The organism is Ornithinibacillus scapharcae TW25, from assembly GCF_000190475.1.
GTDB lineage: Bacteria > Bacillota > Bacilli > Bacillales > Amphibacillaceae > Ornithinibacillus > Ornithinibacillus scapharcae.
Genome location: NZ_AEWH01000045.1, coordinates 1 through 57,671 on the forward strand (window position 1 = coordinate 1; position 57,671 = coordinate 57,671).

Annotated in this window: 56 protein-coding genes, 3 pseudogenes and 1 riboswitch (1 of these 60 running past the window's edge); of the genes and pseudogenes, 31 read left to right on the forward strand and 28 right to left on the reverse strand. The window is 35.9% G+C overall.

Annotation, left to right across the window (positions count from 1 at the left end):
* A partial coding sequence (locus tag G5W_RS0111460; protein WP_010096814.1) for a ribonuclease J occupies positions 1-912 on the forward strand: 912 nt, incomplete at its 5' end.
* Positions 913-949: 37 nt separating this feature from the next.
* On the opposite strand, the gene G5W_RS0111465 is transcribed toward G5W_RS0111460, so the two are convergent.
* The 7 genes and pseudogenes from G5W_RS0111465 to cbpB form a co-directional block, all read right to left on the reverse strand.
* Positions 950-1,615, reverse strand: coding sequence for a potassium channel family protein (locus tag G5W_RS0111465; RefSeq protein WP_010096816.1), 666 nt, complete (start codon positions 1,613-1,615; stop codon positions 950-952).
* Between the two features lie 93 nt (positions 1,616-1,708).
* Entirely contained in the window at positions 1,709-3,550 is a 1,842-nt protein-coding gene (locus G5W_RS0111470) for an ABC transporter ATP-binding protein (RefSeq protein ID WP_010096818.1), read from the reverse strand.
* A gap of 14 nt (positions 3,551-3,564) precedes the next feature.
* Positions 3,565-5,312, reverse strand: a pseudogene (locus G5W_RS22205) (ABC transporter ATP-binding protein).
* A 193-nt stretch (positions 5,313-5,505) separates the two neighbouring features.
* Positions 5,506-5,748, reverse strand: coding sequence for a YkuS family protein (locus G5W_RS0111480; RefSeq protein ID WP_010096821.1), 243 nt, complete (start codon positions 5,746-5,748; stop codon positions 5,506-5,508).
* A 68-nt stretch (positions 5,749-5,816) separates the two neighbouring features.
* The gene (locus G5W_RS0111485) at positions 5,817-6,947 is read right to left on the reverse strand and encodes an N-acetyldiaminopimelate deacetylase (RefSeq protein WP_010096824.1); all 1,131 of its coding nucleotides are present in this window, start codon (positions 6,945-6,947) and stop codon (positions 5,817-5,819) included.
* 15 nt (positions 6,948-6,962) lie between these two features.
* Complete coding sequence (dapD, locus tag G5W_RS0111490) at positions 6,963-7,679, reverse strand: 2,3,4,5-tetrahydropyridine-2,6-dicarboxylate N-acetyltransferase (RefSeq protein WP_010096826.1); 717 nt, start codon at positions 7,677-7,679, stop codon at positions 6,963-6,965.
* A 109-nt stretch (positions 7,680-7,788) separates the two neighbouring features.
* Positions 7,789-8,247 carry a cyclic-di-AMP-binding protein CbpB gene (gene cbpB, locus G5W_RS0111495; protein WP_010096827.1) on the reverse strand — a complete coding sequence of 153 codons (459 nt, stop codon included), beginning with the start codon at positions 8,245-8,247 and terminating at the stop codon, positions 7,789-7,791.
* Positions 8,248-8,682: 435 nt separating this feature from the next.
* Between cbpB and G5W_RS24270 the strand changes: the two genes are divergently transcribed.
* On the forward strand, positions 8,683-8,919 hold the full coding sequence (locus G5W_RS24270) for a cation efflux transmembrane domain-containing protein (RefSeq protein WP_237706219.1): 237 nt from the start codon (positions 8,683-8,685) through the stop codon (positions 8,917-8,919).
* A 324-nt stretch (positions 8,920-9,243) separates the two neighbouring features.
* Here G5W_RS24270 and fadH read toward each other — a convergent pair whose 3' ends face one another.
* On the reverse strand, positions 9,244-10,011 hold the full coding sequence (gene fadH / locus G5W_RS0111505; protein WP_010096830.1) for a 2,4-dienoyl-CoA reductase: 768 nt from the start codon (positions 10,009-10,011) through the stop codon (positions 9,244-9,246).
* A 152-nt stretch (positions 10,012-10,163) separates the two neighbouring features.
* On the opposite strand from fadH, the gene G5W_RS0111510 reads away from it, so the two are divergent.
* From G5W_RS0111510 to G5W_RS0111520, 4 genes are all read left to right on the forward strand, one after another.
* Positions 10,164-11,021 carry a metallophosphoesterase gene (locus tag G5W_RS0111510; protein WP_029191102.1) on the forward strand — a complete coding sequence of 286 codons (858 nt, stop codon included), beginning with the start codon at positions 10,164-10,166 and terminating at the stop codon, positions 11,019-11,021.
* A gap of 73 nt (positions 11,022-11,094) precedes the next feature.
* Positions 11,095-11,295, forward strand: a complete 201-nt coding sequence (locus G5W_RS23590; RefSeq protein WP_138919029.1) for a hypothetical protein — start codon at positions 11,095-11,097, stop codon at positions 11,293-11,295.
* 125 nt (positions 11,296-11,420) lie between these two features.
* The gene (locus G5W_RS0111515; RefSeq protein WP_010096833.1) at positions 11,421-12,014 is read left to right on the forward strand and encodes an SCO family protein; all 594 of its coding nucleotides are present in this window, start codon (positions 11,421-11,423) and stop codon (positions 12,012-12,014) included.
* A gap of 127 nt (positions 12,015-12,141) precedes the next feature.
* Entirely contained in the window at positions 12,142-12,618 is a 477-nt protein-coding gene (locus tag G5W_RS0111520; RefSeq protein ID WP_010096834.1) for a YkyB family protein, read from the forward strand.
* A 48-nt stretch (positions 12,619-12,666) separates the two neighbouring features.
* Here the strand turns inward: G5W_RS0111520 and G5W_RS0111525 are convergent, their stop codons facing one another.
* Entirely contained in the window at positions 12,667-13,029 is a 363-nt protein-coding gene (locus G5W_RS0111525) for a hypothetical protein (RefSeq protein WP_010096835.1), read from the reverse strand.
* Positions 13,030-13,170: 141 nt separating this feature from the next.
* Here G5W_RS0111525 and G5W_RS0111530 point away from each other — a divergent pair, with 141 nt between their 5' ends.
* Both G5W_RS0111530 and G5W_RS0111535 read left to right on the forward strand, forming a co-directional pair.
* A complete protein-coding gene (locus G5W_RS0111530) occupies positions 13,171-14,070 on the forward strand; it encodes a DMT family transporter (RefSeq protein WP_010096836.1) in 900 nt (299 codons plus the stop codon).
* Positions 14,071-14,090: 20 nt separating this feature from the next.
* Complete coding sequence (locus G5W_RS0111535; protein ID WP_010096837.1) at positions 14,091-15,248, forward strand: aminotransferase A; 1,158 nt, start codon at positions 14,091-14,093, stop codon at positions 15,246-15,248.
* Positions 15,249-15,317: 69 nt separating this feature from the next.
* On the opposite strand, the gene G5W_RS23300 is transcribed toward G5W_RS0111535, so the two are convergent.
* Positions 15,318-15,491, reverse strand: coding sequence for an aspartyl-phosphate phosphatase Spo0E family protein (locus G5W_RS23300; protein WP_010096838.1), 174 nt, complete (start codon positions 15,489-15,491; stop codon positions 15,318-15,320).
* A 126-nt stretch (positions 15,492-15,617) separates the two neighbouring features.
* On the opposite strand from G5W_RS23300, the gene lepB reads away from it, so the two are divergent.
* The 3 genes from lepB (at position 15,618) to G5W_RS0111560 (ending at position 18,928) form a co-directional block, all read left to right on the forward strand.
* Entirely contained in the window at positions 15,618-16,211 is a 594-nt protein-coding gene (lepB, locus tag G5W_RS0111545; protein ID WP_010096839.1) for a signal peptidase I, read from the forward strand.
* A 415-nt stretch (positions 16,212-16,626) separates the two neighbouring features.
* Entirely contained in the window at positions 16,627-17,784 is a 1,158-nt protein-coding gene (locus G5W_RS0111555; protein WP_010096841.1) for a hypothetical protein, read from the forward strand.
* Positions 17,785-17,788: 4 nt separating this feature from the next.
* On the forward strand, positions 17,789-18,928 hold the full coding sequence (locus G5W_RS0111560) for a S1C family serine protease (protein WP_010096842.1): 1,140 nt from the start codon (positions 17,789-17,791) through the stop codon (positions 18,926-18,928).
* A gap of 113 nt (positions 18,929-19,041) precedes the next feature.
* On the opposite strand, the gene G5W_RS21010 is transcribed toward G5W_RS0111560, so the two are convergent.
* Positions 19,042-20,991, reverse strand: a complete 1,950-nt coding sequence (locus G5W_RS21010) for an EAL domain-containing protein (protein WP_010096843.1) — start codon at positions 20,989-20,991, stop codon at positions 19,042-19,044.
* A gap of 27 nt (positions 20,992-21,018) precedes the next feature.
* On the reverse strand, positions 21,019-22,383 hold the full coding sequence (locus G5W_RS0111570) for a TrkH family potassium uptake protein (RefSeq protein WP_010096844.1): 1,365 nt from the start codon (positions 22,381-22,383) through the stop codon (positions 21,019-21,021).
* A 356-nt stretch (positions 22,384-22,739) separates the two neighbouring features.
* Here G5W_RS0111570 and glcD point away from each other — a divergent pair, with 356 nt between their 5' ends.
* Both glcD and G5W_RS0111580 read left to right on the forward strand, forming a co-directional pair.
* Complete coding sequence (gene glcD, locus G5W_RS0111575) at positions 22,740-24,152, forward strand: glycolate oxidase subunit GlcD (RefSeq protein ID WP_010096845.1); 1,413 nt, start codon at positions 22,740-22,742, stop codon at positions 24,150-24,152.
* The gene (locus G5W_RS0111580; RefSeq protein WP_010096846.1) at positions 24,152-25,477 is read left to right on the forward strand and encodes a (Fe-S)-binding protein; all 1,326 of its coding nucleotides are present in this window, start codon (positions 24,152-24,154) and stop codon (positions 25,475-25,477) included. Before glcD ends, G5W_RS0111580 begins: the two co-directional genes overlap by 1 nt.
* Before the next feature lie 41 nt (positions 25,478-25,518).
* Here G5W_RS0111580 and G5W_RS0111585 read toward each other — a convergent pair whose 3' ends face one another.
* Positions 25,519-25,929, reverse strand: coding sequence for a YwpF family protein (locus G5W_RS0111585; RefSeq protein ID WP_010096848.1), 411 nt, complete (start codon positions 25,927-25,929; stop codon positions 25,519-25,521).
* A gap of 392 nt (positions 25,930-26,321) precedes the next feature.
* On the opposite strand from G5W_RS0111585, the gene G5W_RS0111595 reads away from it, so the two are divergent.
* From G5W_RS0111595 to G5W_RS23780, 13 genes are all read left to right on the forward strand, one after another.
* Positions 26,322-27,047, forward strand: a complete 726-nt coding sequence (locus tag G5W_RS0111595) for a hypothetical protein (RefSeq protein WP_010096852.1) — start codon at positions 26,322-26,324, stop codon at positions 27,045-27,047.
* A 161-nt stretch (positions 27,048-27,208) separates the two neighbouring features.
* On the forward strand, positions 27,209-27,415 hold the full coding sequence (locus G5W_RS0111600; protein WP_010096853.1) for a DUF1657 domain-containing protein: 207 nt from the start codon (positions 27,209-27,211) through the stop codon (positions 27,413-27,415).
* A gap of 57 nt (positions 27,416-27,472) precedes the next feature.
* Positions 27,473-27,910, forward strand: coding sequence for a hypothetical protein (locus tag G5W_RS0111605; RefSeq protein WP_010096854.1), 438 nt, complete (start codon positions 27,473-27,475; stop codon positions 27,908-27,910).
* A gap of 48 nt (positions 27,911-27,958) precedes the next feature.
* Positions 27,959-28,438, forward strand: a complete 480-nt coding sequence (gene spoVAC, locus G5W_RS0111610) for a stage V sporulation protein AC (protein WP_010096855.1) — start codon at positions 27,959-27,961, stop codon at positions 28,436-28,438.
* Positions 28,438-29,454 carry a stage V sporulation protein AD gene (gene spoVAD / locus G5W_RS0111615; protein WP_010096857.1) on the forward strand — a complete coding sequence of 339 codons (1,017 nt, stop codon included), beginning with the start codon at positions 28,438-28,440 and terminating at the stop codon, positions 29,452-29,454. Before spoVAC ends, spoVAD begins: the two co-directional genes overlap by 1 nt.
* Positions 29,451-29,801, forward strand: coding sequence for a stage V sporulation protein AE (spoVAE, locus tag G5W_RS0111620; RefSeq protein ID WP_010096858.1), 351 nt, complete (start codon positions 29,451-29,453; stop codon positions 29,799-29,801). Before spoVAD ends, spoVAE begins: the two co-directional genes overlap by 4 nt.
* A gap of 12 nt (positions 29,802-29,813) precedes the next feature.
* Positions 29,814-30,017 (forward strand): DUF1657 domain-containing protein, encoded by a 204-nt coding sequence (locus G5W_RS0111625; RefSeq protein WP_010096859.1) that lies wholly within the window; start codon positions 29,814-29,816, stop codon positions 30,015-30,017.
* Between the two features lie 16 nt (positions 30,018-30,033).
* A complete protein-coding gene (locus G5W_RS0111630) occupies positions 30,034-30,891 on the forward strand; it encodes a DUF421 domain-containing protein (RefSeq protein WP_010096860.1) in 858 nt (285 codons plus the stop codon).
* Between the two features lie 338 nt (positions 30,892-31,229).
* Entirely contained in the window at positions 31,230-32,558 is a 1,329-nt protein-coding gene (locus G5W_RS21015) for a spore germination protein (protein ID WP_010096863.1), read from the forward strand.
* Positions 32,559-32,569: 11 nt separating this feature from the next.
* A complete protein-coding gene (locus G5W_RS24500) occupies positions 32,570-33,214 on the forward strand; it encodes a GerAB/ArcD/ProY family transporter (RefSeq protein ID WP_029191105.1) in 645 nt (214 codons plus the stop codon).
* Positions 33,192-33,659, forward strand: a complete 468-nt coding sequence (locus G5W_RS24505; protein WP_029191106.1) for a GerAB/ArcD/ProY family transporter — start codon at positions 33,192-33,194, stop codon at positions 33,657-33,659. The genes G5W_RS24500 and G5W_RS24505 overlap by 23 nt, the downstream gene beginning before the upstream one ends.
* The gene (locus tag G5W_RS0111650; protein WP_010096865.1) at positions 33,656-34,912 is read left to right on the forward strand and encodes a Ger(x)C family spore germination protein; all 1,257 of its coding nucleotides are present in this window, start codon (positions 33,656-33,658) and stop codon (positions 34,910-34,912) included. The genes G5W_RS24505 and G5W_RS0111650 overlap by 4 nt, the downstream gene beginning before the upstream one ends.
* A 1-nt stretch (position 34,913) precedes the next feature.
* Positions 34,914-35,081 (forward strand): hypothetical protein, encoded by a 168-nt coding sequence (locus G5W_RS23780; protein WP_010096867.1) that lies wholly within the window; start codon positions 34,914-34,916, stop codon positions 35,079-35,081.
* Positions 35,082-35,173: 92 nt separating this feature from the next.
* Here the strand turns inward: G5W_RS23780 and G5W_RS0111660 are convergent, their stop codons facing one another.
* The 6 genes from G5W_RS0111660 to G5W_RS0111685 all read right to left on the reverse strand — a co-directional run bounded on the left by G5W_RS0111660 (position 35,174) and on the right by G5W_RS0111685 (position 42,695).
* A complete protein-coding gene (locus G5W_RS0111660) occupies positions 35,174-36,553 on the reverse strand; it encodes a Glu/Leu/Phe/Val family dehydrogenase (protein WP_010096869.1) in 1,380 nt (459 codons plus the stop codon).
* A gap of 80 nt (positions 36,554-36,633) precedes the next feature.
* The gene (locus G5W_RS0111665) at positions 36,634-38,052 is read right to left on the reverse strand and encodes a hypothetical protein (protein WP_010096870.1); all 1,419 of its coding nucleotides are present in this window, start codon (positions 38,050-38,052) and stop codon (positions 36,634-36,636) included.
* Positions 38,053-38,188: 136 nt separating this feature from the next.
* Positions 38,189-38,752, reverse strand: coding sequence for an energy-coupled thiamine transporter ThiT (gene thiT / locus G5W_RS0111670; protein WP_010096871.1), 564 nt, complete (start codon positions 38,750-38,752; stop codon positions 38,189-38,191).
* 117 nt (positions 38,753-38,869) lie between these two features.
* Positions 38,870-38,973, reverse strand: a riboswitch (TPP riboswitch).
* Positions 38,974-39,036: 63 nt separating this feature from the next.
* Positions 39,037-40,821, reverse strand: coding sequence for a M3 family oligoendopeptidase (locus tag G5W_RS0111675; protein WP_010096872.1), 1,785 nt, complete (start codon positions 40,819-40,821; stop codon positions 39,037-39,039).
* Positions 40,822-41,026: 205 nt separating this feature from the next.
* The gene (locus G5W_RS24280; protein WP_010096873.1) at positions 41,027-42,445 is read right to left on the reverse strand and encodes an N-acetylmuramoyl-L-alanine amidase family protein; all 1,419 of its coding nucleotides are present in this window, start codon (positions 42,443-42,445) and stop codon (positions 41,027-41,029) included.
* Positions 42,420-42,695 (reverse strand): phage holin, encoded by a 276-nt coding sequence (locus G5W_RS0111685; protein ID WP_010096874.1) that lies wholly within the window; start codon positions 42,693-42,695, stop codon positions 42,420-42,422. The genes G5W_RS24280 and G5W_RS0111685 overlap by 26 nt, the downstream gene beginning before the upstream one ends.
* Positions 42,696-42,935: 240 nt before the next feature.
* On the opposite strand from G5W_RS0111685, the gene G5W_RS0111690 reads away from it, so the two are divergent.
* Entirely contained in the window at positions 42,936-43,469 is a 534-nt protein-coding gene (locus G5W_RS0111690) for a YceI family protein (RefSeq protein ID WP_010096876.1), read from the forward strand.
* Positions 43,470-43,628: 159 nt separating this feature from the next.
* Here G5W_RS0111690 and G5W_RS24875 read toward each other — a convergent pair.
* Positions 43,629-44,494: pseudogene (locus G5W_RS24875) on the reverse strand (VanW family protein).
* Between the two features lie 293 nt (positions 44,495-44,787).
* Entirely contained in the window at positions 44,788-45,999 is a 1,212-nt protein-coding gene (locus G5W_RS0111700) for an NAD(P)/FAD-dependent oxidoreductase (RefSeq protein WP_010096878.1), read from the reverse strand.
* 159 nt (positions 46,000-46,158) lie between these two features.
* Between G5W_RS0111700 and G5W_RS0111705 the strand changes: the two genes are divergently transcribed.
* Positions 46,159-46,602, forward strand: a complete 444-nt coding sequence (locus tag G5W_RS0111705; RefSeq protein ID WP_010096880.1) for a DUF2663 family protein — start codon at positions 46,159-46,161, stop codon at positions 46,600-46,602.
* 238 nt (positions 46,603-46,840) lie between these two features.
* Here G5W_RS0111705 and G5W_RS0111710 read toward each other — a convergent pair whose 3' ends face one another.
* From G5W_RS0111710 to G5W_RS24510, 4 genes are all read right to left on the reverse strand, one after another.
* Positions 46,841-47,842, reverse strand: coding sequence for a S66 family peptidase (locus G5W_RS0111710; RefSeq protein WP_010096881.1), 1,002 nt, complete (start codon positions 47,840-47,842; stop codon positions 46,841-46,843).
* A gap of 49 nt (positions 47,843-47,891) precedes the next feature.
* Entirely contained in the window at positions 47,892-48,371 is a 480-nt protein-coding gene (locus G5W_RS0111715; RefSeq protein WP_010096883.1) for a GNAT family N-acetyltransferase, read from the reverse strand.
* 189 nt (positions 48,372-48,560) lie between these two features.
* Positions 48,561-49,841 (reverse strand): SpoIID/LytB domain-containing protein, encoded by a 1,281-nt coding sequence (locus tag G5W_RS0111720; protein WP_010096885.1) that lies wholly within the window; start codon positions 49,839-49,841, stop codon positions 48,561-48,563.
* Positions 49,842-49,990: 149 nt separating this feature from the next.
* Positions 49,991-50,119, reverse strand: a complete 129-nt coding sequence (locus G5W_RS24510; protein ID WP_010096887.1) for a hypothetical protein — start codon at positions 50,117-50,119, stop codon at positions 49,991-49,993.
* Between the two features lie 56 nt (positions 50,120-50,175).
* Between G5W_RS24510 and uraA the strand changes: the two genes are divergently transcribed.
* Positions 50,176-51,453 (forward strand): uracil permease, encoded by a 1,278-nt coding sequence (gene uraA, locus G5W_RS0111730; RefSeq protein WP_010096888.1) that lies wholly within the window; start codon positions 50,176-50,178, stop codon positions 51,451-51,453.
* Between the two features lie 31 nt (positions 51,454-51,484).
* Here the strand turns inward: uraA and G5W_RS0111735 are convergent, their stop codons facing one another.
* Positions 51,485-53,653, reverse strand: a complete 2,169-nt coding sequence (locus tag G5W_RS0111735; RefSeq protein ID WP_010096889.1) for a type IA DNA topoisomerase — start codon at positions 53,651-53,653, stop codon at positions 51,485-51,487.
* Positions 53,654-53,809: 156 nt separating this feature from the next.
* Positions 53,810-55,198 (reverse strand): D-alanyl-D-alanine carboxypeptidase/D-alanyl-D-alanine endopeptidase, encoded by a 1,389-nt coding sequence (gene dacB, locus G5W_RS21030; RefSeq protein WP_081472463.1) that lies wholly within the window; start codon positions 55,196-55,198, stop codon positions 53,810-53,812.
* Between the two features lie 209 nt (positions 55,199-55,407).
* Between dacB and G5W_RS0111745 the strand changes: the two genes are divergently transcribed.
* Positions 55,408-56,688, forward strand: coding sequence for a helix-turn-helix domain-containing protein (locus G5W_RS0111745; RefSeq protein WP_010096891.1), 1,281 nt, complete (start codon positions 55,408-55,410; stop codon positions 56,686-56,688).
* Between the two features lie 16 nt (positions 56,689-56,704).
* Positions 56,705-56,842: a hypothetical protein gene (locus G5W_RS23785; RefSeq protein WP_010096892.1), complete on the forward strand. Its 138-nt coding sequence runs from the start codon at positions 56,705-56,707 to the stop codon at positions 56,840-56,842.
* A gap of 371 nt (positions 56,843-57,213) precedes the next feature.
* On the opposite strand, the pseudogene G5W_RS22220 reads toward G5W_RS23785, so the two are convergent.
* Positions 57,214-57,671 (reverse strand): annotated as a pseudogene (locus tag G5W_RS22220) (Vga family ABC-F type ribosomal protection protein); it runs 1,116 nt beyond the window's last position.

Here is a 57,671-nt window from a genome sequence, read left to right on the forward strand (position 1 = left end):
GCTGTATTCGGTCGAAGCATGGAATCAGCTATCAATTTAGGGCAAGAGTTAGGCTATATTCAAGCACCTAAGGATACGTTTATTGATGCCAATGAGATTAATCGTCTACCAGCGAATGAAGTAACTATTTTATGTACTGGATCCCAAGGTGAAGCAATGGCAGCTCTTTCAAGAATTGCTAACGGTACACATAGACAAATTCAAATTATCCCTGGGGACACAGTTGTATTCTCTTCCTCACCAATCCCGGGAAATACAATTAGTGTAGGAAAAATCATTAATATGCTATATCGTGCTGGAGCAGAGGTTATTCATGGGAAGTTAAACAACATCCATACTTCCGGGCATGGTAGTCAAGAAGAGCAAAAGTTAATGTTACGATTAATGAAACCTAAATTCTTTATGCCTATCCACGGTGAATATCGGATGTTAGTAGAGCATACAAAGCTTGCTGAAATGTGTGGCTTGAATATTGAAGATACTTTTGTAATGGATAATGGTGATGTACTTGCACTAAGTAAGGATAGTGCCCAAATAGCAGGAAGAATTCCATCTGGATCTGTTTATGTAGACGGTAGTGGTATCGGTGATATCGGTAATATCGTATTACGTGATCGACGCATCCTTTCTGAAGAAGGTCTAGTAATTGTCGTTGTAAGTATTAATATGAAGGAATTTAAGATAGCTGCAGGTCCTGATATTATATCTCGCGGTTTCGTCTACATGCGTGAATCGGAAGATATGATTAATGAGGCTCAAAAGTTAGTTTCCTCACATTTAAATAAGGTAATGGAGAGAAAAACGACTCAGTGGTCTGAAATTAAAAATGAAATTACAGATACCATTGCTCCATTCTTATATGAGAAAACAAAACGACGTCCGATGATTTTACCAATTATCATGGAAGTTTAATAAAAAGGAAGGTACCATCAAGGTACCTTCCTTCTTATTATTCATCCATAACCAGTTGTCTTTCAAACCTTGCAATATCTTTATCAGCGCCAACAACAATAAGAATGTCATCCTTTGTTAACGTGTCCTCGGGTGTTGGAGAAACGTTAATATGGTTTCCCTGTTTGATAGCAACTACTGTACATCCATACTTCGCACGTATATCCAATTCGATAATCGATTTTCCTACCATCTTCTTACCCGCTTTCACTTCCACAATACTATGGTCATCAGAAAGTTCTAAATAATCAACAATATTATTAGATATAATACTATGTGCAATCCTACGACCCATGTCCCTTTCAGGATGAACGACCTGATGTGCACCAATTTTATGCAAAATTTTGGCATGATAATCATTTTGCGCTTTAACAGTTATTCGTTGTACACCTAATTCAACTAATACTACGGTTGTTAAAATACTCGCTTGAATATTATCCCCTATTGCTACAATGACATGGTCAATGTTTTTAATCCCTAATTCTTTTAAAGTAGTCTCATCAGTCGAATCGGCTATGACAGCATGTGATGCAACATTTTTATATTGATTAACACGTTCCTCATCCCGATCTACTGCAAGTACTTCCATTCCTTCCCTACTCAATTCTTGACAAATACTTCCCCCAAATCGTCCTAATCCAATTACCGCAAATTCTTTTCTCATTTTGTTCCTCCACTTGTAATCTTGTAATTTATACTTTACCAATTGACATAAAAAGAAGCAATTTTCATAACGAAAATTGCTCCCTTTTTCCAATTATATTGCATCAAGCATTTGGAACTGGGATCGAACTAATTGATAATATTCTCCCTTTTTGTCCATTAATTCTTGGTGACTTCCATTTTCTAGGATCTTACCATTTTCTAAAACAAAGATATTATCTGCTTCCCGAATTGTAGAAAGCCTATGGGCGATTATTATCGCGGTTCTTCCTTTTAACAACCTTCTCAAAGCCGCTTGAATTTTCAGCTCTGTTTCTGTATCGATACTTGCTGTTGCCTCATCTAAAATGATGATACTCGGATTTGCAAGGAGTGCACGCGCAAACGATAATAATTGCCTTTCTCCAGCAGATAATATGTTACCTCGCTCTTCTACTTCAGTATGGTATCCATTTGCTAAGCGTTTAATGAAATCATCTGCACCCACTACCTTTGCGGCTTCCATTATTTCTTCATCTGTAGCATCTGGTCTTCCAAATCGGATATTATCCATGATTGTTCCAGAAAAAATAAATGTATCTTGTAGTACTACACTAATATGGTCACGTAAACTTTTTAATGATGCTTCTCTCAGATTATGACCATCAATCTTCACTTGCCCTTTCGTCGGGTCATAAAAACGACTGATCAAGTTTGCTATCGTGGATTTTCCACTTCCAGTATGTCCGACCAATGCAATGGTTTGACCAGCCTTCATCTCTAATGATACTTCGTGAAGTGCAATTCTATCGTTATCATACGAAAATTGAACTTTGTCAAATTCAATATGTCCCTTCATCTCGTTAAATTCATATGGATTCTCTACTTCATCAACGTTAGGCTTTTCATCTAAATATTCAAAGATACGTTCAGAAGATGCCATTGCAACTAATAACTGGTTATACATTTGTCCTAAGCGAGAAATTGGATCCCAGAACATCCCTAAGAAGAATGCAAATGCAACGAATGTACCTAATTCTATACCACCATTCGCCGGACCTTGAATAATTAAATGAGCACCAAAAACGATTAATATTACGGTACCGACTGCGTTACTCATCTCAACAAACGGACGGAACATCGCACTCTTTCTGGTAGCGTCAAGCCATGCATTATAAGTATCTGTATTTAATCCGTTAAAGAACTCCGTATTTTCCTTTTCTTGTGTGAAAGATTGGGTAATACGAATTCCTTGAATACTCTCGTTTAGATGCGAATTCATACGAGATTGCTGAATCCTTACTTCCTGCCAAGTTCGGCGAATCTTTCTCCGTAGAACAGTAGTAATATAGAACATTAATGGAAGGACAACCAGCACTGCAATTGCTAGTTTAGGGCTTAACGTAAATAGAAGCGTTACAATTCCGAGTAATGTAGCAATATCCATCAATAAGTTTATAATTCCGCTCGAAAATAGTTCCTGTAAGGAGTTAGTATCATTCATAATCCTTACTAAAATGGAACCTGCAGAACGCTTATCGAAGAAGTTATTCGATAGACTTTGTACATGTGTAAACAAGTGCTGCCTTAAATCAAAGATAACATTCTGCCCCAACAAGTTAACCCATTTAATTCTTAAATAGTTTGCTATATAGCTTAAAAGGTATAAAACCCCAATTATTATGACTAGGTAGATTAATAGTGTAGTATCCTTATTAGCAATTGCTATATCAATTGCAGCCTTCCCAATTAATATAGGTATCGCTAAACGGATAGCAGTGGAGATTATCATCACTATTATCGCACCGAGCAAATATGTTTTTGTATATGGTTTTAAATAAACTAATAATCTCCATATCTGCTTCCAGTTAAACGGTTTTTCAATTGCCTGATCAACCGTATAATAAAATCGTTTTAAGTGTCGTTTATCAGGTGCCTGTTCTTGGTTAGTCGCCATAAATATCTCCCCCCTTAATTCACAGCGTTCATGATGACATCATGATCTTGGTATTGAATATCATATATTCGTTTATAAGCACCATTAATCTTCAGTAATTCATCATGTGTTCCACTTTCAATTACTTCCCCATTATCTAAGACTAGTATTTCATCTGCATGTTTTAACGAAGAGATTCGGTGAGCAATGATAAAGGATGTTCGACCCTTCATCACCTCTTTTAGTGCCTTTTGGATTTGAAATTCTGTTTCCATGTCTACAGCTGAAGTAGCATCATCGAGCACTAATATACTAGGATCAACACAGATCGCACGAGCAATAGCTATACGCTGCTTTTGACCGCCAGATAACCCCATACCTCTTTCACCTAATAAGGTGTCATAACCCTTGGGCATAGCCATAATAAAATCATGTGCTTGTGCCCGCTTAGCAGCACCAATAATTTGTTCATCGGTAGCATTCGGGTTACCATATGCTATATTTTCACGTATGGTGGTAGAAAATAAAAATGACTCTTGTAGTACAAAACCGATATGGTTTCGCAAGGTTTTCAAATCATAATCTTTTACTGGTCTATCATCTATTAATAATTCGCCACTCTCTGGTTCATAAAAGCGTGTAATTAATTGTGTAATACTTGTTTTACCAGAACCAGTAGCTCCGATTAATCCTATAGTTTTACCAGGAGGTGCATCAAAAGTGATATTTTTGAGTGCGGAGTCATCATCCTCTGTATATGTTAATGTTACATTGTTAAAGGTAACATGACCTTTAATTGATTCTTTAATCGGATTTTCCTTTATAACGATATCCTCATGTTCTTCGAGTATTTCACGTAATCGTTCTCCCGAAGCTTTTGCTTGAGAAAACATATTAATGACATACCCCACATTCATAAGTGGACCCATGATATACCAAACTAAACTAAAGAAGGCAACCAGTTCCCCTAAAGCAAGATCCTCATTAATAACCAGGTAACCACCAAAGGCAAGTAACGCTACAGAACAGACATTTCCAATGAACTCCATTAATGGGAAGTATTTTGCCCAAAGTTCAGATGTTTTAATGTAATTCTGGCGATAATCATCATTACTTGACGAAAAGCGTCCAATTTCAAAGTCCTCACGAGATAACGATTTAACGGTCTGCATCCCACTAATATTCTCTTGGACTCTCGTATTAAGTTTTCCAAATGACTTCCGGATACCACGAAACGCTGGATGGGCACGTTTTTCAAAGCTCATTACCACAATAATTAAAAAAGGCATAGCCGCCATTGTGACTAGTGCAAGTGGTATGGAATAATAAAACATAACCGTCAAACTGATTCCAATTAGAAAAACAATACGAACTAATTCCGCAAAACCAAAGGATAGAAAGAAGCGGAATCCTTCTACATCTGAAGTTAATCGTGACATAATGTCACCTGTTTTTGCATTATCATAATATTTAAACGATAAAACTTGAAGTTTTTTATATAGTGCATCACGGACTTTATACACCGTGATCACTCCAAAACGTTCACCTAAATATTGATGATAGAATGTAGCTATTCCTTTAACTACCATTAACACCACAAATGCAGTTGCAATCCAAGGAATTAAATTATATTTTTCTTTTGCAACAACTTCATCAATTGTTATTTGCAAAATGATTGGATACACAACCGTTATGACCGTAACAAAAATAAAAAGAATAATGATGCAAAAAAGTACTTTTTATATGGCCAATAAAATTGTTTTAGTTTTTTAAATGTATCCATTTGTTCCCCTCCCCCTTGAAGTAGATATCTTTCACGTAATTACTAATATAACGGTTTCCGAAATAAATTACCACAACTTTTTATAATTTTTTCAAAAATTATTAATTTATTGTAATTCACTCTATACCAATAACACATCGAATCCAACAATTAAAAAGAGGATGCTTCACAAACGAAACATCCTCTTTTCAATTTAACTTAATTTTTCATTAACCATTTGACAAATTTCCTCTGCGTTTTGCCCACTAGCATTGATTACAGGACCCGCAATACTTGTATTAGCCATTCCCATCACATCTTTATCTAAACCAGAAATAACACAACAGTCACAATGTGCTGTATCCGATTCAGATTTAAGCGCAATTACTTCATGCCCCATTTCCATTAAGGCTTCTTTAACGTCGGTAAGGGATTCTTCTACCCCAATTCTTGCCATCGTCTTCAACTCCTCTAAGTATGCATTTTACACACATAGTTTTACCTATCAGAAAGAAGATATGCGATTTAATTTTCTTTTGATGATAATTGATTAATTGTATGAACAACAGCTTTTACGCCGACAACTAAAGCCTCTTCCTTAGGGGCTAGCCTAGCATGATGAAGACCATAAGGAGAATCAACACCAAGCCAAAACATAAAACCTGGAATGTCCTTCAACATAAACCCAAAATCTTCTCCGGTCATTGCTTCCTTAGCTTCCTTAAATACAATACCACAGTTCGTCATTGCCTCTTGGAAGGTTTGCACATAATCTGCATCATTGTAAACCTGATAGTAATTGGAACCATAATCTAAGTTAATTTGACAATCATAGGTAACCTCAAAACCCTTCGCAATATTCTCTATCCTCGATTTTACTTTCTCGATTGCGGATGGCTTTAACGTTCGTATGGTTCCCTCTAAACGAGCTGTTTCCGCTATTGCATTTTGAACATGTCCGCTTGTCATTTTGCCTATAGTCACAACGGCACTGTCCAACGGATCTAATCCTCTTGATACGATGTGTTGAATCTGGGTAATAAAACTTCCCGCAGCAACAGCCATATCCTTTGAAAGATGTGGGTATGCTGCATGACCACCTTTTCCAATAAAATCAATAAATAATTCACTGGTATTGGCGAAAAGTAGTCCAGGCTTACTTGCAACTGTACCAACTGGATGTTCCGGGGCAATATGTAAAGCAAACATACAGTCAGGTTTCCATTTGTTAAATGCATCAGACTGTAAAAGTGGTAATGCCCCTCCTGGACCTTCCTCAGCAGGTTGAAATACAAATAATACATCATCCTGTATCCGATGTTCTATTACGTTGTTTAATACGCCTAAAGCTATTGCCATATGAAAGTCATGTCCACAAGCATGCATTCTTCCATTATGTGTCGATGAAAAAGGTAATCCAGTCTCCTCCTCGATAGGTAAACCATCCATATCGGCACGGTACCCGATAGTCTTAGTCGGATTTAATCCTGAAACTTTAACCAGTATACCTGTTTCCCATCTTTGTATTTCCACATGCTCATTTGCCATTTCTTGTATACAAGACAATAAATATTTTTGTGTCTGAAATTCCTTGAATCCTAGTTCTGGGATTTGATGTAATTCTCGCCTAAATCGGATTAGCGTTGCAAGCTCCATAGTTTGTCTCCTTGATTAGTTATCTAATTTACGAAGTTCTTGCTTAATTTCTGTCTTAGCTTTTGTACCCTCATCGATTGCTTTTAATACTTTAGCAGGCGTACCTGCTACTAATGTATATGGCTCAACATCTTTCGTTACAATAGCACCAGCAGCTACAATCGCCCCTTTACCAATTGTTACCCCTTCTAATACAACTACGTTTGCACCAATTACTACATCGTCTTCTACTACAACTGGTTTAGCCGATGGTGGTTCAATCACCCCTGCTAGTACTGTTCCAGCTCCTATATGACAGTTTTTTCCTACCGTGGCACGTCCACCAAGTACAGCATTCATATCAATCATTGTTCCTTCTCCGATTACCGCACCGATATTAATCGATGCCCCCATCATAATAACTGCACCTTCACCAATCTCTACTTGATCTCGTATAACCGCACCAGGTTCAATTCTGGCATTGATATGTTTTAAGTCTAGTAGTGGAATTGCAGAATTACGTCGGTCATTCTCGATCACATAATCAGTTATGGTAGATTTGTTTTCTTCCAAGAACGTAGAAACCTCCTTCCACTCACCAAATAACACCCCAGAATTTTGCTCAACAAAGGCTTTGATGGCACCATATGAAAGCTTTTGTAAATTTTCCCCTTTAATATAAACCTTTACAGGTGTTTGTTTTTTACTATTGGAAATAAAACTTATTATTTCGTTAGCATCCATTTTTTTCATAACGTTTGGAACCTCCTATACTTTTCTTATTTTTCACTTTAACAGAGAGTTCTAAATCGGGCAATTATAAAAATTAATCCCCCCTTCGCATTTGCAAAAGGGGGGAAACTTAGTTACTTTCCTTATTTTTACCGGAAGTATAATAATCCTTCCTAATTTCCTTCAAGATTGCTCTTCTAGTAAGAATTCCGTCAAACTGACCCTCTTCATCCACAATACAAACGAAAGGAAAATCAATTAATGCTTTAAGTCCCTCAATCACACTCTCTTCTCTTCGTAAACGTGGAATATCTGTCACCATAACATCTTTTACCTGCAACTCTGATAAGCGTTGTATCTCAAATTGCTCTAAGCCCAATATTTCATTTAGTATTCTAGTTTTCCCGATGGTACCAACTAATCTATAGGCCGGATCCAAAACTGGAACAGCTGAATAACCTGATTTCACCAACACTAATAGGGCATGCTCTAAAGGGTTGTTTACTTGCACATGAGCAACTTTTTCAGAAGGTATCATGACATCTTCAATTGTGAGCGTTGCCAATTCTTTATCTTGTAATAAACTCATTTTACCCACTCCTTTTTATCTAGCTAAATCTGAACACATATCCATGAAGGGGTTTCAATAACTTGATCACTGTGTCTGTTTACCAACTAATTTTAGTGTAACACATTCAAACTTGTTTTAGCATGTACGATATTCCGTATGATCATGGATAAATCGTGTAACATCATTTACAACATGAACATATGTTCATGTTGTAAATGATGTTAACCTTTTTGTGAGATTGGTGAACGAACAGTTACGATATACAAAACATATAGCTTTAAACGGTATGAGATAATTGCAGCCTTCCTTAATGGGGTTACTATAATACTCATCTACCTGTATATATTCTATGAAACAATCACTCCATTTGTCGAGCAGGAATAAGTAAATTCGAATATGATTTTTATTGCTGCTATAGGGTTAATAGTCATTATAGTTGTTGCATATTTTCTCATGAAAAGATATGTGGAAGAAAATCTGAATATGAAGAGCGCACTTCTCCATGTGTTAGGTGATTTACTTGGATCAGTTGGTGCTATCATTTCCAGATTACTCGGCTCAGCCTTTAACTGGTATTGGGCAGATCCGATTGCAAGTATTTATAGTAGCAATTTTAATAATCATTTCTGGGTATCGTGTAACAAAAGATTCGCTTCATGTATTAATGGAAGGAAAACCAAATCACATTGATCCAGTGAAACGGAGTTATTGAAATTAGATGGCGTTATTGATCTACATGAACTTCAAATTTGGTCCATCACTTTTGAATTACCAATGTTAAGTTGACATTCATTGTAGAAGATTTTGCAGACTTGGATAAATTTATTATGAGTGGTAGAAATCTATTAGAAAGTACTTTCCACATTACCCGTGGGATCCTGGAAATTGAAGAGAAAAACCTTTCAACACATGACTACAATCATTGCAATTCATGACAAATGACAGAAAACCTAAACCACTTCTAGCCTGTAGAGATGGTTTAGGTTTTTATATTCATGTAAATCTACTTAACATCTAAAAAGGGAACTTATTTAGCCATTGTCCTCCATCCATTGTTACAACTTCTCCATTTATATAAGAGGCTTTATCAGAAGCAAGGAAGTATGCTAGTTCAGCAATTTCCTCCGGTTTTCCTAATCTTTTTAATGGAACAGACTCTAATGTTCTTTTAGCTGCTTCCTCGGATAAGAATAATTTGTCTGCCCCTCCTGTTCGTTCGATCGGTCCTGGGGCAATCGCATTTACTCGAATACCGTATTTTGTTCCCCATTCTACAGCTAATGTCCTCGTCATATTTAATACCCCTGCTTTTGCTGCTGATGAATGAATGACTCCGGCACCAGCATTCCAAGCATATGTAGCTACCATATTAATAATGGAACCCTCGATACCTTCTTTAATCCAATAACGTCCTACCTCTCTTGAACAATAGAAAGTACCGTTTAATACAATATCAATTACCGCATTCCAGCCGTTTATGGATAAATCCTCTGCAGCACAAATGAAATTGCCAGCTGCGTTATTTACTAGATGATCGATTCTTCCAAAGCGATTGACTGTTTCTTGTACCATATGTTCCACATCCTCTGGCTTACGCACATCCATTGGAATGCTGAACAATTCCCCTTTTGCAGTTTCTCCTAGTTCTTTTACTACAGAATCTAACCTATCTGCATCCCTACCAGTAAGGATTACATGTGAGCCCTCATCTGCAAATTTTTTAGCCATATATTTTCCCATTCCACTAGAACTACCTGTGACGATTACTACGTGATTCTCCATTATGTTCTCCCCTTTTCTTTACGCTTCTAACTACCATACTATTTATATTTATTAAAAAAGTCAAAAAACACTGGGTGATATTTTACTTCGTTTTTTGGAAATCCATGATGTATGCTATAATTTCAAGTAATACAGATATGAAAGGTGAAATTATGAATAGGAGATCATTTCTTAAAAAGTTAATCGGGAGTGCATTAACTTTATTAGGAATAAGTGGGGGAACCTATTATTACGCACGTAACATTGAACCTGGGCTTCTAACGATAAAAAAAGAATCCATATCCAGTCCTAGAATCCCCAGTTCATTTGATAATATGAAAATTGTTCAATTTTCGGATACACATATTGGATTTCATTATACACTTGATCAATTTCAAGAACTGACAAAGAAAATCAATCAGTTGAAGCCGGATATCATCGTCTTCACTGGTGACCTAGTAGACGCACCAAATCATTACAAATGGGATAATAGGATTATTCATTTATTAAAATCATTACAAGCACCCTATGGAAAGTTCTGGGTGTTCGGGAATCATGATCATGGCGGGTATGGCACCGAGATCGTTCAATCTGTTATGAGTGAGGCTAATTTCACATTATTAAAAAACAGCCATGAAGTTATTGAAATTGAACATGAAAGAATCATCATTGCTGGGATTGACGACGCCATACTAGGACAACCTGACTTACAGAAAGCCATACAACATACCAATTCAGAATTGCTAACGATATTATTGGCGCACGAACCTGATTTTGCTGATCAAACCATTAACTTCCCTGTTGATGTTCAGTTATCTGGTCATAGTCACGGCGGACAAGTTAGACTACCGTTTATTGGTCATTTATATACCCCTACATATGCAGAAAAATATGTTGATGGTAAATATACATTTGATACTAGTGATCTCCATCTTTATGTTAGTCGTGGTATTGGTACCACTAGATTACCCTATCGTTTCTTATGTGTTCCTGAAATCTCATTGTACACGTTAAAGAGCAAAGAAATGTGACAGGTAACCATGCTCCACTTTGCTGGCTCATGCATAAATTGTACTAAAGCATGGAAAGAAAGGGAGATGCCTGTTGTACTATTCACCGACGACAGTACAAAATCACAATGTTCCATTACAGCATACCGATGAAAGAGTTTTTCCTATTATTCCTTTTTTAACAGGACTAGTGGCAGGACCATTACTGTATCAAGCATTTAATCCGTACTATAACTATCCATACCCTGTTTATATTCCGTATGGATACCATTACAATTACAATTATTATTACTAAAGATTAGAGAGGACGTCTTCCATAGATATCCTCTTTTCTTATTAGTTGTAACAGTTTATTCATAGTTTTAGTATTCTTGCCGTGTTACAATTACTATTAGAGTATACATAATGGAGGATTTATATATGAAGAAGTGGAAGTTTTCCCTGATAGTAACCATATTAGCTTCTTGTCTCTTGCTAGTTGCGTGTGGCGGTCAAAAGTACGAAGGTGATTTCTCTTATAAAGTAGATGACTTCACTTTCACCAATCAAGATGGGGAAGAGTTTAGCAAGAGTGATCTAGATGGTAAAATATGGATAGCGGATTTCATTTATACTACTTGTGACACAGAATGTCCTCAGATGACTTATAATAAACAAAAAATCGAACGATCTCTAACTGAAGCAGGAATTAATGATGTAGAATTCGTCTCATTTAGTATCGATCCTGAGGTTGACACCCCTGAAGTGCTTAAAGAGTACGGAGAAGTTCGTGGAATTGAATTTGATAATTGGACTTTCTTAACCGGATATGATTTTGATACGATAAAAGAGCTGGCTGTATCATCGTTTAAAATACCTATCGAGAAAATGAAAGATGATGATAGTACATTTATGCATGGTGTGTCTTTCATGGTGGTTAGTCCTGAAGGAAATGCGATTAAGAGCTTTAATGGATATTACATGACAGAAGAACAAGTCACAGAGGTTGTCGACTTTATAGAAGGAATGCTTTAAAACTTTAGGATGTCTCGAGATGGAGAAGATGAATCCATCGATGGGACATCCTCTCTTTTTTATTGAAAGTGGACAAGCTTTACGATACTATGAAACTAACTAGTGTTTTGAGAAAGGAGGAAGATTAATGGGAAATCATAACGGAGTTTCACTTCACGATTTAGCCAGAGCAATATACACGGTAAATCGCCATGCTAAAACAGCACCTGAACCACAGCATTTATACTATATAAAAAAAGAAACACTTAAACGCTTGCTTGATGAAAAGAAAGCAAAAAAGATCGGTTTACATTTCTCCGACCATCCCAAATTAAGTAACCAGCATTCTACCCTCTTAGTTCAGGTGGAAGACTATTACTTTCACATCCCTCCTACAAAGGAAGACTTCCAGGAGCTAAAACATTTAGGATCACTAGACCAAAATTTTCGTAATCCACAGACGAGAATGTCATTATCACAAGCTAAAAAAATAATATATCAATATATTGACTGGAAACCTGCTAATAAAAACAATAAACCAAAACAAAAAAACTACTCATCATCCTATTTTACCCCCTCCTCATTAGGTAAAATGGAATGGCCACCACGTAAAACCTTTCGTTAATTCTTAAAGATGTCTTCTGATCTCAATTTGTCTAGAAGACATCTTTTTTTATACTTTGTTCCTCTTTTTCAACAAGTTCTTATAAATATGGATAATCAATAATATTAATCCAAAGATCGATAATGCCTGTAATGAAAACTTTAATAATTGATAGGTTATCATCTGTATTTCACCTGAGATTAATACTACTATGAAAAATAATGTCATAAAGGATAACCCACTCAGTAAATAGCTCAATACTCTATCTGATTTTGTTGAGACAAGAATCAATGTGATTGGTCTAATGACAAAGTAGCATCCTGCAATCCCTAGAAAAATAACAAAAATAAAAAATACTTCCTTCGATATCCCTAGTGATTGTAATTGTGATAATTTTAGCCATTCTACCTTGCTAAATAGTTCTTCTTGCATACTACCCCACCCCCCATTTGGTCTTTCTCATCATTTTAGGCGGATAAATAATAATATATACCTATAAATAATGCGCTTATCCAATTTTCAATATATTTGCTATAATCATTTATATGGATTCTCATGAAGGAGGCTATTCAGTTGAATAAAGTAGCAATACTTTGTATTGTTTTAGGTGCTTCATTATGGGGGACGATTGGATGGTTTGTGAGAAAGTTATATGAGTTCGGTTTTAGCCCAATGGAAGTTGTGACATTGCGTGCCACTACGACTACCATATTATTGCTTACCTATCTCATAATCATCTCACCCAAAACATTATGTTTATCTTCGTTTCGTGATATAAAATACTTCATAGGCACTGGAATTTTTAGTATTATATTTTTTAATTACTGTATGTTTAGTACAATCGAATTATCCACTATACCAATTGCTACAGCCTTATTATATACTGCGCCTGCTTTTGTAACGATATTTTCCTTTTTCCTATTCAAAGAAGCGATTACGCAACGAAAAACAATTGCGCTTGTAGGGACCTTATTAGGAACTTGTTTCGTTGTAGGATTGTTGCCATTCCAAGTAAATTCCTTACCATTGGGCAGTTTATTGTTTGGTATCGGGTCTGCTATTGGATATGCAATGTATAGTATTTTTAGTAAGTACGCTCTACAAAAATATTCAAGTTTAGCAATTACTACTTATACTTTTATTGTGGCTACGATTACGTTACTACCTTTTTTTCCTTTTCGTGATAAACTAGACATATTTTTGCAACCAGAGGTATTATTTTATGCATTTGGGTTAGGTCTTTTCCCTACCGCAATAGCTTACATTGTCTATACATACGGATTAAATAAAACGGAGGCATCAAAAGCCTCCATCATATCTACTGTTGAACCAGTGGTTGCTACCTTAATTGGTATATTTATTTTTAAGGAGACCTTAACTCTAATACAGTTAATAGGAATGCTTCTTATTATAGGAGCTGTTATAAGTATGCAAATACCTTCGAAGAAAATAAAAATAGAATTAAACAATTGAAAAATTTTGGAGGAAGAAACTTGGAAAACTTACTGAATACACAAGTGAAATCAATCGAACTATCTGGAATTAGAAGGTTTTTTAATATGGTATCAGATGAAAAAGACATCATTTCCCTTACAATTGGGCAACCAGACTTTGTTACCCCTACACATATTAAAGAAGCTACAATTCAAGCGTTACATACAAATAAAACTACCTACACCAATAATGCAGGGATTCCGGAACTTCGAAAGGCAATATCCAATTTTTATGAAAAAAAATACAATGTACACTATAATCCTGATAATGAAATCATCGTCACAGCAGGTGCATCACAAGCAATCGATATCGTATTTCGAACTATTTTAAATCCTGGTGATGAAGTGATATTACCTTCCCCTATTTATCCTGGTTATGAGCCGTTAATTACATTAGCTGGTGCTATACCGGTATACGTCGATACGACGCAGGCCGATTTTAAACTAACAAAGAATAGCCTTTCAAATGCCATAACGGAAAGAACGAAATGTGTCGTACTTCCATATCCATCGAATCCGACAGGTGCATCATTTACAAAAGACGAGTTGAGAAATCTAGTCGATGTATTAAAGCAGAAAAATATATTCATACTAGCAGATGAAATATATAGTGAACTCGTGTATGATGATACGCACACTTCTATCGCTAGTTTTCAACAAGTAAAAGACCGTACTATTGTTGTGAATGGCTTGTCTAAATCGCATTCCATGACAGGTTTTCGAATTGGCTATACACTTGCACCAAATTGGCTAACAAAACATTTGTTAAAAGTTCATCAATACAATGTATCTTGTGCTTCTTCTATAAGCCAGTACGCCGCTCTCGAAGCCTTAACCAATGGCGTGAACGATCCAGAAAGAATGAAAGAGACTTATCGTGTAAGAAGGGATTTCGTATATAATCGATTAATGGATATGGGACTGTCGGTTAACAAACCAAACGGAGCATTTTATTTATTTCCAAGGTTCCCCGATACCACTCTCAATTCCTTTGAACTGGGTGTTGACTTAGTTAAAAAAGGGAAAGTAGCAATTGTACCTGGCGGAAGTTTCACCTATTTAGGGGAAGGTTATATGCGATTATCCTATGCATATGACATGAAGACATTAGAAGAAGGTATAATACGTATTGAGCGGTATTTATACGAACATTTTTAAAACAAAAAGACGGGATAATCAAAATTTTTGATATCCCCTTTATTTCCCTATACTATCTAATAGTAGTTTCTATATCTCTTTTGTATCCTGTTGTTTACTTTTTTCATAAATATTTAACAATCGGTCTAATTCTTGACTCATTGCAATGGATTCCAAACTGGTTATTCCCTGCTTCATTGCAATAGAACTCATTTTCATACGAAGTTTCTCTATTTCCTCTAGGAGCTTGTCAGTATCGTACATCAATAAATACAATACCTCCTTTTATTATTTCTATTAATGTAGCACATATTAAAACCTATTAACAAATAAATTTAACATTTTTTACATATTTTTATAATGACAAGTGTATTTTAACAGTTATTTTATATGATTGTTGCTATAATGGTAATAGGTTACTTACGTAAAAGTACTTTATATAAAGAAAGGAATGTCATCGTTGACCCAAGTAAGAGAAAAAAAGAATGGGTGGAATGGGGCAAAGCTATTTTAATTGCCATCATACTAGCATTTTTACTACGAACTTTTATCTTTGCAACTTCGATTGTTGAAGGAGATAGTATGGACCCTACCCTACAAGATGGAGAACGAGTGATTTTTAACAAGCTAATTTACCTGGTTGACGAGCCTGACAGAGGAGATATTGTCATTATCCACCGCCCAGAAAAAAACTATGTGAAACGTGTGATTGGACTTCCTGGTGAAACAATTGAAATACGAAATCATAATCTTTATATAAATAATGAGCTTTATGATCAAACCTTCTTAACGGAAGATGCAAAAAACCATACAGGAAACTACGGTCCGATAACTGTACCGAGTGGGCGCTTTTTTGTTATGGGAGACAACCGTTCTATAAGCAAGGACTCTAGAAATGGTTTAGGTTTTATTATGGAAGACGAGATAATTGGTAGGTCTGAATTTGTCTTCTTCCCTTTTAGTGAAATGGCTAAAACAAGATAAGATTAGATAAATCTGCATAAGATTGTATACTAATCTAGGCGTGAAGGTATTTAATATTTTCCTATCTGCTAAAAAACAAGGTTGCCTTGATGAAATCATCAAAGCAACCTTTTTCATACCTTATTTTTCATTATCTACTACCATACTCCCGATAAAATATAATAGTATTACAAAACAAACAATCCCTAATCCTAATTCCATGCTGCTGCACCTCCTATAAATATTATATGTATAATTACACTTTTAATAAAAGTGAATCCAGCCGGAACAAGCAAGAGCCTCTATCTTCATCTTCAAAATATTTATGCATGTATAATCATACCATATCCCCCTCCTAAATAAAGAGAAATATGTTAAGATAGAGATAAAATAATTGACGAAATTTATCGACCAACTATAGGAAGCAGGTGAAGCCATGTTACACTGCCCTCACTGTGGTTCATTTATAAATGAGGAAGAACAATTTTGCGTTACATGTGGCAAAAAACTCCCCACAGATATCCACCTTCGTTCCAATTCCAATTCCAAAGCAACTAAGCTCTGGTTTTTACCAATTGGTATATTTGTTATCTTACTTCTAACTATAACCCTATTTAATAGTTTTCTGGATCGGCAATCCACACAAGCCAAGAAATACTATCAATTAGGTGAAGAAAGCATCGAAGTTGGTAATTATAAGAAAGCAAAGCAATACTTCCAGTCTGCTGTAGAAGCAAAACCGAATTTTTCGCAAGGAGAAATCGCGCTGGAATTTGTTCAAAAGACTACTTCTGTGAAAGAGTTGCAAGATCATGCGAATAAAGCACTTCAAGATAAAGACTTCCAATCCGCCTTATCCTTTATCAATGATGCTGAAGATTTATTGAAGAACTTTAATGGAATCGCAACTTCTAAAATTGTTGAGGAATTAGAACATCACCGAAATACGATTAAAATCGAACAATTAAAAAGTCTACTTTCAGCTGATGCCACAATTGATGAGTTGAAGGTGTTAATTTGGGAGGCTGACTCCATTAAAGATGAAGAAGCTGCTCAAATAGCGGAAAACATTCGAAATCAAATTATTGACTACACTTATACAAAAGCTAGTGAACAGCTATCCGAAAAGCAATTTAGTGATGCTCAATATATTGTAGACGATGGACTAAAATATGCTCCATATTCAGACAAGCTCCAAAGTCTAAAGACAACGATTGAAAAAGAAAAGGTTACATTTGAAACCACGCAAGAACAGCGTATACAACAAGCAATTAACACTGCAAATGAAGAGCGAGAAATGAATGAAACAGATGCCATTAAGGTGGTTGATGTAAAATTAGAAAAAAATAGTCAAGGAAATCTAGTTGTAAAAGGAGAAGTAAAGAGTATTGCAACAATCCCTATCAGTTCAATCCAAGTAGAATATGCACTCGTTAGAAATAATACGGAGTTCCTTACAAATGGTGTATATGTCTACCCTGACACACTATATCCGAATGAAAATGGGAAATTCGAATTTACTCATTTCGATATGAATGTGGATATCAAACAAACTACCGCGAACGTTAAAAAGATAACCTGGTATACGGAGTGAAAAAATGTTATATGTGAAGAAAAAGTTACCGATGATCGTTTCTATTGTACTTCTATGCCTTGGAATTAGCATTCTTATTTATTTGTTTTTTACATGGCGTTCCGAGGAATTAACCATAAGTAACCCTAACATTGAACAAGTACAAACAGATAATGAAACAATTGATTTAAAGACTATCATTCATGAAGCTGAAAAAAATGTCGTACAAATTGAAGCAAGAGATGAGGTTAATACCCTTACTGGTTCTGGATTTCTTTTTAACGAAAAAGGGGATATCATCACAAATGCTCATGTCGTAAAAGATGCAGAGGCGATCTATGTTCGAACTGCCAATGCTCGTGTATATCCTGCAGCTGTCATTCGAATTGGTGATTCAACGGACATTGCTGTGATCCGAGTACCACAACTTGCAGGAGAAGAAGGATTAGCAATAGAGAAAGAGATTACTTCTGAAATTGGTGATGAAGTTATTGCTCTTGGCAGTCCACACGGTTTTCAAAATACAGTTACACTAGGGATAATTTCAGGTACTGCACGTAATTTCACGGTGGATGGATTTGATTATCATAATGTCTATCAAATTTCTGCTCAAATAACCCATGGAAATAGTGGAGGTCCATTAATCAACAGAAATACCGGTAAAGTAGTCGGTATTAATTCGGTGGGAACAGATGACGGAACCATTGGTTTTAGTATCCCAATAACAGATGTTATCAAAGACATTGAGACATGGTCCAATGAAGCAACGAATAATCAGTTAGACTTTACCAGTACAGAAGACTTATTAAAGTCCTTTGATCCAGAACAATTTAAATTTGATGCTGAATATGTGATGGAATACTTTATAGACAGTCTAATCATCCGGGATTACGTTGCTGCCTATTCCCTATTAGGTGATTCTATCCAATCCAAAACCTCTTACACTAATTTCCGGGAGGATTATATTCAGGTGGTAGATGTAGAATACAGTCATCAATCCACTACACTAACTGATGATAACAATGTAAATGTACTTGTTGATGTGTCTTTCACAAAAAATCAACCTAATAAAGAAGAGCAACTCATCAATAAAATCACCTATGAATTTACCATCGGTTATGAAAATGACCAATTAAAAATAATTACTTTAGACGAGAAAAAATAGAAACTGAATAAACCCCAAATGTTTTTTATTTAGATTACGAATTGGATAATTTCCAATCCATCAAAAATGCCTCTAACGATGTATACATACATTGTCTAGAGGCATTATGTATTTCATACTAAAAATCGCCGTAATTGTTCAGGTGGTAATGGTTTACTAAAGAAATATCCTTGCATTTGATCACATCGAACATTCGTTAGAAAGTCCAACTGCTCCACAGTCTCTACACCTTCAGCGATAACTTTCATGTTTAAAGAATGCGACATGTGAATAATAGACTTGATGATGGCTTGATTTTGTATTTGATTCTCATTTAAGAACATTTTATCTATTTTCAACTTTGTAATGGGAAACATACTTAAATACTTAAAAGAAGAATAACCTGTGCCGAAATCATCAATAGACACTAGTACGCCAATATTTCTTAAATCATTTAAAGTGTGTAATATTTCTTCTTCATTGGACATTGCCATACTTTCTGTTATCTCCAACTCCAAATAACGTGGATCAAGGCCTGTTTCCTCTAATACCTCTTTTATCTTATGAACGAGATTGCGTTGGTGAAATTGCTTCGCAGATAAATTTACACTAACAGTTACCGGTTTAAATCCATCATCCTGCCATTCCTTATTTTGTCTACATGCCTCATACAGGACCCAATCACCAATATCAATAATTAAACCAGTCTTTTCAGCTAAAGGAATGAAGTCTACAGGACTTATGTAGCCTTTTTCAGGATGTTTCCAACGAATTAATGCCTCTAATCCCACAACTTCATCATTACACAAGCTTTTTTGCGGTTGATAATGGAGTTCAAAACTCTTTTCTGCTAATGCTTTTCTTAGTTCTGATTCCATCGTAAGCATAGTTTTAAAATTCTCTGATATGGATGAATCAAACAAGTTATAATAATTGCGATGCTTCTCTTTTATCACATACATAGCAGAATCTGCATGTTTTATTAAATCAGACGGCGTTGACCCATTCTCAGGAAAAATACTGATCCCAATACTTACAGTTGTGTAAATTTCATATTCGTCTATTTTAATTGGCTTTTCAAATTCGGCAATTAGCTTTTCTGCAAAGATTATTGCCTGATTTTTAGAAGTATCACGTTGTAGAATTAGAAATTCATCCCCACTCATTCTTGCAACAAAAGTGTCCATTTGCTGAAACGTTTTTAAACGATTAGCACAAGCCTGTAGTAATTGATCGCCAAAGGAATAGCCTAAAGTATCATTAATTTCCTTAAAGTAATCTAAATCTAAAAAGAATACAGCAACCTGTTCGTCTACCTCTTTGGCTTGCTGGATGGCTTCCTTAAGCACCTTAAGAAAAAAGTTTCGATTTGGTATATCTGTCAATTCGTCATAGTATGCCATATACTCAATCTTATTTTCATTTGCTATTCGCTCTGTCACATCTCTTATACTTGCCGCGCGAACTATTTTTCCATTTTTATAATATGGATATTGATACATCTCGATATAAAAAACAGTTCCATCATTTCTTTTCCCTTTTAACTCTACAGCACTATCGGTATCAAGATGCTCATAATCAACTAGTTTTCGATAACTTTTCGGATCCATTAATTCATCCATTGCTATTGCTTTTATTTCTTCTTTCGTATAACCAAACATAGTCGCAAAGTTCTCATCACAGTCTATGATCTTTTTAGATTCGTATAATACGATTCCTTCAACAGATCCTTCAGATATTTGATTAATATACTGCTTAATCTCTTCCGCTCGGTCACATACCGATAATTCTTTTAGTAGCAGACAATATATCCCATCTTCTATCATTAAGGACTTTACTTCGATTAATTTGCCTTTCTCATGTTTGATTTCCATTATTAAGTGCGACTTTTGTTCACCAGCTAATAGATGAAAATCCAAATAATCTTCTATAGCATTTGTCTTAGAAGAATTCGAATTTAAAATCGAAAAAGCCGCTTCATTTCCCTCCAGTATTACTCCTTCTCCATCCACAATAATAATTGCCTCTTTTAAGAATGACAGTAAATGATTCGATAATGGTAATGATAATTGTTTTCTTGTCATTAGGGTTTCTCCTCATTTGTTATCTCTTTAACCGATACTAATACGTTCCTTCGGGTAATGATAATCTCCGGTGCGTTTGGATTTCTTAAACATAAATAAAAATGTAATAATCCCTACTCTACCAATAAACATTAAAATCATGAGGATAATCTTTGTCATGGTTGTTAATTCCCCTGTAATACCTAGCGATAATCCCACTGTACCGAATGCAGATGTTACCTCAAACATTATTTCAACGATAGAATAAGGTTCAATCTTTGTAATAATAATGATGGATAAAAACACCATCATCATAGCCATCAAGGTAACCGTTACAGCTTTCATTAAATCTTCATCATGAACTTCTCTTCTAAATATACGAATACTAGTCCCACCACGAGCATATGTAATGATAAATATAACTACTAGAGCAAAGGTAGTTGTTCGAATTCCCCCACCTGCACTACTAGGAGATGCTCCTATAAACATTAGTAATGACATCCATAAATGGTTCGCCTCCGAAAGCTGACTAACATCCATCGTGGCCAAACCACCACTCCTAGTAGTTACAGACTGAAATAAAGCATAGAAAAACGCTTCATGCCAACTTTTCCCTTTAAAAAACTCATTAAAATCTAATAAATAGATCCCAATGGTTCCGACGACGATTAAGATAGCAAATGTTAGGGTCGTCAGTTTCGCAAATAAGCTAAAGTGCATGAACATCCGATTTTCTTTTTTTGAAAACAAGAAATTCTTTATTTCAATTAACACAGGAAATCCAATAGCACCAAAAATGATTAAAAGCATATTGATAAACTGGACGAAGTAATCGTCTTTATATGGAATTAGAGAAGCCCCAGTTATATCAAAACCACCATTTGTTATAGCGCTAATCGTGCTAAAAAATCCATGAAAATATGCTGTGCCCGGGTCATGGTAATACTTCAGAAAATAAGTACCCAAAACAAAGAAAGAGATTAACTCGACTGTCAAAAGTACTAATACAATTTGTTTGATTAATCGAACCATACCTTCAAAATTATTTTGGTTCTGATCCGTCATAATTAATCGCCGTTCTTTTAGGCCAATTTTTTTTCCTAGAAGTAACCAGATAAACGTTCCAATGGCCATTACCCCCACAGCACCTAACTGTAGAATAAAAGCTAAAAGGATTATCCCGGTTGTGCTTAATGTATCAGCTATAGTGATGGTGCTTAAGCCGGTAACACTAAGTGCACTGATAGAGGTGAATACAATATCTATGAATTCAATCTCCACACCATCCTGGTATGCAATAGGTAGTGACATGATTGCAGTGGAAAACACTGCTGCCACCAGGTAGAAGAATAATATGATTCGAACTGGCGATATTTTATTAATCCATCTTAGAAAAGATTTTGGTAATAGCATTGTTCATACTCCCTAGTTTGCTTAGAAAAACTCGCATTCGCTCGTTCTTTGTAAATGTACTTGTTTTTCTTATGCAGGTGAGAAAGATTTTTAATACTTTCCCATCTGCCAAAAAATGGTCATTCATTCTTTTTATTATAGCAATGATTTATTGAGATTTCCTCTATTTTCATAAAACAAAAAAATAAAGGAGAATATTACAGATTATAACGAAAAAAAGCTATTTTAGAAAGTTGTGTTTGTACATAAATTGTTTACATCTGATTAGCACGAATAATTATTTCTGAATATAAATAAAATTTATTGTAAGGTATTTAATTACCTTCGACATCATTATCCATTAGGAGAATGCTACTATGCTGACAGAATCGATACAGAATGAATTAATAGAAATTGTTGGCGTGAAGAACATACAGGTATCCAATTCTAGTCTTTTAGCCTATTCCTATGATGCAACACCTGGTTTTCAATCTCTTCCAGATGCAGTCGTTTCTCCACGAAATACTGAAGAAGTCGCACGCATAGTAAAACTGTGTAATCATCACAGGATACCCATTACGCCTAGAGGATCAGGGACTAATCTAAGTGCAGGCACTACCCCACTTCATGGTGGTATTGTCTTATTGATGAAGCATTTCAATAGAATTTTGGAAATTGATGAAGAGAATTTAACTGTCCGAACACAACCAGGTGTCATCACTGAATCGCTAATAAAATCCGTTGAAGAGAAGGGACTATTTTATCCACCTGATCCCAGTTCTATGAAGGTATCACAAATAGGAGGAAATATTAACGAAAATTCTGGTGGTCTCCGTGGATTAAAATATGGAGTAACTCGTGATTATGTTATGGGACTAGAGGTTGTACTCGCAAATGGGGAAATTATTCGTACCGGAGGAAAGTTAGCAAAGGATGTTGCAGGATATGATCTTACTAGCCTAATAGTTGGTTCAGAAGGCACTTTAGGCATTGTAACTGAAGCAACACTAAAACTAATACCAATGCCAGAAACCAAAAAAACCATGTTGGCACTGTACAATAAAATGGAAGATGCAGCACACACTGTATCCTCCATTATATCCAATAGAATTATACCGGCTACTCTCGAATTATTAGACCAACCAACTCTAAAGGCAGTGGAGGATTTTGCAAAAATTGGATTGCCTACCAATGTTCAAGCTGTACTGTTAATCGAACAAGACGGCACTTCAACGAATGTACAAAATGATATAGGGAGAATCGAGGCTATTTGTCGTGACCATCATGCCAGAGAGGTAACGATTGCTCAAACGAAAGAGGAAGCCGAAGCCTTAACAGCAGCTAGGAGGTTAGCCTTAACAGCACTTGCCCGTCTAAAACCCACTACGATTCTTGAAGATGCCACTGTTCCCCGCTCAGAAATCGCAAATATGGTGATGGCTATTCAATCTATTGCGAAAAGGAATAGATTGACTATCTGTACTTTTGGACATGCAGGAGATGGAAATCTACACCCAACCTGCCTAACGGATATACGGGATACGGATGAAATGAGCCGTGTTGAAAAAGCCTTCGAAGAAATATTCCATAAGGCTATCGAATTAGGTGGAACCATAACAGGTGAACATGGTGTTGGGGCAATGAAGCTACCCTACTTAAATCTAAAGGTTGGCAGTGCTGGGATTGAGGCAATGAAAGCTATTAAACGGGCAATTGATCCAAATCTTATCATGAATCCCGGTAAGATGTTTGTCTTTCTAGAACGGCAACGATTGGTGGTACAAAAATAATGAAACCAAAAGAAAAAAATGATATCGCGAACGCCTTTAAAGAAAATATGGACTATAATGAACTGCTTAACTGTACACGCTGTGGTTTCTGCTTATCTAGTTGTCCTACGTATATAGAAACCAATATGGATGAAACTCATTCTCCAAGAGGAAGAATTGCTCTAATGAAGGCTGTAGTGGATGGCGTAATCGAACCAGACATGGATGTGAAGCATTCTCTTGACTTGTGCTTAGGTTGTCGAGCATGTGAACCAGTATGTCCGTCTGGAGTCCAATATGGACATCTCCTTGAACAAGCAAGAGAAAGTTTTTACCAACACAAAAAAACATCTCTATCCGAGAAATTTACCCATCGATTTATTTTGAATTCTATCTTTCCAAAACAAGAAAGGATGATAAAATCTACTAGTCTACTGGGTTTTTATCAACGGTCTGGTCTCCAAAAACTTACTCGAAATAGTGGTATTTTGGATTTCTTCCCAGAAACAATGAAAACAATGGATAAGGTTCTTCCTAAAGTACCTAGTCGTAATGAAATGAAAAATCGCCCAAATTACTTGCCACCCCCTCAGCATTCCGGAATGCGGGTTGCATTCTTTTCAGGTTGTCTAATGGATACAATCTTTTTGGAAACAAATAATGCTACATTGAAATTGTTACAATACGCTGGATGTGAGGTTGTTATTCCACAGGGACAAAATTGTTGTGGTGCACTACACGGACATAGTGGTGAATTAGAAAAAGCTAAGGAGATGGCAAGGAATAATATTCTAACATTCGAGAATACCAAAGCAGAATATATTGTTACAAATGCCGGTGGCTGTGGAGCTTTCTTACTTGATTATCATTATCTTTTACGTGATGACCCTTTGTGGTCAAAAAGAGCTGAGGAATTTTCCATGAAGATTATCGATATAAGCAGTATATTAATGAAGTTGGATTTTAGCAGTAATATGCTAAAGCTTGATGAACAGATAGTAACCTACCAAGACTCCTGTCATCTAAGGAATGGACAAAAAACTTACTTGGAGCACAGACAATTATTAACCTCGATTCAAGGTGTCAAATACGTTGAGATGAAAGATGCAGATAAATGTTGTGGTTCTGCTGGAATTTATAATTTATTAGAATCTGAAATGTCATTAAAAATACTGGATGATAAAATGAGGCATGTAAGAAATACCAATGCAACCACTATAGTTACAGCAAATCCCGGCTGCCTTCTACAACTGTTAATGGGTATTGAAAGAGAAGGTCTGTCTCATACAATACGCGCAGTACATATTGTTGATTTACTTTTAGAAGCATTGGAAAATAATAATTGAATCATTTAGGAAGGCTAGTTCACTGGATTAATCTAGCCTTCTTACAATATCTGTTTGAATTTCTCTAGCAACTCCTCCCCTTCGTAACCCTTTTCGATCAATTCTGCTAGTAATTCTTCCATTTTACGATTTCTTTTATCAATAATAGTCCCAGTAAAAATGATACTGATATGGTTCCCTACCTTATTGATACTATCTATAGTAGTACGGAACATAACCGGTGGATTGGTAAGTTTTGTAATGTTAACTTCTATCATCACTTGATCCCGTTTTTCTTTTAATTCTTTAAAATAATTTATATAATCCGCATCTAGCAGCGCCTCTACCAGCCATGTGTTTTTTTCATCTTCACGGTTAATAATTAGTCCATCCAACAAGTTAAAATCCTTCTTGTGTATATCATCTCCAATCCTTTCCATTATTTGTAATGACTTTAGCAGAAAAGTTTTCATTTCGTCCCTCCTTTCATATTTCATGGATTAAAATCAGTTTACCAAATGTTATAAATAAATGATAACTATTTTTGCATGACACATACTAAGAAAAAAGATAGGAGGTAAAAACAATGCTCTCTGTTTGGATTACCGTATCACTACTCATTTTGTTAATCATCATACTGATAAATCGCGCTAATAAATTATCTATAAAAGATAAAGTGAAAGAATCAAGAAACCATTAGAATGTCCAAACACTATTGTCAAAATAGGTCTTCCATAAACCAAGTGTTCAAGTATAATAAGATTATTCCATCAATTATAATGGCTGCTAATTCTAAATTTGAAATTACTATTGACTGCATCTGCCATTATTACGAAATGAATACAATTGAATTGGAGTGTCTTATATGATGAAGAAAATACTTGGTTTATTATTCTTATTTGTACTTGTTCTTACCGCTTGTTCTCATGAGCAACCCGCTATTGTAAAGGTTGAAACTCCCCCAGAGGACACGAAAGAAGAACCAGAACTCATCGAGGAAGTTACAGATAACGAAAAGGTCGATGAGTTCATAGAGTTTACATTAGAGGAAGAGGTTGTACGAGTTAATTTGAATCAAATTCCTATCCTCTCCTCCTACTTACACGCTGTCAAAGACCGTCAACAGGTTATTGAAAAAATGGATTTTCAGCATTTATTAAATATTGATGATAATGATATTTATTTACTCGAATTCTCTTGTAATAAAGCCGATCATTGTTCCTATTTGTTATTAGACCACAACTCAGAGAATACGGACTTTCTCGTTGCAGATTTAGCAAGCTATGAGGAGTTTATTTTATCCCCAGAAGGAACAAAATTATTATTAAAATTTTCTCGTGACACCTCGCAAGAATATTCCGTCTCAAACATTGTTGTTATCGATTTACAAGAATGGGACATCATGTCTTTGGAGAACGATGATATTGAAAACAATTTACTCGATTATAACTGGCCTATATTATCGACAAGTTGGGTGGATGATGAGTCCATCTTAATATCTGTACCTGATACATTGCAAACCAATACAGAAAAAACAGATACGGAAATAATTGAGACGACCAATGATATTCTCTTCAACGTTTCAAATTAATTTCCATCTATTTACCAGCATATTCACAGACAGTTTAGCAAAATACTAAAGGTGTTCCTAAGTGGAGCACCTTTTTCATTTTTGGAAACAAAATGACAAGTATATTCCACTTGTATTTCATAAATCCAAATATCGAACATCACGAACAAGGAGGACTTTACATGACAGTCGGTAGCCAAATTAAACAAGCGGTAGCGGGGTTAAAAAGTGTCCAAGCAAGCTTTGAACAGTTTGCATTGCAAACAGAAAATAAACAAGCTAAACAACTCTACGAGCAAGCAGCACAACAAACGCAGAGCATTTTGAATTCTGTAGAACCACGTGTTCAACAAATTGAGCAAGAAGAGCCTCAATATAAAGGATTTTAATATATGGGGGAGTCTTCTCCCCTATTTTTTCTAATACAAACGAAATAGGTGAAGCAGATGAAAAAAACTCCATTTCTCATCCTAATTGGATTGCTTTTCTCACTCACAATTGGTTGTAGTGAAGAAAATAGTTCCCAGCAACAAAACAACCAAAACCCTGTTAATGTAACAAAAATCTCTGCTAAAAATGTTTATGACCAAGAGTATTCTAACGAAGCCAAGCAAATACTATCCACTAAAGAGGACATCAACAATATATATGCAGTAAACACTGACGACCTACTTGTCATTGCAATTGAAGTACCTCATCACGAGAGGTTCAACTTAAAGAAACTGAACACAACGCTATCCAAAGAAATGGATAAGAAATTCAAAAATATAAAAGTGGAATTAGCGACTGACAAGAAAATTATACTCGAGCTAACTAAACTAGAAGAGAAAATTAAAAACAATAACATATCGAAAAAAGAATTAAAAAACAATTACAACACATAAGTAAGCTCTTGAAAGAACAAACATAAATTACGAAAGAAGGGAATTCGAATGGCAGATAAAAAGAAAAAAAACCTTCCTCCTCAAGCTCAAGACTATCAACAATTTCAAGATCAAAGAGAAGTTAAACGTCCTGTCGTAAAAAATTGTATAAAAGCTTTCTTTGTAGGCGGTTTTATTTGTTTTATCGGCCAAATCATCTCCACTTTTTATATCTATTTCTTTGATTTTACAGAGCAAACCGCCGGTAACCCGACAACTGCTACTTTAATATTTATCACCATGCTTTTAACTGGATTTGGTATATATGATCGCATTGGCCAATTTGCAGGCGCTGGTTCAGCTGTACCGGTTACAGGCTTTGGGAATGCCGTAATATCTGCTGCAATTGAACACCGGACTGAAGGATTTGTTCTTGGTGTTGGCGGGAATATGTTTAAGTTAGCTGGATCCGTCATTCTATTTGGCGTATTCTCAGCATTTGTCGTTGCCTTAATAAAAACAATTATTATTACTTGGGGTGGATTCTAATGTTGACTGGACATCGCACATGGATATTTGAAAACAGTCCAGTAATTATATCAACTGGGACCGTAGGAGGGCCTTTTGAATCAAATGGAAAAATACCTCACGCGTTTAACATCTTACACGATGATATGTGGCTAGAGCAGGCTTCGTTTGAAAAAGCACAGCAAACGATGATGGAGGAAGCGTGTCAGTATGCCATTAAAAATAGTCCCATTCAAAAAGAGCAAGTGTCCTTTTTCATTAGCGGAGACCTAATAAATCAAATAACTCCTTCAAGTTTTGCAGCGAAGACTATCGGTTCTCCTTATTTTGGATTATTTAGTGCTTGTGCAACGTCTATGGAGAGTCTCGCTTTATCAGCACTAATAATTAATGCGAACGGAGCTGAATATATACTAAGTGGGACCTCTAGCCACAATGCCGCAGCTGAGAAGCAATTTCGTTATCCGACAGAATATGGTGGTCAGAAACCTCCAACCGCCCAATGGACAGTGACCGGTGCTGGATGTGCTTTAGTGGCAAAAACTGGACAAGGTCCTAGAATTACATCCGCAACTATTGGAAAAGTCGTCGATATGGGGATGACAGACCCCTTTAATATGGGAGGAGCAATGGCTCCTGCTGCCGTGGATACAATCATAGCACACTTAAAGGAGAGGGAGATTGATGCTTCCTATTATGATCTAATCATAACTGGAGACCTCGCCCATATCGGTCGTGAGGTGGCATTAGATCTATTGCACAAAAACGATATCAATATTCCAGAAGAGAAGTTCGTTGATTGTGGTCTAACCATCTATCGAGAAGACCAACCCGTTTTGGCTGGAGGAAGTGGACCTGCCTGTTCTGCAGTAGCTGTATATGGACACTTTATTGATTTAATGAATAAAGGAGAACTAGAAAAAATATTAGTAGTGGCAACTGGTGCCCTCCACTCCCCACTAAGCGTGAATCAAAAAGATCCAATACCTTGCATTGCCCATGCAGTTTCTATTGAGTCAGGGAGTGATGCTAAATGATATTTTTCTGGGCATTTGTAGTGGGTGGAATCATATGTGTAATTGGCCAGATCATGTTCGATGTATTTAAGTTATCACCTGGTCACACCTTAAGTATCTTAGTAGTTGCTGGCGCTATTCTGGACGGCTTCGGATTATATGAGCCATTGATTGACTTTGCAGGTGCTGGTGCGACTGTACCAATTACTAGCTTTGGTAATTCATTAGTACATGGTGCTTTACAGGAAGCTGAGAAACACGGGATTATCGGTGTTATAACCGGAATGTTTGAGGTTACTAGCTCCGGTATATCCGCGGCGATTATATTTGGCATGATCGGTGCGCTATTATTTAAACCTAAAGGTTAAGGAGGTCCATTCATGACAGTAGGTTCACAGGTAAAAACACTTTATGCAAGTATAAAAGGAATTGAGGCAACTTTAAGTATCCTAGCAGCTCAAACAAATGAGGCAGATTCTAGGGATGCTTTTCGAAATACCCAGCAAATGATTAATGAAATTAAGCATGATTTGGAAAAACAAGTACTCTTGTTAGCAAGAGAAGAACCACAATATAACCAATAGAAAGGAAACAAAAACCATGCCAGATTGGGTCCAGATTGCTATTCGCGCTATCTCCCTTCTCGCCCTTTTATTTCTATTCACAAAGTGGCTAGGGATGAAACAATTATCACAATTAAATATCTTTGAGTATATTACTGGCATCGTTTTAGGTGGAATTGTTGCTATTCATGTTAGTACATTAGAGAGCCCACTTTATTATGGCTTAATTTCTATGTTTATATGGTTCATTGTCCCCTATCTAGTTGAGTTTTTTTCCCTTAAGAGTAAAGCATTTAGAGATGCTACTCAAGGGAAAAGTAGAGTTGTCATACAGAATGGCAAAATTATGGAGGATAACCTAAAAAAAGAACATTATTCAACTGATGATCTACTTGAGAGCCTTCGCGATAAAAATATATTTAAGGTAGCTGATGTTGAGTTTGCTGTATTAGAACCTACTGGGAAATTAAGTGTCTTACCCAAAAGAGAAAACCGTCCACTAACTGCAAAGGATTTAGGGATTAAATTAGCCCCTGACCATGAACCACAAACGGTGATTATGGATGGGAAGCCCTTACTTGAACCACTTGCGAATCTTTCACTAAATCCAACATGGTTAGAAACCGAACTAGAGAAAATGAATGTAAGCATAGAAAATGTCTTTTTAGGCCAAGTAGATCACAATGGACAATTAACCGTTGATTTATACGATGACCAATTGGCTATCCCTAGCCCTACACAGATGCCACTATTACTTGCGACCATGAAAAAGTGTCAAGCAGACCTAGAGTTGTTTGCACTTGCAACAGAAAATGAAAATGCCAAGAAAGTGTACCAAAGAAATAGTGAAAAGTTACAAAATGCAATTAACCATGTATCCTCCTATTTACAGTAAGATCCTACATAACGTATTGTAGGATTTTACTTTTTAGTTTTCTACATATTTTTCCAACAAAAGTGGAAACTTAATAAAATAATACCGGGACTTTTACTCCCCCAAAACCTGGTAAAGATTGGTAGGTTGGAGTTGAAAAATAAAATGTTAAGAAGACGATATAAAAAAAATAATGAAAATACAGCACCGAAGGGTAAGAAGCCTTCTCTAGAAGATACTGATCTAAAAGAATCAACTATCAATCCTAGCTTAGAAAAACATTAGAAACATTTAAAGCCATCTACTCTGTTCCGAACAACCATGATGTTAAAATTCGCAACATATATATTTCGGGACTTATGAAAAAAGCAGCTATTTTATACATAGATACGATAACCGATCCCAAGTCTATTGAAGATAATATCATTACTCCTTTACTCACAAACAAAGATACTACAAAGGAAATTACTGATTTTATAACAGCTCAATCGATTACTACAAAAAAAGTAATTAATGAAATACTTATTGAAATAAATAAAGGGAATGTGGCACTTTTTGTAGAAGGCGAAAGCCAAGTATATTTAATAGGAGCAACTCAGTTTGACGGTAGAAGTGTAGAAAAGACGGAAAATGAAAATGTAGTAAAGGGACCTAAAGAAGCATTCAATGAAAAGGCAGCAACAAATATTTCGCTCATAAGAAAAAGGACAAAAAATGAAAAACTAGTTGTTGAATCTGTAGTAATCTCTAAGCGCTCAAATAATGATCTTTACATTCTATATCAAAAAGACTTGGTAAACGAAAAATTATTGCAAAATGTTAAAAATCGAGTTAAATCCCTCGATGTGGATGCTATTCAAAATCTTAGTTTATTAGAGCAACAAATTGAGGAACGTAAATATTCCATCTTCCCTACGATTTTATATACGGAAAGACCTGATCGTGCAACATCCTTTTTAGAAGATGGATACATCGTACTACTAATGGATAATTCTCCGGATGCTTTAGTACTTCCAGCTACTTTTTGGTCCTTTTACCATAATTCGGAAGATCATTACCTACGATTTGCGTATGGTAATTTCACGAGATTGTTAAGGTATTTAGCCTTATTTATCACTTTATTTACGTCAGCGGTTTATGTAGCAGTTGTTACTTATCATTCTGAAATGGTACCACCTGATTTACTTCTTGCTATCGCAGCTACACGGGAAAAAGTTCCCTTTCCTGCTGCTATAGAAGTATTGATCATGGAATTTGCTTTCGAGCTAATTCGAGAAGCTGGTCTACGTGTACCAAGTCCAATTGGTCCAACTATTGGAATTGTAGGTGCCCTTATTTTGGGTCAAGCTGCAGTACAAGCCAATATCGTCAGCCCAATCGTTGTTATTGTGGTGGCATTAGGGGGATTAAGCTCTTTTGCTGTTGGTGATATTAGTATGAACTTTGCAATCCGAATAAGTAGGTTTTTATTATTATTAAGTGCCAGTTTGTTTGGCCTATATGGTATTACAGTATTCTTTACAATAGGGATGTTTTATATGGTTTCCTTAAAATCATTCGGGGTGCCATATCTTTCGCCTATGACACCGACATACAAATCTTCGAGCGACACAGTATTTCGTAAGGTTCTAAAGAACGAACTCTTCAGACCCGGCTATGTGAAACCTAAGGATTTAAAAAAGAGATAGGAAGATTATGAATGGAAGAATCAAAAGGAAAAATTGGTTTAAAGGAATTTACCGTCCTAACCATCATAATGCTCGGATTAAAAGTAGCAGACGATACTCCTTCTATTTTATTTGAGAGATTGTTTAATGCTGGCTGGATGGCACCTATCATAAATGGAATTGTCATGATTATTCCGTTGTATTTGTTAATAAAGGTTGTTACCAGTTATGAGCAAAAAGGTTTAATCCACGTAGTTGAAGATTTGTTCGGTAAATTTTTGGGCTACCTTGTTTTATTGATTGTGTGGCTTTTGTTTCTTTCTGCGTTAATTATTGATACTGCTATCTATTCTGATATTATCGGTTCCATGTATTTCATTAAAACACCTACGATTGTTATATATGGTGTCTTGATGCTAACTTGTGCATATGGAGCTAAGAGGGGCTTAGAACATATTGGATCTGTTGCTTATTTAGTTTTTCCTTATGTACAGGCTGCCTTCTTAATATCATTGCTCTTAACAATCTTTCAAGGAAATATCCACTTTCTATTTCCTATTTTAGGACCAGGGGGATGGGAAGTTATGAAAGAAAGCACTATGAGGTTATCCATTTATGCTGTATTTTTTTTATTTATTTCTGCTTGTGCCTTTTATGAAAAGTTCAAAAGATTTTAAGAAAGGAACATGCATAGCATTAATAGTTACTGTTATTAATTTAACGATTGCAATGGTAAGTTATACTTTTATCTTTGATTACAATACAGTTATGCAATTAAATTATCCATATCATGAAGTGATTCGTACTATTCAGGCTGGCTTTTTAACCAATTTAGAAACCTTTTTCTTTCCCTTTTGGATTATGGCATCGTTTGTTAGGTTTTCTGCCTATCTATACATAACCGCAATATTGTTTGGACATCTTTTTAAAATAAAAGAGTTTGAATATATTATTCCAACCCTTGCAACATTAATCGTATTCATAGGAATTATTCCTGAAACCCCAGCAAGCGCCATTTTCAATATAAGGGATACAATCTTGCTTATATCATCACCCGTTTTTTTCTTTTTACCTTGCCTTATGTGGCTGATTGCAAAGCTTAAAGGAGTAAACAAAAAATGAATAAGTTAACGAAATTAGGAAAGGGTGTTCTACTCATAATATTACTTATTATTCTTGGTGGCTGCTGGGACCAAAAAGAAACAGAAAAACAAGCCTATGTCATCGCTATTGGACTTGATAAAGCAGAAGATAATGAATCTCTAGTAAAGGTTTCTTATTTAATTGCTAACCCCGAAGCAGGTACTGCTGCTGAAGGTGGAGGCAGTAGTGAACCTCCGCGTGAGATTATCTCGTTTGTAGCAGAGGATTTCATAACCTCACGTAATTTCGCCAATACAGTAATTGCAAAGCAGATTACATATGACATTATCAAGCTTATTATGGTGTCAGAGGAATTTGCTAGAGATGAAAAGTTTATTAGATGGATTTATGATGCTACTAAGGCAATGGAAATTAGAAGGGATACCAAGCTATTAATAACAAGAGAAGACACCCTAACTTTTTTATTAAATAATCATCCAAGGCTAGAAACTAGACCACATGAATATTTTAATATGATGTTTGAACGTGGACAAGAAACTGGTATGATGCCTGCCTCTGATTTAAACACTTTCTTTCGGGTTACCGAAGCCGATGCAGATCTCTTTTTAGGGATTTATGGGACAACAGAAAAGAAAGAGCAGCCCCAAGAACAAGAACCAGACCAAATTATTGCAGGGGAATTCCATTATGAAGGAGAAACAAACACGACACAGTTTTTGGGATCCGCCGTCTTTAAAGAAGGAAAAATGATTGATGCACTTACAATAGAGGAAACTCGTATCGCTTATCTGCTAAACCCAACCTTGAGTGTTTCAGATATATTAGCGTCATTCCCTGATCCTTTTGATGAGAATTATCAAATATCAACCCGAATCAGTATGAACGGTAAAAATTCCTTTGATATGAATCTCAAAAAAGAACAACCAGAAATTCATGTAAATGTACCGGTGTTAATTGAAGTTTTGTCCAATCATAGTATGACAGATTATCAATTAGATCAACATAAATTAAACACTTTGAAAAATTCTTTTGAAGAAAGGTTAGAAAAATTAATCAAAAAAACGATAAAAAAGACGCAGGAGGAATATCAATCAGAACCATTTGGATGGTCGCTAATTGCACGCAAACATTTTCTATCTATTCCAGAGTGGGAAAAATTTGACTGGATGAAAACATATCCCGATATCCACATTAATGTTTCAGTTAATGTGGAACTTGGAAGATTAGGTAGACAAGGTGATGTTCCAAGCATAGAGGGGGTAAGAGATTAAGGTGTTCTTTGCTGTAATAGCTGTAATGGTTGTAATGGTTGTAATGGTTAGTTATACATTAGGTTTTTCAATAACACTATGGAAAGGAAAAAGTAAAGTCGGTGCTATTACCGTTTTTCTCTTAGGACTAGCTATTGTAGTTTTACCTTTCTTCTCTGTTCTTAAATAATAGGCAACTGCAACTATAAGATATGGAAGCACAGTAATAAGCCTAAATGTATGCCGATTATTGTGCTTCATATTATTTAAATATTTTATTATTTAATAAAGTTTCCCCTGTCGGTACAAAATGTTGGAGAGCTTCATTACCGAGTGTATATAACACTGCTGTCTTAACGTAAAAGAATCACTAAAAAACGGAGGGAAAACAGAGTCAAAGGTATTTTTCATTTTTGAAAGTTGTTTTTCAAATACCTCATCTTCTGTATAAAACTGTGTTTCTCTACCTTGGAGCCACTCTAGGTAGGATACAATTACTCCACCAGCATTTGCCAATATATCTGGTATGATGATAATTCCCTTGTCACTTAAATAACCGTCGGCTACTGTAGTTACAGGGGCATTAGCACCTTCCACCATGATTTTTGCTTTAATATCAATCATATTTTCTTGATACACTTGATTTTCTAGAGCTGCCAAAAATAATACATCTACATCCAATGTTAATACTTCCCCGATACCTAATATTTTTGCCTTCACGCCTGCAGTTTCTAATTGGTCTCCAGTCATAGGAAGATCACCTTTATTCATGGAAACGAATTTTATTAAGGCAGGTATATCAAGGCCATCTGAATTATACAGTGTTACGTTTCTATCACTTACTGCCACAACCTTATTATTCAAATGATTACATTGATAAGCTGATAAAGCAACGACTGAACCTACATTTCCGAACCCTTGAATTGCTATTTTTAAAGATTTATCTTTTAAAGATAAGACAGTTTTAGCAAACATACTATCTCGCTCTGATAACCAATGCTCTTGTCTCTTGACAAAATCGTGCAATAAGTATCGAAACGTATAATACACCCCCTTACCTGTAGCTTCTCTTCGGCCTAAGGAACCACCATTTTCAACACTTTTCCCTGTAAAACTGCCACGGTAAGACTCACCCGGACGTATACTCTTATACTCACCCATCATCCAGTCCATCTCACGTTCACCAGTACCAACATCGGGGGCTGGAATATCTTTATCCGGACCCAGTATATCACTAAAATACTGAACATATTTTTTACAAATAACATATAAGTCCTTATCACTATATTCCCTTGGATTGATGACTACTCCACCCTTACCACCACCAAAAGGTACTTCATGTAAGGCGTTCTTTAGTGTCATCAAAGAGGCAAGATTCACTACTTCCTCCTCTTTAACCGTTTCATGGAAACGAATCCCACCTTTATAGGGACCTAGAACATTATTATGTTGTACACGAAAAGCAGGTACTCTAGTTACCTGCCCATTTTCTAGTGCAACCCTTAGAAAGGACTTATTGACATGATCTGGCGTAGAAAGTATCGATAATAAGGAACTGAAGGCCTTCTCTCTTCTTTCACCTGCTAATTCAGGCAAGAAATCAACATCATCCAGTAACACTTGCAATGAACCTTTTACAATATCCATCATTTGATTTGCCACAACATTACCTCCAAGTAATATTTACATCCAGTAAAATTGTAACAAAATCTATTGTAGATACCAATCAAAATTGTCTGAATTTATAATATAAAAACAGCAATTATTGTCATGGCGAATAGTCCTACTAATACCGGAATAAAATTCTTTCGTACAAGCTCCATAACCGATACACCACAAAATCCTGCAATTGCTATTAAGGATGACCATGCGACAATTGTGCCTCCACCTGTCCAGATTGCTCCCATTTGTCCGATTGCAGCAAGTGTCGCTGTATCCATTCCTTGAGTCTCCAAAGAAGCTGCTAGAGCACCTGTTAATGGTAACCCGGAGAACCCTGACCCATCTAATCCTGTAATAATCCCAATAATGAGGATACTAAAGGCAGCTAATACCGCACTTTGGGGTAAATACTCTTGTGTCGCCTCTACTAAACCAAATAATAAAGATGGTCCTTCTTCTACACCGAGAATTTGACTAGAAAAATCTCCACTACCTAAAAAGAAAAATCCTGCGATTGGAATAACTGGTCCCATGGCCTTAAATGCAAATACAAACCCATCGGTGATATGATTGGATATATAGTCCAATGCATGGTGCTTACCAAAAGCAATAGTGGAAAGTAATAGTAGAATTACCGCAACACCACCAACAAAGGCCGCCCCATCTCCTCCAACCAATCCTTCACTATTTGTGAATAACTTGTTATATAGCATATAAATGACTACGATTAATAATACAAGTGGTACTAGTACAGCAAAAACTTTACTCCAACGTGTTAGATTATTTGTTTTTGCTTGATTATTACTGGTCGAATCATCCGATTTCAATATACTTAGCTCTTCATTGTTGCGAGGGTCATCCTTTTTACGTATTCCTCCACGGTATAGAAAATAAGCCAGTAATATCGCAATAACACCAGATATCACTGATAAAATCATCGCTTTATCAGCTACCAATTCTACATCTATACCTGCTGCTGTTGCAGATAAACTTGGAGCGACCTGTACGATATAGTCAGACGATAAAGCCATCCCCTGACCTGCGAGTGCTATAGCCATTGCTGCAGTTATCGCAGGTAAACCTGCTTTTACTGCTGCTGGCACTAGAAGAGCACAAATCAGTGGAACAGCTGGGGTAGGCCAAAAGAATAAGGATATGACATAGGTGACCCCGACTAATACGAAAAATGACACATGACCATTCACCATTACCCGTTGGATGGGTTGTATCATGCGAACATCTGCCCCTAAATCCTTTAATGAATTTAGTAAAGCAAGCATAAAGGTAATAATTAAGAAAATACTGAATAACTCTTGAGCAGCAACTAAATTTGCATTAAAAATTGCTGTAAAGCCACCAATGATATTTCCCTTGTAAACCCAAGCAATAATAAAAGTTCCCAATAAAGTCGGAAGTACAACTCCTTTTCGGAATATCATCGTTAAAATAATGGCTAGAGTAAAAATGCCGTACAGCCAATGTGATATGGAAAGATCCATCCGCATCTTCCTTTCTTTCTGTTGTGCTATAGCCTATGCTTGTTAGTACAGAGCGGTGAAAGGATAGACTTCTTTTTTAAACACAAAAAAGGTAACCTCTATTAAGAGATTACCTCAATGTGAGCGGATATGAACTTTACGCTGATTGTAGTAAAGTTTTTGGTTGTTTAATAAATAAAATAAATACTACTATAGACGATAAAATAAACGATGGTAACATATAAGACCCATTATAAATTAACGAGAATAACCATACCGGTTGATCGTCTGGAGCACTATCTGCCCAGAAAACAATCCCTGCGTAAAAATGTGCAAGGAAACGTAAGACAGATCCTATCAGGACACCTAATGTAATGTACACTAGTCTTCTTGTTAAATGACCTTCTTTAAGAGAATTCTGTATTGGTTTAGCGAAAATACCAGCAACTCCTAAAGCAGTAAATGCAAACCCATATTCAATGAATGCCTGGTATAGGTTAAGTATATACGCACCAAATACTAGTTGGAGCACTCCCCAAAGGAATCCAGCTAGCAGTCCTCCCTTCAACCCCCAGCGAAAAGCAACGATAAAAATAGGAATCATTGCAAATGAGATAGAACCGCCATTTGGCATCTTAAATGCTGGTAACATATCTAATATCAAAGCCAGTGCTGTAAATACAGCTACTTCAACCATAAACAATGTGCGTTTAGAACTCACATCTATTCCTCCCCGAATTGTAATCTAAAAATCCACAAATAGATTTTTAAACACAAAAAAAGCAGTGCCAAGGGGAAGCTTCCTGATGGGGAAATTCCGCTCACACTGCACCAATATCCATCATAAAAGCCACCATCCCTACGCTAGTACTAACTAACAGGTTCAAAGGGTCAGAACATTATCTGTTCACTCTCAGCCATACGGCTCCCCCTGTGGACATAATTTTCACTTTTTTTGCTACTTGTATTGTATCCTAGTCTTATCGATTTGGCAATGATTCGATATTATAGAGAAACAAATTCCTCTACATCCTTCACACAAAGTGCAATTGCATCCTCCCAGAAGTCTGGTTTTGTGAGGTCCACATTTAAATGCTTCATTGCTAAGTCTTCCACGTTCATTCGACCAGTATCTTGTAACAATCTAATGTAACCATCTTCAAAATTGCTAGTCTTTTGTGCATGTGCATATATTCCAAGACTAAATAAATACCCAAACGTATATGGGAAATTATAGAAAGGTGTCCCGGTAATATGAAAATGCAATTTGGAAGACCAGAAATTCGGATCATATTCACCTAATGCATCACTGTATGCCTCTTTTTGCGCTTCTATCATTAATTCATTTAATCGTTTTACAGATACCATTCCCTGTTTTCTTTCTTCATAGAATCTAGTCTCAAATAGGAATCTAGCATGAATATTCATAAAGAAGGCAATGCTTCGTTGCACCTTATCTTCTAATAATTCTAGCTTTTCCTGTCTACTTTCTGCGTTTTTCACTGACGCATCGGCAACAATTAGCTCTGCAAAGGTCGATGCAGTTTCTGCAACGTTCATGGCATAACGCTGGTTCAGGCCATGAATATCATTCATTACATGTTGATGGTAAGCATGTCCAAGTTCGTGAGCTAAGGTCGAAATATTGGAAGAAGTCCCCGAGTACGTCATAAATATACGTGTTTGACCACTATCCGGAAAACTTGTACAAAAACCACCAGGACGTTTTCCTGGACGGTCCTCTGCCTCTATCCATCTCTTCTCGAATGCCATTTGAGCAAAATTAGCCATTTTGGGACTAAACTCTCTAAAATATTTAACAATAAAATCAGCACCATCGGTATAGGAGACCTTTTTTACAGATTTAGATAGAGGAGCTCCAATATCATATATACTTAATTTTTCTTTTCCGATCAGTTCCGCTTTCTTATTCAAATAAGCTACAAAGTGATGCTTGTTGTTCGAAATCGCATTCCACATTGCTTGAAGCGTTTCTTCTTTCATTCGATTGATTTGTAGTGGTTCTTTTAACACATTATCCCAGCCACGGTGCTTATATTTCTGTAAACGAAAACCAGCTAAATGATTTAAAGTCTGACCAAATAAATCTGCGTTGTCTTCCCACGCCTTACTTATTTGCTGAAACACATACTTTCGAAACTCTGCATCAGGACTACTTAATTTATTGGAAGCTTGACCAACAGAATAGCTATTTACCTCTCCGTCTTCTTCAATCTCTACAGACATGCTCCCGACAATTGTCTCATACATTTGTCCCCATGCATGGTATCCATCAACAGCAAGATCATTAATTAATACTTCCTGCTCGGCAGCAAGTAAGTTTTTAGCAGAATCTCTCGTCTCGTTTAGGAAAAAAATAACTTCTTTCACAACATTATTCTGTAGCATCTCGTCCCATAAACCATCTGGAATCGTAGTAAGTTTTTGATTAAATATTGTTGTAACGCTACTTAATTTAGCAGACAATTCACTTCTTTTTGCAACTAATAAAGCAGCACCTTGATCCTTGACATTTTGTGCACTTAGACAACTGATAAATGCAAACGACTCCCGTAGTTTTTTCATCGTAGTCTCCAAGCTTGCAACAATATCGGCTATATCTGTAACATCATCAACAACTCTCGGGTTAAAGGCTTGTACTTTATTGGATAAATCTGCAATGTTTTCTTCAATGTCACCTAAATAACCTTGGAACTCCTCTGATTCACTTCCACCAGCAAAAATCACATCTAGATCCCAATTCATTTCGTATTCCCTAGATCCCTGCATCAAATCTCCCCTTAAATTAAATATTACAACTAATTATTATATTAACAATAAATGACATACATTTCACTAGAAATATTTTGAAAACCGAAATATTAATAACTCGAAATAAAAATATTATTGGAACAATCCCTAACTAAGTTACTGGTAGTAAAAAAGGGTATCCGTCGGTTTGATTATCAACCACTGACACCCTTTATTTTCTGATTTAGCTATTTGTAATTGTTGCCCCTGTTTGCGGATGAGCATAGATGTTAACTCTTCCAAAATCCTGAGTTTCTATCGTATAAACATGGGCTTGTGGACTCCCTAGAATCTTATATATTAGACCTCCAAACTTTGCCGGATTTAAAAAGCCAACCTCATTCCCCTTCACTGGTGCTTTATTCGTTGGATACACTCGCCACGAACTTTCAGAAGACGGTAGCTTAAGATAGCGATCTCCACTAGGTGGTGTAGTGACTTCCCTTCTGCGATCATTATCACTAATGCTAGCACCTGTACTAGGATGGGCATAAATTTGCACCCTACCAAAATCACTTGTTTCAATTAGATAAACATGTGGTTGTGTCCTACCTAATACTTCATAGGTCAATCCGCCAAATTTTCTAGGATTTAAGAATCCTTTTTCATTCCCTTTGACAGCTGAAACACCCACTGGGTAGACTCGCCATGAACTTTCACTTGCTGGTAAATGTAGATGTTTCCCCGTAATATTGTCAACTGGATCTGGTTGAGAAGGTGCCGGGTTCGATCCAGAAGAAGAGTTACTTTGGTTAATAACTGCCCCTGTCGATGGATGCCCGTAAATTTGTACTCTACCAAAATCCCCTGTTTGAATAATATAGACGTGTGGTTGTGTCGATCCTAAAACTTGATACGTTAATCCCCCGAATTTCTTCGAATTTAAGAAACCTTTCTCATTACCTTTTACAGGTAAGACTCCGACAGGGTATACCCTCCACGAACTTTCACTTGCTGGCAAGTGAATATACTGATTCTTTGGAGTGGTTCCAACGCCAGGATTACTTGGTATTGGCGTAACAGGAACTTCTTTACCAGAGGGTGTTCGATACGTATAACCGGCATACTCACAAAATGCCTTCACGACCGCTTCAGCATAAACAAGATAATTCGTGCGTAATTGCTGCACATCATCTCTTGGTGAATCAGCAAATCCATATTCAATTATATTCGTTATGACACTACCAGTTTCTCTTATCATAAAATAGTAATCCACATTCGGATTACCAGGTAATGTTCTAGTAAAGATTCTCCGGACATTTTGCCCTGATTTTCTTAACTCATCTGCAATCTTCTGAGCCATCGCTCTCCCATCATATATCGAATAAATAACTTCAGCACCATCCCCACCGCCAGCATTTAAATGGTTTGAATGGCAATACCTCGCCCCACTATTTCTAACGATTCTTGTTCGTTCAGTAGGGGATAATGTTCTATCAGTCGTTCTTGTAATCGCAACTGGTACTCCTAATTCTTGATATCTCCTATACTGGTAAAGTGAAATTTTTAACGCCAAATCTTTTTCTACCCAATATTGATTAGTACCACCTCCAGGGTCATTACCTCCGTGGCCAGGATCAATGATTAAGATCGGTTTTGCCATCTGATTTCCTCTCCTTTACATTGGTTAATCCCTTTTCTCGTAATATTTCCCGCTGTGCGATACCTCTCTTTGTTATATAATTATTTTTAAACCACGTAATTAGTGCACTAATTATTATAAAAATTGTAGAAATTAATTGTTCTAACAACTCACTGTCGATTGGGAGTGGTGATTTTCCAAATATCACTAACACCTGATTAATTAACGCTAGTAGTAGGATACTAGTTCGAATTACAGTACCTTTGTCCATTTTTCTCCCTCCTTTGTCCTCTTACTACATAATTTATTCTTAAACGATATTTCTCGGAACCATTTTAGATTGAATGTCCTATGTATATATTCGAATAGAATACAAAAGTAAAGGCAAAGAAAATCATTCTTAATTAAAAATAAATTAATTACGTATACTTGACTTAAGACATTCATACCTATATAATTAGTTACATAAAGTAAGTAACATATAATAAGTTATTATTTGGAGGGAAATTAAATGACAAAAACAGTTTGGACAGTTGACAAAAGCCATAGCTCACTTGAATTTATCGTGAAGCACATGATGATTTCGAAGGTTAAAGGGGTATTTACCGAATTCGAAGCCTCTTTAGAAGCAGATCCAAGTGATTTAACTGGTGCTTCAATAGAATTTACCGTTGATTTAAATAGCATTGATACACGTAATGAGGATCGAGATAATCATCTACGTTCAAATGATTTTCTGGATATAGCAAGTCATCCAAAGATGACATTTGTGGCAACTGATATAAAATCTACTGGAGATAACGAATATGATGTTACAGGAGATCTAACTATTCGTGGGGTAACAAAGCCAGTTACATTTGAAATGACGATGGAAGGTGTTCATAAGGACCCTTGGGGAAATGAAGTTGCTGGGTTCAGTGGAACGGGAAAACTAAATCGTAAAGACTTTGGTCTTGTTTGGAATGCCGCCTTAGAAACTGGAGGCGTACTAGTAGGTGAAGAGGTAAAAATAAACCTAGAAATTGAAGCACATAAACAAGCTTAATGGTTTGAAAACAGAACTACGTTTTATATAAAATACATGAAAGAGGTTTTATTCCAATCTATTTGGGATAAAACCTCTTTTTATAAAAATTTAAATTCACGGGAATCTATATTTACAGTTACCCAATTCACACCAAACCTTGAGCCATTTATCTCTAAATTAATTCTTCTGTCGAGTATGAACTGATTCTGATGTAAAGATTCGAATGGCTAAACGTCCGTCCTTTGCTTTTGAACGAATGAGAATGGGATGGCTTAACTCATTCTTAAAACTAAAGTCTGGTCCCCACCAACTCACTGTAGCATCCTTCCCGGGGGGAACATAGGGTACTCTTCTGCTATGCGAATATCTTTCAACGATTGTAATTCCATTCATATCTACGGCATTAAACAAAGTCGATGACACCTGACATATTCCCCCACCTATATCTTCCGATAGTTCACCTCTCACAATGACCGGAGCTTTTAAATAACCCTTTCCTTTGTACGCTTACCAACCACTTTATTAAATGAAAATGTTTCTCCTGGAAAGAGTACAGTATTATTAATTGCTTCGGCTGCAAGTTGAATATTATGAGACCTTTCTAAGTTGCTTTCTCGATAGTAAGTCATATAATTCCCTATTTCTTTCGTCCGGATTTCCTCTAAAAGTTCGGAATCAACCTTAGGATATATAGCCACTTTGGGTACCTTCATTTCATAGGAAACACCACTATAAAAGAATTCATAAAAGAAGCGAACAAAGTTTTTTCGATCTAACTGATATCCCGTTTTACCAGGGATAATATTCCAGGAATCGTCATATTCTGCATTGATAGCCGGTTCATATATTTGTTCATCAAGGTTATCCATTAGAGTTCTTAATTTTTGAGGATTTACGAAATTATTGTCTATGTAGCGTAATGAAAAATCGTCCCTAATGATTGTTTCATGGATATTTTTTTCAGTTAAGATTAACTCATTTGCTTGTACGGAATTACATAAGAGGAGAATTAACAACAATGATAGTAATAGTAGTCTTTTCATATAACGTTCCCTCCTATGAGTAGTATCTGAAATACTGCCAATTTCATGTACTAACCCAAAACAAAACCTCTTCCATAACACACGAAGCTAAGCATATGTTCATTCCAAAAAACAACCCGAACTAATCATATGTATTCTTATAGTTCGGGCTACATTGCATAGATCAAAATTAAATAGCCTATCTAAAGTCTCGTTTATCTTCCAGCATACTACTTACTAGTCTATATCCGATTATCGTTGCTAATATTGAACTAATCCATGTAAGCGTCTTACGCATGATTTAACACCTCGTTTTAGAATGGTCTTACTTTTCCTTTTTTCACTAACAGATTAATTCCCCCTAGCAGAAATAGATAACGGTCATCTACTACTTTTTTCATTGCAGCAGCAGGCTTTCCATATAATTTTTTGCCACCTAATATGGAACCCATTGCGTCGGTGACTCCTAAGCTCGCGACCGTTCCTTTATCACTAAACACAAATTCTTCTAATGGTTCATGATGAATTAATGAGCGAATATTATTTGCACATGTACTAGCATGTTGCATTGCTGCTTGTGCGGTTGGTGGATAAGGACGTCCCTCTAATTTATTCATAACCCAAGCACAGTCCCCAATAACAAAGATGTTATCGCGACCAGGTGCACGTAAGTCGCCGTTAACCGTGAATCTACCCTTTGTTAGTTCGAATCCGGAATTAGTTAAGACAGGACTCGCTTTTACGCCACCAGTCCAAACAACTGTACCCGCTTTGATTAATTCGTTATCCTCTCCAACAATAAATCCTTCTTTTGTACATTCATTAATTTTAGTACCCTCTAATATTTGTGCACCACGTTCTTGCAATGACTTTCTTGCATAGGAAACTAATTCTTTATCAAAGGTCGGTAAGATACTAGGGGCCGCTTCTACATTAATAATTTTCGCTTTCCCTCGATCAATGTCATACTTTTTACATAACTTAGGTACTCTTTCAACTAATTCTCCAATAAATTCAATCCCTGTAAAACCTCCACCTCCAACCAATATCGTTAGACTTGATTCATCTGCATTCGGGTCCTGATGAAACTTGGCAAATTGATATTCTATATGTTCACGTATTAACTGACTGGATTCAAAGCTCTCTATAAAAAACGCATGCTCGTCCATGCCTTTAATTCCAAATGTGTTCGTCTCATATCCTAATGCAATTACTAAATAATCATAGATCAATTCACTATTTTCTAGTATAACTCGATTATCATCTTGATCGATTTTAACGACTGTATCATAAATTAGTCGCACACGATTGGGACTTATAATATCTTTAATCATAATACGAACTTGGTTTTGGTTAATGGTACCTGCTGCAACTTCGTGTAACCAAGTAGTTTGATAATGATAGTTATGTTTATTTACTAAAACAATCTCAGCTTCTTCTGGGGTAAGATTTTTAATTAACTTTTTAGTTGTCATCATACCGGCATATCCTGCGCCAAGTACAACAATCCTAGGTTTTGTACTCATTCGTAATCACCCTTCTTCACTATATTCACAATCAATCAGCCTATAATCACCTTTTTAGTATGAATCATTACCATGATTTGTATCCGACTAATACTCACTTTTGAAAAAGATGATTAATTTTAATTAGACCAGCATACATATGTCTTAGGGGGGATGTACATGCCATTAGAATCGTTGGATAATCTTTCGGCTGATACCATTAATCTTTTAAAAGAAGTCATAAAGAAGAAAAAAAAGAAAGATCGGTTTGAAAACAACCGAAACCTTTCTTTATTATCAGCACTGTCCCTTTTATTAATTTTTATGATATTACTTTATCTTACTGATTTGTCGAGAGTAACAGACCCATTTATCACTTTCGCGAATATCTTATTAAACCCGTTCTATTTGATTATGATCTCGTTAATTTCGCTTTCATTTGTCTATTATAACTTTTTTCAAAAGAAGTTAAAGAAGGAGAAAGAAAAGCTGAATAAAGTTAGAACTGAGGCGATTGAATATTTAAATGATACGAAGAATATGAATCTACAGGATAATGTAGAGTTGATTAAAAAACTGATGAGAGAAGAATATGATATTAACTTATATGTTAAAAACAAATGATGGTGGGACAAAAGTATTTAGCCTAATTAGAATACGAACAATACTATAGATAGTAGAAAAACCCGCACCGGAAATATTCTTCGCTTTCCGTGGGCGGCTGCTGAGCCTCCTCAGAGCTATCGATTCCCGAGGGGTCTCAGCTAGGCCTATCCCCCACAGGAGTCTCCGTATATTTCCGGTGCTAAAATAGATTTTTGTTCGCTTTTAATTTATCTATTTTTGTTTTGTCCCAGCCTCTTTAGCATACTCCATCTTCCAAAAAGGTAATTTTACTTTCTGTAGCATTAAAATCTACCAGGATCCCTATAGGAAATACATGAGACGGAAACGTATGTCCAACATCCACATTTGTTAATATCGGAATATTCCTATCACCTATCACTTCCAATAATAATTCGTCTAATGTGAAAGGAGCATCTAAATCATCAAATTGTTCATGTTTCCCAACTATTAACCCATTTATTTTATCAAAAACACCTGATACTTTTAACATACTAAATAGTCGTTCTTGGATTGCCATATCTTTATTCGAGTCCTCGATAAACAATATGGCGTCTGTTAAATCTGGAAAATATTCAGAGTTTAGGAATCCAGACATTGTATTCAAATTTCCTCCAATTAATCTTCCTGAAGAACTACCTTCTCGTAAGCAAGTCCATCCTTCGTTCTTGTACATTTTCTTTGCCCTCGTTTGACTATTCCAATCTACCATTTCATCTGTCCATTCATCTGGAATATCAAGTGTGAAAGGTGCATTTTTCTCTTTTGTCACAACATCCCTGAAATATTCTAATCCTTTAGAATTCATGTCCGGATATTCACCAAAGGAGGGTACTATTGCTGGGCCATAAAAAGTGACCAAATCTGTTTTGGCATAAATCCCCAATAAAAGAGCAGTTACATCACTATACCCCATTATAATTTTAGGATTAGACTTTAAATATTCATAATCAAGATAAGGTAATAATGAATTTGAATTTGTACCACCAATTGTACTAATAATCGCTTTAATTTCTGAATTATATATTAAGTCATTTATTTCCTTTGCTCGCGCTTTTATGCTCCCTGAACGGTAAGCCTGGCGTTGATTTGTACAGCTTCCTTCAACAATTTCATAACCAAGTTCTTTTAAATATTTTAATCCCCTTTGGTATCTTTCATGGTATAGCACCGGGGCTGGGGTAGATGGTGTAATGATTCCAATCTTGTCTCCTTTTTGTAACTTTGTAGGCTTGATCAATTTATCCGCACCTTTCTATTATTTAGTATTTATTATGTATCATCTATAATTACGACAGCATAAAGTTCAATATGAATTGTTCACCGATTGGCCCCATTTTTCGCTTTCCAGTATCCTGGAAGCCAACCTTTGCATATAATCTTTGAGCAGCTATATTTTTATGATTAACAGCTAATATTATTTCGTTACAATTTGGGAACTCCTCTAATACGAACCTTCTAAGTATGTTCATAGCGTGTCTTGCATATCCTTTCCCTTGCTCCTTATGGTTTATAGATAAGGAGGTTAAGAGCATGGCGTTCGGATTATCTGTGTATTCCTTCACTCGCTCCGTGGCATGTAATAAAAAGAAACCTACTGGAACAAGATGATGAACTATCACGATACGATGTTGCCCCTCCGTTATTTCCAAATAATTTTTAGGTAACGAAGTAAATTGTCCTTGTTCCATGGGTAATTCAAAAGTACACAATTGCTGGGTATGTTCCTCTGTAAAATGTTTGAGCTCTACAACATCTGTGTTTGGCATTAGCAATCCCCTCTTTCACATACACTATTTTCTATATTTCAAAACTTCTTATATTTTAGCATAACCTTAATATGAATTTACTAACTATTTCAATTGAAAATGCCTGTTTAATAATTTGATATACAAAAAAACACACGCCATTCCTATAGTCATAGCGTGTGTTATAAAAGCCGTTTATCCACAATTTATTTAGTTTGACTGCTTTAAAGCCTTAGAGGATTCGTCCATAATCGTTGTTCCAGGATAGTAAAAGTTGATAATCTCTCGGTAGTTCTTCCCTTTTTCTCCCATAAAGTGAGCACCCCACTGACTCATACCAACTCCATGCCCAAAGCCTCTTCCTTTCATGGTATAGACGTTATCTTTAAGTTCAAGCGAATCAATTAAATAACTTTTAAAGACTGTACCACCGATCATAGGTCGGATACGATTCAGATTAACTTCTTTTAATTCCACTTGTTCAAAGAGTACTAACCCTTCGAATAACATTCTCATAAAGTTAATGGTAATGGATCCAGTTACACTTCTCTGGGAATCCAGTTTTTCACCTTTGAGTTTAAAATCTTGTATTTCCAAAATCTTAATCTCTCCAGGATATCCGTTTCGATTTAACCATGCTTTTATTGATTTTGTAATATCCGGATCCTTTTCTTCTAGTTGACCCCACCAGTTTGAATCTTCGAAATCTATTTCATTATAATCGATTTGTGTTTGATGTAGCTTATATTCCCAAGGATGGATTGGGTCGTAGGGATCTTCCTTTATTGGAAAATACGATAGTTCTTGTCCTCCCCATACATTAGCATTATTTTCCGTAACTCCACCATTACTCGCCGAATAGAACGTTTCTACTAAACGGTTGTTATAAGTAATGACTTCTCCCTTCGTCTCTTCCACTGCTTTCGTCGTATTTTCATCCCATTCATAACCACCATACACTTGATAACTTATCGTATCATCTATTACTTGCCCTAATTTTGAGACTGCATATGTCCTGGCAGCAAGGGTTTGTGCTTTCAGTGTTTCAAGACCCCAGGATGAAAAAACTTCGAACGGGACAACTCCTTTTAAATAATCTTCTAATGGTAATTGGTTAATGGGACGTATGGAGCTATTATCTTCGACTATAAGTTCCATTGCCCCAAGATAAGGTCGTTCATTAATATAAACTACATGACTATAGTCGTAACTTTGTGGAACTAAGACTAAACTCTCGTTAATTTGTTGTTTTTTCTTTCCCTTCTGTTTAATATATAACTTTCCCTTATTTAGGGTTATCGTATAGTTCACTCCTTCTTTCAATGCTAATGTTGGGTCTAAACTAAAATAATCTCCTTCTAATTTCAAATTAATTTTGTCGGTTTGTCCTACATAGTTTACCAGCTTAACCGTTACCATATCATCCGCATTCGTAATTGTCGGTACCATCAATATGCCAATTATTGTTAGTAAAAATGTAAAATATCTCATAGGACTATTTTCTCTTGCAACCGCCTGAATATACATATAAAAAAAAGGATTGACTAATAGATTATTTTTGTGTAACATCTAGTTAAGTTCATACGGTTACCTTTAATTCAGTCCTGTGAGACTGGCAAGGTGTTAGACAGTTTGACTGTCTAGTATAGAATAGGAATGGTATAACCATTTCTATATTCTAATGCATTCATCAAGCACCTTGCCCATTCTGGGTAAGGTGCTTTTTTTCTATCAGTAGAAATGATTATTTTCACTGTTATTATTTCCATTCATCTCTCACCTGGTAACTGTAGAGCTAATAATCAATTAGGGAGAGAATTTTATTATGGCAAAATTTGATGAAATTCAAGTCAATCAACGTTTACCTTTCTTGCAAAGTCTACCATTAAGCTTACAGCACTTATTCGCAATGTTTGGTTCTACTGTCTTAGTACCTATTTTATTCGGGGTTAACCCTGCTACTATTCTACTAATGAATGGGATTGGGACATTATTATACATTTTCATTACGAAAGGACAAATTCCTGCCTACCTAGGTTCAAGTTTTGCATTCCTAGCACCGGTGGGAATCGTCATTGATAAGTTTGGTTATGGATATGCTTTAGCTGGATTTTTAGCTGTTGGTATAATTTTGACACTAGTTGGATTACTAGTGAAGTATGTTGGAACAAGCTGGATTGATGTACTTTTCCCACCAGCAGCTATGGGAGCAATCGTTGCTGTAATCGGGTTAGAACTTGTTCCAGTTGCAGCTCGACAAGCAGGATTAATTGCATCAAACTCAGCAGACACTACATGGTCTATGGACCCCACAACAGTTACCGTATCATTATTAACACTAGCCATCACGGTAATTGGATGGGTGACATTCCGAGGGTTCTTTAAAATCATTCCTATTCTGATTGGTTTTATTGCAGGATACATTATTGCTGTCATGTATGGACTAGTGGATTTAAAAGAAGTGTTACAGGCAGCTGATTGGATACAGGCTCCAACATTTTACACGATGCAATTTGATTGGTCTGCAATCCTTATCATCATCCCTGCAGCATTAGTATTAATACCGGAACATATTGGCCATTTATTTGTAACATCTAATATTGTGAAGAAGGACTTGGCAAAAGACCCTGGACTGGATCGTTCACTTATGGGGAATGGAATTTCGACTATACTATCTAGTTTCGTCGGGTCTACACCAAACACTACTTATGGAGAGAACATTGGTGTATTAGCCATAACAAGAGTTTATTCCACTTGGATTATCGGTGGTGCCGCTGTTATCTCTATACTGTTATCATTTGTCGGAAAGCTTTCAGCACTAATCTCTTCCATCCCTGAGCCTGTACTTGGAGGTATCTCATTACTATTGTTTGGTATTATCGCCGCTAGTGGAATTCGTATGCTAGTGGAAGCAAAAGTGGATTATAGCAAATCTCAAAATCTTATTCTAACGTGTGTAATTCTAGTTATCGGAATTAGCGGTACCACCATAAAAATCGGTGAGGTCGGTTTATCTGGTATGGGATTGGCCACTATAATAGGGATATTATTAAGTATCTTATTTAAAATATTCGATATTCTAAAATTATCAAATGAAAAATAATGATATATTACAATAAAGCTAGTCTGTCAGACTAGCTTTTTATGTTTTCAAACTCCATCGTCCATGAATAATAATCATGATTAGGATTCTTCTCATATGTTAAGTAAGCATTAAATTTCTTCCCTTGTTTACTTGTCAATCCCTTAACATATGCTTTCTTATTGGATAATAGGCTTTTCACTAAGGTTTTAGTAGGTTTTTTCTTCAATGCAGCCAAGTATTTATCATTTTTCCAAATGACAAATTTGCAACCCTGTTTCCACTTACTACAGCCGAAGCCTTTTTTACCTTCGATGATATTACCACCACAGTTTGGACAAGTGCCAAGTATCTCCCTGGAGGAACGTGTAGAACCAGAAATTTCATGAATCGTAACCTCTTTATCCTTCTTAATAGTCTCAACAGACTCAGTTGTAAAATGATAGATGGTATTTAGAAATTCTTTCTTGTTTACTGTACCTTTTTGAATATCTGATAACGTCTTTTCTAAACGTCCAGTAAATTCTAGGTCAAATAAAGGCTTCACTGGAAAGGTGTCAACTAATCGTCGACCAAGCTCAGTCGTTACAAGACTTTTCCCTTGGAATGCAATATATCCTACATCCTTTAGTTTCTTGATTGTATCCGCCCTTGTAGCTGGCGTTCCAATACTAAATCCTGTCAAGATGCTTCCAACAAGCTCTTCATCACTTTCTTCTTCCTTATAGCTCTTTCCACAGGTTTCCATCACTCTTAATAATGTCTTTTCTGTGTGAGGCTTTGGAGGTTTCGTAACATGTGTCGTTACGTCAGAATTAAAGACCGTTACAATTTCATTCTGTTGAACATTCGGAAGCAATTTATCTTTTGAATTAATTTGTTCAACCTTTTTCCAGCCCTCAACGAGCTGGATCTTCCCCTTAGATACAAAGACACCTGTTAAATCTACATTTAGTATTTTCGTTATTAATTTGGTTTCTTCATATTCGGCAATCGGCATAAATTGCATAATGAAACGATTTTTTATTGCTGAATATACGATTTGTTCATCTGGAGATAATCGTTTTGGTTTCACATACGTAGGAATGATGGCACTATGACTTTCTACCTTTGCATTATTAAATAGCCGTTTGGACTTCACGAACTTGATTTCATCCCGATACGGTAAATCCTCGGCAATTGTTTGTAATACTTTCGCCGTTTTCCCTACTAAACTTTCCTCTAGGGCCGTACTAGATGTTCTAGGATACGTAATAAACTTTTTCTCGTAAAGTGTCTGTGCTACTTTTAATACTTTATCTGATGTCCAACCTTTATATTTACTCGTAATATATCCTTGGAGATTCGATAAATTAAATAGAAAAGGTGGAAATTCCTTTTTCTTCTCCACGTTTTTCTCGATAATTGTAGCTTGATGATTTTGTATCAGCTCGTCCACCTTGTCTAATATTTCCTTCTTTTTAAACTTATCCTCGGATTCCTCGACGTATGTACCTTCATAACTCTCACTTGTATTTGTTTGAAAAGTTGCCGTTAATTTAAAGTAATCCTCCGGAACAAAACCTTCAATCTCCTTATCACGGTCATAAATAATTTTTAATGTCGGGAGAAGAACCCTTCCTATATTTAGTGCTTTTCCCTTTCCTTTTTGATACTTTAATGTGGCAACTGAAGTTAAGTTGATACCGATTAACCAGTCTGCCCATTGTCTACTTACTCCAGCATCTTGCAATGGCCGTAATTCTTCATTTAATTTTAACGATGCAAGTCCTCGAATTACTTCGTCTTTCGTCCACTCATTTAATAGTAAACGATAAATAGGTTTACTAGGTTTGGCACGGTAAATAATACTATCGCCTATTAATTGACCTTCACGATCATAGTCACATGCTGAAATAATTCGAGTAACATCTTGCCGGTTCATTAAATGATGAATGATTGCTAATTGTTTCTTAGCACCTTGGTCTGCCCACTGCCTACTCTTCGGATTGCTTTTTACTTTATATTCAAATTTTGTAGGAATAAACGGGAAGTTTTCCATTTTCCAACTAGTCATCTTACTATCGTAATCTTTCGCATCATACAATTGTAATAGATGTCCAAATGCCCAGGTAATCACATAGTCATTACCTTCAAAATAGCCGTCCTTCTTTCCTTTTATTCCTAGGGCATCGGCTATATTTTTAGCAACAGAAGGTTTTTCTGCTAATATTAAATTCAACTAAACACCTACTTTCATTAATGAGCACATATCGGAAAAATAATTATCGTATATGGGTTTGATAGAGGAAAATAGCGGGTGAGTTTATTATACTATATAAACTAGGAGTTTTCATAACTAAAATTGACCCTTAGATATTTTAAAAGAGCAAAACAATTAAGAACCAATTGTTTTGCTCTTTCCTATAATAATTTCTACAATACTATCAATTATTCCTGGACCTTCTTCTTCATCCATAAGATTATTTAACATGATAGAGAAAATCAACTCTTCCCCTTCAACTGTCGTCACGTAACCAGATAAAGTACTCACTCCCATGATGGTACCTGTCTTTGCATGAACCTTTATATCCACTAGACGATCATTTAATGTTCCACCAACCATTCTATCTGGAACTCCCGAAACCGGTAGCGAATGAAAAAAACTAGGGAACCATGTTTCTTCCTGGATACGATAAAGAAATTTGGATATTTCATCTGGTGGAATTAATGTAACATGGGATATACCCGAACCATCACGAATAACTAGTTTTGATGTATCTACCCCTAGCGTTTCTAAAGTGGAATTCATCACTTCCAGCCCACTTTCCCAGCTACCTTCTCCCTTTACGACTTTCCCTAATTCTTTTACAATTATCTCCCCATGACCATTATTGCTCAGCTTCATAAAGGGAATACATATTCTTGATAATGACATCGAGTTTTTTTGGTGTAACAGTATGGAGTTATTGGTTTTTTCACCTTGGATTAAATGTCCATTAATCTTAATACCATTCTTATGTAATTTATCTCGAAATAGGGATAGTACATAATGAGTTGGTTCCCAAACTGCAACCCATTCACGCGTACATGCAGACGATATTGGGATGGTCCCTTCTACAAAGACAATATTACTGCCATGTTTTCTATTAATGGTGATTTCTGGCTCTGTTTCTTCCTCTTGTACAGTCACGGCATTATTTATTATTGTTATGTAGTTATTTGGTGGTTCCGATATGATTTCTGGCTTGTCACCAATCTTCTTACCTGGTGAAATGTTTAACATTACTGTACCATTATCATAGTCCTCATTTGGTGAAATAGTTAGGGCAGAAACCTGTGCACCATAATAGTAGTGTTCATCATTCCAATTCAAGTCCTTTGATAGTCGAACATCGTCATACCATGTGTCATCACCAATAATATTTCCTTGGATTTCAGTAATTCCTGTTTCTTTTATTACCTTACAGAAATTCTCCATATCACTATCTAATAAAGTTGGATCTCCTTTTCCCTTAATAATTATATTCCCCTTCAGCTTCCGTTCTGTAATCTCACCTTCCAACCACAGCTCCGTTGAGAAAGTATAATCTTCTCCTAGCACTGATAAGCCAACAGCTGATGTAAACACCTTCATATTGGAAGCAGGATGCATCCGATAATTCCCCATGTGATCGTACAATACTTCACCATTCTTCTTTGATCGAATACTGATACCTACTAGTGCTCCATTTAACTTTGGTTCCATTTTGATAAACTCATTTATTCTCGACCATTTATGACTCATTCTTTATCAATCCTCTCTTTTATCTCCATATTTTAGGTAAAAATGTAAAAATTCACTCCTAGTTCGTAGTTATTCAGGAAAACTTTCCTAATTTCTAACGATATCGAGCAAAAAAAGCACTATTTTCTAATTTTGTTGAATATTGTCATAACTGTATGGTAATCTTATAATTTTTTCCTTATAATGATAGCCATAGAGGTGAGGTATATATGGGTATTGATTTAGGACAAGCCATTAAAATAAACCGGTTGAAGTCGAATATGACTCAATCAGAGCTTGCCAGCGGGATAATCTCAGTTTCATACTTATCCAAAATAGAAAATGGAACTGCTGAGCCCCCGAAAGAAGTTATTGAGTTATTAGGAGAAAAGTTACAAATTAACCTGCTAGATTCAGAGGAACTAATTACTGCTCAGACTATTATTCGTTGGTTCCACCTTCTTTTACAATCCAATGTTGATGAATCTATAAGGCTTTACAACAGGATTAAAAACAATTTATCCAGTGTTATCGACAAAAAGATGTTATCACTCATAGAGATTCATAAGCTTTACTACAATGTTCTAATAAGCGATATGGAAGAAGCAGAGAAACTTATTTTCTCCCTACAAAAAAGTTCAAAAAGATTCACTGAGACTGAAATGTACTATTATTTTAAATTTGTCGGGAACTATCATTATGAGAAGTTAGAATACAAAAGAGCATTGGATAACTATCAACAAGCTGAAAAATATACTAAGTCAGATTTATTCCATCAATCAGAGGAAATTCATCATTTATATTATCTAATTAGTTCGGCTGCCAGTAAGAGTAGACAACCACATTTATCTCTAATATATTCCATCAAAGCACTGGAATATTACCAAAGTAATTATGATTTGAAGAAGTGTGCGGAGTGTCATATTCTAATGGGTATTTCTTATCAAAGAGTAAAAGATTCACAAAATGCTAAGAAAAGCTACAATTACGCAATTAATATTGCAGACAAATTAGGAAATATCGAATTACTGAAACTTTGTTATCAAAATATTGGTTCTCTCTCTTCCGAGGCAAAAGAACATACGGATGCAATTATTTTCTATTTGAAAAGCTATGAACTTCGAAAGGAAGATATTATTCCTAGAAGGATTGTACCTGTTTCAAGTCTAATGAAGGAATACTACAAATTAGGCGACATCATCAATGCAAAGCTTTGGCTAGAATTAGGATTAGACTTAATAAAGGCACTCCCTCCTACTAAGTCTGTTCACATCTATGAATTTAAAGTTTTCCAATACTTAATAAATGGAACTACTGGTACTAATACTTCCTTTGATATTTTTATGCTGCATGAAGTTCTTCCATTTCTTGAAAGAAAGCAATTGTTCTATGAGAAAGCGTTCTATTTAAAACACCTTGCCCTATATTATAGGGATAATAGAAAATACAAACTATCCAGTTACTATTTTGAGGAAGCCTATCAAACATTGGAAGCAATGTCTGATATTTGAAAGGAGGTGAAGTATAATGAAAAAAGCATTATTAGCCTTCTTTCTAATAACTTTTTTATTCCTTACGGGGGGTCTAATATCTACTGCAAGTATGACTCTTAACCAATATGATGTTTTAGTATTAAATGATGAAGAGCCAGATCCTTGGAGCTAAAGCAGTGTATAAGTTTTTCTTTCCTTGTCACCCCTACTAAGCAGGTTGTGTTAATGTTACACGGGTAGATAATCCACGTTTCACCTTCGTTTTTTTCTTCACGACATACTCTACTTTATAGAATGACAAGGAAAATACCCATAAATGAGACAATCTTCCTCACCTCTTCCCTTTGAAGAAAATTAATACCCCGAACTTTTCCGTTCTATTATTAATTACTGCCTCATTTTAGGTATTTTATTTACCTCCTCTATAAAAAACAAAGGCATATCCATCAAGATTAGGATATCGCCTTCGTTATTTTCGAAGCAGAAGCAGTTTAAAACAACTACTTTCTGCATCAATTAGAAGAGTAGCAGAGTAGTTCCCCGCTACTCTTCTTTCCTCTTATATTCTCTCTTCTGAATAAGCAATTCCTGAAACTCCCTTTCCAACTCCGGTGTCGGTGCTATACTTAATCGACTGAGTACATCTGATAGTTTTGTTTCAATGACCATTAGTTGCTGTTCCGTTTCATCAAGACTCTTGGGCTTAAAGTTCATAAAAGATTGATAATCCCCGTCGAACATTCTCATTCCCTTATCTTCAAGTGCAACAATTTTATTGGCTACCTTTTCAATAAATTTCCTATCGTGTGAAACAAATACAACAGTCCCCTTATATTCTTTTAATAGTGATTCTAATGCTTCCATTGCAGTAATATCTAAGTAATTCGTTGGCTCATCTAAAATCATCGTATTAATCTCGCTTAAGAAAATTTTTGCGAAGGCTACCTTTACTCTTTCCCCACCACTTAACACATGTACCTTTTTATGCACATCGTCACGAA

Excerpts from the sequence above, each read along its gene's own strand:
- G5W_RS0111600 (WP_010096853.1), top strand. The coding sequence starts at position 27,209 with ATGACAGTCGGTAGCCAAATTAAACAAGCGGTAGCGGGGTTAAAAAGT.
- G5W_RS0111630 (WP_010096860.1), top strand. The coding sequence starts at position 30,034 with ATGCCAGATTGGGTCCAGATTGCTATTCGCGCTATCTCCCTTCTCGCC.
- G5W_RS24510 (WP_010096887.1), bottom strand. The coding sequence starts at position 50,119 with ATGGAAATAATAACAGTGAAAATAATCATTTCTACTGATAGAAAAAAA.
- cbpB (WP_010096827.1), bottom strand. The coding sequence starts at position 8,247 with ATGAGTTTATTACAAGATAAAGAATTGGCAACGCTCACAATTGAAGAT.
- G5W_RS0111675 (WP_010096872.1), bottom strand. The coding sequence starts at position 40,821 with ATGCAGGGATCTAGGGAATACGAAATGAATTGGGATCTAGATGTGATT.
- G5W_RS0111690 (WP_010096876.1), top strand. The coding sequence starts at position 42,936 with ATGACAAAAACAGTTTGGACAGTTGACAAAAGCCATAGCTCACTTGAA.
- G5W_RS0111625 (WP_010096859.1), top strand. The coding sequence starts at position 29,814 with ATGACAGTAGGTTCACAGGTAAAAACACTTTATGCAAGTATAAAAGGA.
- G5W_RS23785 (WP_010096892.1), top strand. The coding sequence starts at position 56,705 with ATGAAAAAAGCATTATTAGCCTTCTTTCTAATAACTTTTTTATTCCTT.
- G5W_RS0111715 (WP_010096883.1), bottom strand. The coding sequence starts at position 48,371 with ATGCCAAACACAGATGTTGTAGAGCTCAAACATTTTACAGAGGAACAT.
- G5W_RS0111665 (WP_010096870.1), bottom strand. The coding sequence starts at position 38,052 with ATGGATCTTTCCATATCACATTGGCTGTACGGCATTTTTACTCTAGCC.
- spoVAE (WP_010096858.1), top strand. The coding sequence starts at position 29,451 with ATGATATTTTTCTGGGCATTTGTAGTGGGTGGAATCATATGTGTAATT.
- lepB (WP_010096839.1), top strand. The coding sequence starts at position 15,618 with ATGATTGTTGCTATAATGGTAATAGGTTACTTACGTAAAAGTACTTTA.
- G5W_RS23300 (WP_010096838.1), bottom strand. The coding sequence starts at position 15,491 with ATGTACGATACTGACAAGCTCCTAGAGGAAATAGAGAAACTTCGTATG.
- G5W_RS0111470 (WP_010096818.1), bottom strand. The coding sequence starts at position 3,550 with ATGGCGACTAACCAAGAACAGGCACCTGATAAACGACACTTAAAACGA.
- G5W_RS0111525 (WP_010096835.1), bottom strand. The coding sequence starts at position 13,029 with ATGCAAGAAGAACTATTTAGCAAGGTAGAATGGCTAAAATTATCACAA.
- G5W_RS0111515 (WP_010096833.1), top strand. The coding sequence starts at position 11,421 with ATGAAGAAGTGGAAGTTTTCCCTGATAGTAACCATATTAGCTTCTTGT.
- G5W_RS0111595 (WP_010096852.1), top strand. The coding sequence starts at position 26,322 with ATGATGAAGAAAATACTTGGTTTATTATTCTTATTTGTACTTGTTCTT.
- G5W_RS0111745 (WP_010096891.1), top strand. The coding sequence starts at position 55,408 with ATGGGTATTGATTTAGGACAAGCCATTAAAATAAACCGGTTGAAGTCG.
- spoVAC (WP_010096855.1), top strand. The coding sequence starts at position 27,959 with ATGGCAGATAAAAAGAAAAAAAACCTTCCTCCTCAAGCTCAAGACTAT.
- G5W_RS0111560 (WP_010096842.1), top strand. The coding sequence starts at position 17,789 with ATGTTATATGTGAAGAAAAAGTTACCGATGATCGTTTCTATTGTACTT.
- uraA (WP_010096888.1), top strand. The coding sequence starts at position 50,176 with ATGGCAAAATTTGATGAAATTCAAGTCAATCAACGTTTACCTTTCTTG.
- G5W_RS0111580 (WP_010096846.1), top strand. The coding sequence starts at position 24,152 with ATGAAACCAAAAGAAAAAAATGATATCGCGAACGCCTTTAAAGAAAAT.
- G5W_RS24270 (WP_237706219.1), top strand. The coding sequence starts at position 8,683 with ATGAAAAGATATGTGGAAGAAAATCTGAATATGAAGAGCGCACTTCTC.
- fadH (WP_010096830.1), bottom strand. The coding sequence starts at position 10,011 with ATGGAGAATCACGTAGTAATCGTCACAGGTAGTTCTAGTGGAATGGGA.
- G5W_RS0111570 (WP_010096844.1), bottom strand. The coding sequence starts at position 22,383 with ATGCTATTACCAAAATCTTTTCTAAGATGGATTAATAAAATATCGCCA.
- G5W_RS0111510 (WP_029191102.1), top strand. The coding sequence starts at position 10,164 with ATGAATAGGAGATCATTTCTTAAAAAGTTAATCGGGAGTGCATTAACT.
- G5W_RS0111585 (WP_010096848.1), bottom strand. The coding sequence starts at position 25,929 with ATGAAAACTTTTCTGCTAAAGTCATTACAAATAATGGAAAGGATTGGA.
- G5W_RS21010 (WP_010096843.1), bottom strand. The coding sequence starts at position 20,991 with ATGACAAGAAAACAATTATCATTACCATTATCGAATCATTTACTGTCA.
- G5W_RS0111650 (WP_010096865.1), top strand. The coding sequence starts at position 33,656 with ATGAATAAGTTAACGAAATTAGGAAAGGGTGTTCTACTCATAATATTA.
- G5W_RS0111520 (WP_010096834.1), top strand. The coding sequence starts at position 12,142 with ATGGGAAATCATAACGGAGTTTCACTTCACGATTTAGCCAGAGCAATA.
- glcD (WP_010096845.1), top strand. The coding sequence starts at position 22,740 with ATGCTGACAGAATCGATACAGAATGAATTAATAGAAATTGTTGGCGTG.
- G5W_RS0111465 (WP_010096816.1), bottom strand. The coding sequence starts at position 1,615 with ATGAGAAAAGAATTTGCGGTAATTGGATTAGGACGATTTGGGGGAAGT.
- G5W_RS24280 (WP_010096873.1), bottom strand. The coding sequence starts at position 42,445 with ATGGCAAAACCGATCTTAATCATTGATCCTGGCCACGGAGGTAATGAC.
- G5W_RS0111605 (WP_010096854.1), top strand. The coding sequence starts at position 27,473 with ATGAAAAAAACTCCATTTCTCATCCTAATTGGATTGCTTTTCTCACTC.
- G5W_RS0111685 (WP_010096874.1), bottom strand. The coding sequence starts at position 42,695 with ATGGACAAAGGTACTGTAATTCGAACTAGTATCCTACTACTAGCGTTA.
- G5W_RS0111700 (WP_010096878.1), bottom strand. The coding sequence starts at position 45,999 with ATGAGTACAAAACCTAGGATTGTTGTACTTGGCGCAGGATATGCCGGT.
- G5W_RS24505 (WP_029191106.1), top strand. The coding sequence starts at position 33,192 with ATGAAAAGTTCAAAAGATTTTAAGAAAGGAACATGCATAGCATTAATA.
- G5W_RS0111720 (WP_010096885.1), bottom strand. The coding sequence starts at position 49,841 with ATGAGATATTTTACATTTTTACTAACAATAATTGGCATATTGATGGTA.
- spoVAD (WP_010096857.1), top strand. The coding sequence starts at position 28,438 with ATGTTGACTGGACATCGCACATGGATATTTGAAAACAGTCCAGTAATT.
- G5W_RS0111480 (WP_010096821.1), bottom strand. The coding sequence starts at position 5,748 with ATGGCAAGAATTGGGGTAGAAGAATCCCTTACCGACGTTAAAGAAGCC.
- G5W_RS21015 (WP_010096863.1), top strand. The coding sequence starts at position 31,230 with ATGAAAAAAGCAGCTATTTTATACATAGATACGATAACCGATCCCAAG.
- G5W_RS0111485 (WP_010096824.1), bottom strand. The coding sequence starts at position 6,947 with ATGGAGCTTGCAACGCTAATCCGATTTAGGCGAGAATTACATCAAATC.
- G5W_RS0111555 (WP_010096841.1), top strand. The coding sequence starts at position 16,627 with ATGTTACACTGCCCTCACTGTGGTTCATTTATAAATGAGGAAGAACAA.
- G5W_RS24500 (WP_029191105.1), top strand. The coding sequence starts at position 32,570 with ATGGAAGAATCAAAAGGAAAAATTGGTTTAAAGGAATTTACCGTCCTA.
- dacB (WP_081472463.1), bottom strand. The coding sequence starts at position 55,198 with ATGAGTCATAAATGGTCGAGAATAAATGAGTTTATCAAAATGGAACCA.
- dapD (WP_010096826.1), bottom strand. The coding sequence starts at position 7,679 with ATGAAAAAAATGGATGCTAACGAAATAATAAGTTTTATTTCCAATAGT.
- G5W_RS0111705 (WP_010096880.1), top strand. The coding sequence starts at position 46,159 with ATGCCATTAGAATCGTTGGATAATCTTTCGGCTGATACCATTAATCTT.